Origin of the sequence: Vibrio kasasachensis, from assembly GCF_050337565.1 — a bacterium.
GTDB classification, from domain to species: domain Bacteria; phylum Pseudomonadota; class Gammaproteobacteria; order Enterobacterales; family Vibrionaceae; genus Vibrio; species Vibrio kasasachensis.
Window position 1 is genome coordinate 1 of record NZ_JAKJTB010000026.1, and the last position, 57,671, is coordinate 57,671.

Annotated in this window: 49 protein-coding genes and 1 tRNA gene; 34 read left to right on the forward strand and 16 right to left on the reverse strand. The window is 42.0% G+C overall.

Annotated features, from left to right (window positions below; all coding sequences use genetic code 11):
* The 3 genes from L4C38_RS18950 to L4C38_RS18960 all read left to right on the forward strand — a co-directional run.
* Positions 1–9,332, forward strand: a 9,332-nt coding sequence (locus L4C38_RS18950; RefSeq protein ID WP_428799114.1) for a T1SS-143 repeat domain-containing protein, incomplete at its 5' end; no start/stop codon positions are given.
* 268 nt (positions 9,333–9,600) lie between these two features.
* On the forward strand, positions 9,601–9,963 hold the full coding sequence (locus L4C38_RS18955; protein WP_428799115.1) for a hypothetical protein: 363 nt from the start codon (positions 9,601–9,603) through the stop codon (positions 9,961–9,963).
* Between the two features lie 287 nt (positions 9,964–10,250).
* Positions 10,251–10,892, forward strand: coding sequence for a TetR/AcrR family transcriptional regulator (locus L4C38_RS18960; RefSeq protein WP_428799116.1), 642 nt, complete (start codon positions 10,251–10,253; stop codon positions 10,890–10,892).
* Here L4C38_RS18960 and L4C38_RS18965 read toward each other — a convergent pair.
* A complete protein-coding gene (locus tag L4C38_RS18965; RefSeq protein WP_428799117.1) occupies positions 10,889–11,242 on the reverse strand; it encodes a DUF3024 domain-containing protein in 354 nt (117 codons plus the stop codon). The two genes, L4C38_RS18960 and L4C38_RS18965, sit on opposite strands and share 4 nt — an antisense overlap.
* Positions 11,243–11,413: 171 nt before the next feature.
* Between L4C38_RS18965 and L4C38_RS18970 the strand changes: the two genes are divergently transcribed.
* Positions 11,414–12,229: a phosphate ABC transporter substrate-binding protein gene (locus L4C38_RS18970; RefSeq protein WP_428799118.1), complete on the forward strand. Its 816-nt coding sequence runs from the start codon at positions 11,414–11,416 to the stop codon at positions 12,227–12,229.
* A 54-nt stretch (positions 12,230–12,283) separates the two neighbouring features.
* On the opposite strand, the gene L4C38_RS18975 is transcribed toward L4C38_RS18970, so the two are convergent.
* Positions 12,284–12,961 (reverse strand): MaoC family dehydratase, encoded by a 678-nt coding sequence (locus L4C38_RS18975; RefSeq protein ID WP_428799119.1) that lies wholly within the window; start codon positions 12,959–12,961, stop codon positions 12,284–12,286.
* 318 nt (positions 12,962–13,279) lie between these two features.
* On the opposite strand from L4C38_RS18975, the gene L4C38_RS18980 reads away from it, so the two are divergent.
* From L4C38_RS18980 to L4C38_RS18990, 3 genes are all read left to right on the forward strand, one after another.
* A tRNA-Ser gene (locus L4C38_RS18980) sits at positions 13,280–13,370 on the forward strand.
* 604 nt (positions 13,371–13,974) lie between these two features.
* Positions 13,975–15,084 (forward strand): phosphatase PAP2 family protein, encoded by a 1,110-nt coding sequence (locus tag L4C38_RS18985; RefSeq protein ID WP_428799120.1) that lies wholly within the window; start codon positions 13,975–13,977, stop codon positions 15,082–15,084.
* 216 nt (positions 15,085–15,300) lie between these two features.
* Positions 15,301–15,738, forward strand: a complete 438-nt coding sequence (locus L4C38_RS18990; RefSeq protein ID WP_428799121.1) for a GNAT family N-acetyltransferase — start codon at positions 15,301–15,303, stop codon at positions 15,736–15,738.
* A 72-nt stretch (positions 15,739–15,810) separates the two neighbouring features.
* Here the strand turns inward: L4C38_RS18990 and L4C38_RS18995 are convergent, their stop codons facing one another.
* Positions 15,811–16,710 (reverse strand): LysR family transcriptional regulator, encoded by a 900-nt coding sequence (locus L4C38_RS18995; RefSeq protein ID WP_428799122.1) that lies wholly within the window; start codon positions 16,708–16,710, stop codon positions 15,811–15,813.
* 101 nt (positions 16,711–16,811) lie between these two features.
* Between L4C38_RS18995 and L4C38_RS19000 the strand changes: the two genes are divergently transcribed.
* The 15 genes from L4C38_RS19000 to L4C38_RS19070 all read left to right on the forward strand — a co-directional run bounded on the left by L4C38_RS19000 (position 16,812) and on the right by L4C38_RS19070 (position 30,364).
* Positions 16,812–17,411, forward strand: a complete 600-nt coding sequence (locus L4C38_RS19000) for a short chain dehydrogenase (RefSeq protein ID WP_428799123.1) — start codon at positions 16,812–16,814, stop codon at positions 17,409–17,411.
* Between the two features lie 708 nt (positions 17,412–18,119).
* Positions 18,120–18,335: a Flp family type IVb pilin gene (locus L4C38_RS19005; protein ID WP_428799124.1), complete on the forward strand. Its 216-nt coding sequence runs from the start codon at positions 18,120–18,122 to the stop codon at positions 18,333–18,335.
* Between the two features lie 2 nt (positions 18,336–18,337).
* Positions 18,338–18,793, forward strand: a complete 456-nt coding sequence (locus tag L4C38_RS19010) for a prepilin peptidase (protein ID WP_428799125.1) — start codon at positions 18,338–18,340, stop codon at positions 18,791–18,793.
* A 9-nt stretch (positions 18,794–18,802) separates the two neighbouring features.
* A complete protein-coding gene (gene cpaB, locus L4C38_RS19015; RefSeq protein WP_428799126.1) occupies positions 18,803–19,594 on the forward strand; it encodes a Flp pilus assembly protein CpaB in 792 nt (263 codons plus the stop codon).
* A gap of 19 nt (positions 19,595–19,613) precedes the next feature.
* Complete coding sequence (locus L4C38_RS19020) at positions 19,614–20,951, forward strand: type II and III secretion system protein family protein (RefSeq protein ID WP_428799127.1); 1,338 nt, start codon at positions 19,614–19,616, stop codon at positions 20,949–20,951.
* Positions 20,948–21,439, forward strand: a complete 492-nt coding sequence (locus L4C38_RS19025) for a hypothetical protein (protein ID WP_428799128.1) — start codon at positions 20,948–20,950, stop codon at positions 21,437–21,439. The genes L4C38_RS19020 and L4C38_RS19025 overlap by 4 nt, the downstream gene beginning before the upstream one ends.
* A gap of 26 nt (positions 21,440–21,465) precedes the next feature.
* On the forward strand, positions 21,466–22,692 hold the full coding sequence (locus L4C38_RS19030; RefSeq protein WP_428799129.1) for a CpaE/TadZ family protein: 1,227 nt from the start codon (positions 21,466–21,468) through the stop codon (positions 22,690–22,692).
* 17 nt (positions 22,693–22,709) lie between these two features.
* Positions 22,710–23,999 (forward strand): TadA family conjugal transfer-associated ATPase, encoded by a 1,290-nt coding sequence (locus tag L4C38_RS19035; protein ID WP_428799130.1) that lies wholly within the window; start codon positions 22,710–22,712, stop codon positions 23,997–23,999.
* Complete coding sequence (locus tag L4C38_RS19040) at positions 23,999–24,919, forward strand: type II secretion system F family protein (protein ID WP_428799131.1); 921 nt, start codon at positions 23,999–24,001, stop codon at positions 24,917–24,919. Before L4C38_RS19035 ends, L4C38_RS19040 begins: the two co-directional genes overlap by 1 nt.
* Complete coding sequence (locus L4C38_RS19045; protein WP_428799132.1) at positions 24,916–25,803, forward strand: type II secretion system F family protein; 888 nt, start codon at positions 24,916–24,918, stop codon at positions 25,801–25,803. Before L4C38_RS19040 ends, L4C38_RS19045 begins: the two co-directional genes overlap by 4 nt.
* Complete coding sequence (locus L4C38_RS19050; protein WP_428799133.1) at positions 25,796–27,271, forward strand: tetratricopeptide repeat protein; 1,476 nt, start codon at positions 25,796–25,798, stop codon at positions 27,269–27,271. Before L4C38_RS19045 ends, L4C38_RS19050 begins: the two co-directional genes overlap by 8 nt.
* An 11-nt stretch (positions 27,272–27,282) precedes the next feature.
* Positions 27,283–27,816 carry a TadE/TadG family type IV pilus assembly protein gene (locus L4C38_RS19055; RefSeq protein WP_428799134.1) on the forward strand — a complete coding sequence of 178 codons (534 nt, stop codon included), beginning with the start codon at positions 27,283–27,285 and terminating at the stop codon, positions 27,814–27,816.
* The gene (tadF, locus tag L4C38_RS19060) at positions 27,791–28,342 is read left to right on the forward strand and encodes a tight adherence pilus pseudopilin TadF (protein WP_428799135.1); all 552 of its coding nucleotides are present in this window, start codon (positions 27,791–27,793) and stop codon (positions 28,340–28,342) included. The genes L4C38_RS19055 and tadF overlap by 26 nt, the downstream gene beginning before the upstream one ends.
* A gap of 2 nt (positions 28,343–28,344) precedes the next feature.
* Positions 28,345–29,733 carry a TadE/TadG family type IV pilus assembly protein gene (locus L4C38_RS19065; protein ID WP_428799136.1) on the forward strand — a complete coding sequence of 463 codons (1,389 nt, stop codon included), beginning with the start codon at positions 28,345–28,347 and terminating at the stop codon, positions 29,731–29,733.
* Between the two features lie 13 nt (positions 29,734–29,746).
* Positions 29,747–30,364, forward strand: coding sequence for an OmpA family protein (locus L4C38_RS19070; RefSeq protein WP_428799137.1), 618 nt, complete (start codon positions 29,747–29,749; stop codon positions 30,362–30,364).
* Between the two features lie 63 nt (positions 30,365–30,427).
* Here L4C38_RS19070 and L4C38_RS19075 read toward each other — a convergent pair whose 3' ends face one another.
* A complete protein-coding gene (locus L4C38_RS19075; protein WP_428799138.1) occupies positions 30,428–30,592 on the reverse strand; it encodes a hypothetical protein in 165 nt (54 codons plus the stop codon).
* Positions 30,593–30,910: 318 nt separating this feature from the next.
* Between L4C38_RS19075 and L4C38_RS19080 the strand changes: the two genes are divergently transcribed.
* A complete protein-coding gene (locus tag L4C38_RS19080; RefSeq protein WP_428799139.1) occupies positions 30,911–31,159 on the forward strand; it encodes a DUF3297 family protein in 249 nt (82 codons plus the stop codon).
* 489 nt (positions 31,160–31,648) lie between these two features.
* On the opposite strand, the gene L4C38_RS19085 is transcribed toward L4C38_RS19080, so the two are convergent.
* Positions 31,649–33,052: an MATE family efflux transporter gene (locus tag L4C38_RS19085; RefSeq protein ID WP_428799140.1), complete on the reverse strand. Its 1,404-nt coding sequence runs from the start codon at positions 33,050–33,052 to the stop codon at positions 31,649–31,651.
* A 138-nt stretch (positions 33,053–33,190) separates the two neighbouring features.
* Here L4C38_RS19085 and L4C38_RS19090 point away from each other — a divergent pair, with 138 nt between their 5' ends.
* The 4 genes from L4C38_RS19090 (at position 33,191) to L4C38_RS19105 (ending at position 36,763) form a co-directional block, all read left to right on the forward strand.
* Positions 33,191–34,078 (forward strand): LysR family transcriptional regulator, encoded by an 888-nt coding sequence (locus tag L4C38_RS19090; protein ID WP_428799141.1) that lies wholly within the window; start codon positions 33,191–33,193, stop codon positions 34,076–34,078.
* Between the two features lie 179 nt (positions 34,079–34,257).
* Complete coding sequence (locus L4C38_RS19095; RefSeq protein WP_428799142.1) at positions 34,258–35,538, forward strand: DEAD/DEAH box helicase; 1,281 nt, start codon at positions 34,258–34,260, stop codon at positions 35,536–35,538.
* Positions 35,539–35,782: 244 nt separating this feature from the next.
* Positions 35,783–36,133, forward strand: coding sequence for a MerR family transcriptional regulator (locus L4C38_RS19100; RefSeq protein ID WP_428799143.1), 351 nt, complete (start codon positions 35,783–35,785; stop codon positions 36,131–36,133).
* A 54-nt stretch (positions 36,134–36,187) separates the two neighbouring features.
* The gene (locus L4C38_RS19105) at positions 36,188–36,763 is read left to right on the forward strand and encodes an NAD(P)H-dependent oxidoreductase (protein WP_428799144.1); all 576 of its coding nucleotides are present in this window, start codon (positions 36,188–36,190) and stop codon (positions 36,761–36,763) included.
* A gap of 125 nt (positions 36,764–36,888) precedes the next feature.
* Here the strand turns inward: L4C38_RS19105 and L4C38_RS19110 are convergent, their stop codons facing one another.
* From L4C38_RS19110 to L4C38_RS19130, 5 genes are all read right to left on the reverse strand, one after another.
* A complete protein-coding gene (locus L4C38_RS19110) occupies positions 36,889–38,595 on the reverse strand; it encodes an ABC transporter ATP-binding protein/permease (RefSeq protein ID WP_428799145.1) in 1,707 nt (568 codons plus the stop codon).
* A gap of 63 nt (positions 38,596–38,658) precedes the next feature.
* Complete coding sequence (locus L4C38_RS19115; RefSeq protein ID WP_428799146.1) at positions 38,659–41,478, reverse strand: M16 family metallopeptidase; 2,820 nt, start codon at positions 41,476–41,478, stop codon at positions 38,659–38,661.
* Between the two features lie 51 nt (positions 41,479–41,529).
* Positions 41,530–43,986, reverse strand: a complete 2,457-nt coding sequence (locus L4C38_RS19120; protein ID WP_428799147.1) for a TonB-dependent receptor plug domain-containing protein — start codon at positions 43,984–43,986, stop codon at positions 41,530–41,532.
* Positions 43,987–44,463: 477 nt separating this feature from the next.
* Positions 44,464–44,985: a DUF2058 domain-containing protein gene (locus L4C38_RS19125; RefSeq protein ID WP_428799148.1), complete on the reverse strand. Its 522-nt coding sequence runs from the start codon at positions 44,983–44,985 to the stop codon at positions 44,464–44,466.
* A 227-nt stretch (positions 44,986–45,212) separates the two neighbouring features.
* The gene (locus L4C38_RS19130; RefSeq protein WP_428799149.1) at positions 45,213–46,040 is read right to left on the reverse strand and encodes a GGDEF domain-containing protein; all 828 of its coding nucleotides are present in this window, start codon (positions 46,038–46,040) and stop codon (positions 45,213–45,215) included.
* Positions 46,041–46,276: 236 nt separating this feature from the next.
* Here L4C38_RS19130 and L4C38_RS21315 point away from each other — a divergent pair, with 236 nt between their 5' ends.
* Complete coding sequence (locus tag L4C38_RS21315; RefSeq protein WP_489686416.1) at positions 46,277–46,405, forward strand: hypothetical protein; 129 nt, start codon at positions 46,277–46,279, stop codon at positions 46,403–46,405.
* A gap of 71 nt (positions 46,406–46,476) precedes the next feature.
* On the opposite strand, the gene L4C38_RS19135 is transcribed toward L4C38_RS21315, so the two are convergent.
* A complete protein-coding gene (locus L4C38_RS19135; protein WP_428799150.1) occupies positions 46,477–47,115 on the reverse strand; it encodes a MarC family protein in 639 nt (212 codons plus the stop codon).
* A 203-nt stretch (positions 47,116–47,318) separates the two neighbouring features.
* Between L4C38_RS19135 and L4C38_RS19140 the strand changes: the two genes are divergently transcribed.
* On the forward strand, positions 47,319–47,576 hold the full coding sequence (locus L4C38_RS19140) for a hypothetical protein (protein ID WP_428799151.1): 258 nt from the start codon (positions 47,319–47,321) through the stop codon (positions 47,574–47,576).
* 64 nt (positions 47,577–47,640) lie between these two features.
* Here the strand turns inward: L4C38_RS19140 and gnd are convergent, their stop codons facing one another.
* Genes gnd through zwf form a run of 3 tightly spaced genes read right to left on the reverse strand, consistent with a single transcriptional unit; the run spans position 47,641 to position 51,339 of the window.
* Positions 47,641–49,089, reverse strand: coding sequence for a decarboxylating NADP(+)-dependent phosphogluconate dehydrogenase (gene gnd, locus L4C38_RS19145; RefSeq protein WP_428799152.1), 1,449 nt, complete (start codon positions 49,087–49,089; stop codon positions 47,641–47,643).
* Between the two features lie 34 nt (positions 49,090–49,123).
* Positions 49,124–49,840, reverse strand: coding sequence for a 6-phosphogluconolactonase (gene pgl / locus L4C38_RS19150; RefSeq protein ID WP_428799153.1), 717 nt, complete (start codon positions 49,838–49,840; stop codon positions 49,124–49,126).
* Positions 49,837–51,339 (reverse strand): glucose-6-phosphate dehydrogenase, encoded by a 1,503-nt coding sequence (gene zwf, locus L4C38_RS19155; protein WP_428799154.1) that lies wholly within the window; start codon positions 51,337–51,339, stop codon positions 49,837–49,839. Before zwf ends, pgl begins: the two co-directional genes overlap by 4 nt.
* Before the next feature lie 470 nt (positions 51,340–51,809).
* Here zwf and L4C38_RS19160 point away from each other — a divergent pair, with 470 nt between their 5' ends.
* The 4 genes from L4C38_RS19160 (at position 51,810) to L4C38_RS19175 (ending at position 53,913) form a co-directional block, all read left to right on the forward strand.
* Positions 51,810–52,190 (forward strand): cytochrome b562, encoded by a 381-nt coding sequence (locus L4C38_RS19160; protein ID WP_428799170.1) that lies wholly within the window; start codon positions 51,810–51,812, stop codon positions 52,188–52,190.
* A gap of 149 nt (positions 52,191–52,339) precedes the next feature.
* On the forward strand, positions 52,340–52,810 hold the full coding sequence (locus L4C38_RS19165; protein ID WP_428799155.1) for a DUF5680 domain-containing protein: 471 nt from the start codon (positions 52,340–52,342) through the stop codon (positions 52,808–52,810).
* A 2-nt stretch (positions 52,811–52,812) separates the two neighbouring features.
* Positions 52,813–53,463 (forward strand): Qnr family pentapeptide repeat protein, encoded by a 651-nt coding sequence (locus L4C38_RS19170; protein ID WP_428799156.1) that lies wholly within the window; start codon positions 52,813–52,815, stop codon positions 53,461–53,463.
* Positions 53,464–53,664: 201 nt separating this feature from the next.
* Complete coding sequence (locus L4C38_RS19175) at positions 53,665–53,913, forward strand: DUF4282 domain-containing protein (protein WP_428799157.1); 249 nt, start codon at positions 53,665–53,667, stop codon at positions 53,911–53,913.
* A gap of 95 nt (positions 53,914–54,008) precedes the next feature.
* On the opposite strand, the gene msrB is transcribed toward L4C38_RS19175, so the two are convergent.
* Positions 54,009–55,145, reverse strand: a complete 1,137-nt coding sequence (msrB, locus tag L4C38_RS19180) for a peptide-methionine (R)-S-oxide reductase MsrB (protein ID WP_428799158.1) — start codon at positions 55,143–55,145, stop codon at positions 54,009–54,011.
* A 133-nt stretch (positions 55,146–55,278) separates the two neighbouring features.
* On the opposite strand from msrB, the gene L4C38_RS19185 reads away from it, so the two are divergent.
* Positions 55,279–55,686, forward strand: coding sequence for a GFA family protein (locus tag L4C38_RS19185; protein WP_428799159.1), 408 nt, complete (start codon positions 55,279–55,281; stop codon positions 55,684–55,686).
* Positions 55,687–55,764: 78 nt separating this feature from the next.
* Here the strand turns inward: L4C38_RS19185 and L4C38_RS19190 are convergent, their stop codons facing one another.
* Entirely contained in the window at positions 55,765–57,513 is a 1,749-nt protein-coding gene (locus L4C38_RS19190; protein ID WP_428799160.1) for a formate--tetrahydrofolate ligase, read from the reverse strand.
* Positions 57,514–57,671: the final 158 nt, after the last annotated feature.

Sequence of the window (57,671 nt, forward strand, 5' to 3'; positions counted from 1 at the left end):
CCCTAGTGGATGATGCGCCAACCTTAAGTGGCTTTACTGGGCAAACCCGTGTTGATGAAGATGATCTTAATGTCAGTGGTGCTCAGGGCTCTGATGCCGATAAAGAGCCGACGCTAATCTCGGGCAACTTCGTGATTGAAGAGGGCGCGGATGGCATTAAGAGCTATCAAATTGAAGCCACTTCACCTGTGTTGGCTGATTTATCCTCCGGCGGGGAAGCGCTGGAGTGGAGTAATGGCTCGCCAGTACAAAACGGCACTCAGTTTACTTACACTGCCCAAACGCTCTCGGGCGAAGCGGTGTTTACTATGGTGTTTGATACCGCCGATAACAGCTACCAATTCAACCTACTTCAGCCGCTCGATCATGCGCTGGCGGATGGTGAGAACGAGATTGAGCTGGGCTTTAATATCAGCGCAACAGATTTTGATAACGACACCACAGCGCCACAAACCTTAACCATTACCGTGGTGGATGACATTCCAACCATCACGTCGGTTGAGCCGTTAAGCGTCGATGAAGATGATTTGCCAGCTGGTAGCGATGGTAACCAACCGCTGGAAGTGAGCGGTGATTTTACCACCACACAAGGCGCCGATGGCGTGGTGTTGTACCGAATTGACCCAACCACTAATCCGGTGGATGGGCTTAGCTCGGGTGGGGTGGCAATCACACTCGATCCGCCAACGATTAATGGCGATAACCAATACAGCTATGTCGCCAAAGCGGGCAACGTTGAAGTGTTTAAGCTGACGTTAAATGCTGATGGCAGCTACAGCTTTGAGCTAAAAGCGTCGATTGACCACGCTGACAACGAAGCAAGCAAACTGCTCAACTTCGCAATTCAAGCGCAAGACCAAGATGGTGACATCAGCAGCATCGTGTTGCCCGTGACTGTTGTCGATGATGCACCAACATTAAACAGCATCTCTGCGGCGACTGATGTCGATGAAGATGATATACCGGCGGTGGGCTCTGATATTACGCCAGAGTCGAACAGTAGCGGTGGCAGTTTTGAATTTACGCCAGGCGCTGATGGCATCAAATCGATTGTTATTGCTAACCAAGCTGATGTACTCGACTCACTTAGCTCGGGTGGTGAAGCCTTAAAGTGGAGTGATGATTCACCTGCGCAAAATGGTACTCAGTTTACCTACACCGCTCAAACGACCTCAGGTGACAATGTATTCACCATGGTGTTTGATACTGCGAGCAAAACATATCTATTTACGTTAGTTAAAGCATTAGATCATCCAACAGGTGACGGACAAAATAGTTTAGATCTTGGTTTTGAAATTAGTGTAGTGGATTTTGACAATGACAAAAGCTTGCCACTTCCACTTAATATCACTGTCATTGATGATATCCCAACCATAAATACCGTTGAGCGTTTAGGCGTTAATGAAGATGACCTTGGTGACGGCTCAAGCCCTAATGCGGCTGATTTAACGGACAGTGGTCAATTTGGGACCACTCAGGGGGCAGATTCTGTCGTCAAATACACATTGGAATCAACCGCAGATCCGGTTTCTGGGCTTAAATCGGGTGGCGTCGATGTGACTATTGGCAGCCCACAAATTGACAGTGTTACCAATCAACACGTTTATACAGGTAAAGCTGGCAATGTAGAGGTGTTTGAACTGACGTTCAATGCAGACGGTAGTTACGATTTTAAACTGTTGGCTCCAATTGACCATGCCAGTGATTCTGATTTGACGACGTTGAGCTTCAATGTATTAGCTCACGACCAAGATGGAGATACGAGCGCTAAAACGCTATTGGTTGATATCAATGATGATAAACCGACTCTTACTGGCGTGACGGGCACGACGAGCGTAGATGAAGATGATATTCCTCGTATAGGTTCAGATGGCAACAAAGAGAGCACTACCATTGGCGGGCAATTTACCGTTGTTGAGGGAGCGGACTCTATTGCTGACTACCAGATCACCAATCTTGATACCTTGCTCGATCAGCTTTCTTCTGACGACCAAGGGCTAGTGTGGGCAACGGTTATCGAATCGGGTGATACGGTTACCCATACCGCAGTGACTGAAACCGGTGGTGAGCCAGTATTTACTCTGGTTTTAAACAGCGACGATAACACCTACTCATTTACGCTACTTCAGCCATTCGACCATGCGGCAGGGCAAGGGCAAAATCTGCAACCAATTAATTTTGATGTGAAAGCGATTGATTTTGACGGCGATGAAACAGGTGAAACCACATTAACGATTAACGTTGTGGATGATGTACCAAGAATAGCGAATCGCTCAATTGAAGTGACTGAAGGTGAAACAGACAGCACCAACATCAATATGTTTGGTAAGCCGGGTGCCGACGGCGCGGAAATTACACTGGTAGAAACCCAAAGTTCTGCCGACTCACAGATTCGCTTCAAATTGGCGGATGGAAGCTACGTTGAAAGTTTAGACCCGAATGGTTCAACCACCACGGTCACTGTTGTTGAAGTGAGAACCAACACATCAGGCGCAACATACTATGAGGACTTGGGTGTACTTGAAATTCGCCCTGATGATTCACAGCGAGGTAAATTCCTGTTCACCCCGGTAACTGATCTGACTCATGATGGCGGTGAATTATCATTTAGCCTCAAAGTGACGGCGACAGACGGAGACATGGATACTTCGGTCAAAACGTACAAAGTGACGATTTTAGACCAAGATGCAGAAATAAAGACTTCGACAGTGTCTAGCTTTGAAGACTCTGGTCGGTCTGATTCCTTGAATTTTAATCCGACTATCGACAATAGTAATGCACAAGATAACCAGTCAGCGTTGCCAATAGAGCCAAGTAAAGTCGCGCTAACGGTCGATTTATTTGATATCGATAATGATGAAAAAATCGGCGATGTAGTGATTGGTCCGGGAACTTACCATGGTCAATTCTATTTTTATGATGCCGCGACTGCGACCTACAATGCGCTAACAGTGCAAGGTGATGGCAGTTTGTTGCTAGCGAGTGGTGATGTCGTTCAAACGATAGATGCTTCCAATGTTGCTACTTTAGAAAACCTCTACTTTGTTCCTGATCGAAATTATTCGTCATCGCCATCCTCACCTTCATCCAATCCTAGTTTTGAAGTGCCAATTTCAGTTTCAGTTCTGAATAACGGTGTTGCAGATCATACCATTAGCGCAGATTTAACTATTGATGTTAAGGCTGTGGCGGATATTGCCACCTGGAATGCAACGAACACGCAAGACCGATACACCTTAGTTGAGGATGCCGAAAACGCAACGTTAAAACTTGAGGCTTTAACTCAAGATGGTAGTAACCCAGAAAGCATTACTTATCGCTTAGAGGTAACGGCTGGCGAAGGTAAATTCATTCTCGAAGATAGCGCTGGTCAAGAGATTGTAGAATCTTCACTGGGAATTTATTTGATAAAGGCAGAGGACATTGATGATGTCCAAGTCAATCCAATTGATCATTTTTCAGGTGCCATTACTTTTGATGTATATGCTGAGACTAAAGAAGGCAGCAATGCATACGCTGGCAAAGAAACCGCAGAATCTGTAGTTCAAGAGCTGGTTATCAATGTAGAACCTCGCGCGGACCAAGGTTCCTTTAGCGTTAATCGTATTACGATTTTCGAAGACAATGCTGCCACTCAAGACACGGTTAACCCCGATACTGATCATTTAGATTTTACTTTAGACAAAGTGATTTCATTGGGTTCAACCGATGATATTGATGCACTAAATGATGCCTCTGAAACTCAACTTGTTCGTTTGAGCAACTTTGTTGAAGAGGGCGCGCCAAACACGCCATTAGTCGGCTACGAAGTGCGCTGGATTGGAACAGGAGATAACCCCATTGTTGAGGTGTCTCCTGGTGTGTATGAGATACCTGAGTTCGCATTGCCATATGTAGAAGTACAACCTCCGTTACACGGTAACGAAAATTTCAGCTTTGATGTACAAGGTTTTGTCAAAGATACCGCGACTTTGATAGATGCATCAGGCAATCCTTATCAAGAAGTAAATATTGCCGCTATGGCTGATGCAAAAACGGTAAATGTTACCGTAAAAGGTGTAGCCGACGTTCCATACTTGCCAGATGTACCTGACGAGCCAGCGACTGGTCCAGAATTAGGTAAGTGGTATCAGTATGATGATGGTTCCGGTTTATTTGGTGCTCAAGTTACGATAGATGAAAGTAGCGATGTTGGAATTAACTTTGCGGTGCTGTCGGGTGAGGAGAGTGATGGCGTATTAGATCACTCTGAAAGTTTGTCTGTGTTGTTATCTAATATTCCACAAGGCGTTGAGCTATTTGATGCCAATGGTGGCTCAATTGATTTGGTCTATGTGGGAGGACCGCCAGAGGCTCCTATCTACCAAGCGAATATTACTGAGGCGCAATATGATTCGGGTATTACGATACGACCGCCTAAATATTCGACGGATGATTTTGTTATCGACGCTAAGGTTGTAGTGACAGAAAATGATGGTCATGTCAGAGAGGTTCAAGGCGTTCTTAAAGTTAATATTGAGCCAGTGATTGAAGCCGGTGGTGATAGTAATACATACGACAGTACAAAAAGAGGTAAAGAAGATACCTTTATTACCGTGCCGTGGAATGTGACTAACAACCCTAACGCGCCAGCGAGCATTGATGCACCAGACAGTGAGCCAACGACGAATGGTCGAGACTATGAATTTGTAAGTTCGATTAAGATCGAAAATTTCCCTCCCGGTAGTGAAGTGGAAATTGACGGTAAAGCTTGGGATGAGTATTCCAATGCGAATTTTGACGGCAGCACGTTAACCATTACTGGGCTCGACCAAAACTCATTAGCACCGACAATTAGCGTTAAACCACCGATCGATTCAAGTGTTGATTTTAACCTCAATAGTACAATTACAGTGAAAGAAGTGGATGAAGATGACCCGACACTCATCAAAGAGGCTGAGGTTAAAGGTGATATATCCATAATCGTTACTCCGGTAGTTGAGTCTGACGGTACCGTTAGCATTGAAGACAAAAATGGTAATCCTGTCACTGTTATTCGTGATGACCCTGATCCTGCGGATAGTATCCCGGGTGACGGCAAAATTAACTTCACTATCAATGAGCCAAGTGGAGATGCGAACGTTGTTGTTTTTAAAGATCTTGATCCAAGCTCGCTAGAACGAGTTGACCAAGTTGTAGTGAGATTCAAAGTGCCTGGTGGGGAAAACTTTGATGATGTAATGGATCAGCTTTATGTCTTTGGTGGCATCAATAACGGCGATGGTTCTTGGACTATTGTCGATGAAGATAACTTTACTATTTCAGCCCCCGAAGGATTGAAATATAGCGATACGTCGGTAACCGAAAATACGATTGGCGTAGAATTTGTCACGCAAGTGATTGATGAAGGTGATGAAGGCGAGGGCAGTGCGCCAAGAGAAGTCAGCACTGAAATAGATCTTGTGTTCCCAACAAACGTGACGCCGGCGCCGAGTGTTGCTGCCGAAGTGGAAATGGATACTCTAGCAGTGGATCCTGCCGCCATCGTGATCGGTAAAGAAGACAACCAATTTGATGTTAGTTCTCAGCTCTCAAAAATCTTTAAGTTAACACCGGGTACTGCGGATGGTGTCGCTGACCAAGTCACAGTTGTAATTGCAGTTGCTGACATACCGTTGGAGGTCGATGGGCTGGTTATCTCTGGAGCACAATATGATTTTGCCAATGAACTATATGTATTTGCAGCAGAAGTAACGGCGACGGGCGAATTAATATTCCCAGCAGGATTGGAATTTATCACCCCAGATGATTACGCCGGTGACTTCTTTATTCCAATGACGATTGTAGTGACGGACATTGAATCAGGTGACGAAAACTCACTCGATAAAGTGGAAGTCCCGTTTGCCGTTAGCCCATTGGTTGATGTTTCAGTCGCTGATGGTGGTACCGCGCAACCGGGTGATAATGATGTAACACCAAGTGTGGTCGTGACGGCGACTTCGGTGGAAAAAGTGACTGGCACTGAAGTATCTAACGAAGCACTGGAAGACAATCTGATTAAGCTTGAAGTTAAGATTGACCTAGTTGACAAGCTCGATGTTCCTACGGAAGGGAGAGAGTTCTTAACCAAAGTTGAAATTGAATTGGTTGATCCCGATTTAGGGTATTTTGCCGATATCAATGGCGTTCAACTTTCTGCAACAGAACCTGGAAAGCTGGTAATTGAGTCAACGGATCCAACTGTGATTGAAGATGCGCTTAAAGAGATTTACTTCGTACCGAAAGAAAACTACCCAACGGGCAATAATATCAACACAATTGATATTACAGTTAAGGGTACGGTGACAGATCAGACCGACTTTGATCAAACATCAACCATGCAAACATCCGATGTTCAGGCTGATTTGAGCTTTACTGTTGATGGTTCATTTAAAGTCACGCCAGTACTTGATCCTGTCACATTGCCGAATGACCCAAGTATAGTGGTGGTAGGGGATGAAGACTCTGATATTGACTTAAGTGCAGGAAGTTCAGGGCTAATGATTGCCCTTAACGACACTGATGGTTCGGAAGTGTTTCTTTCCGTCAAACTGACAGGAATGCCCGATAATTTCATTGTTAATAGCTCATCGGGAGACTTTGTGGTCAAAAATAACGGTGGTGGTGAATGGACAATTCAGCTGTCTAATCCAAATGTTACCAGCATTGATTTATCAGATATTACGATCACACCAGCGTCCAACTTCAGTGGTATCGCCAATATTGGTATTGTGGTCTTTACCCAAGAAAACTTGTTAGGGGTGCCGGGTAAACACGAAGGTGAGTTTAAAATTGATGTAACTCCGGTAGGGGATGTCGTTGATGCTGATCCTGTCACGTCAGTAATGGGCAATGAAGGTGAGAATATTGAGATTGCCATCAATGCAAGTGTCATTGATAAAGTTGATCTTTTACCGAGTGAGATCAATCAAGATCAACCCGAAACTCTCCTGATCACGGTTGAAAATGTCCCCGACGGAGGGGAGATATTTTTTAATGATGGTACGACGCTGGCTAACAACCTCGGTGGAGGAGTGTGGCAATTAGAAGTTAATGCTCAATCGTTGGATAAGATAGTGTTTAACTCAGGTGAGCAAAACCAAGGTACTTGGGACCCAGATAAACTAACCATTAAAGTGCAATCTGTAGATACCAAGCACAATGGTGATCATTTTTATGGTCCGATTACTGAGTTTGATGTCGATGTCGTTGTTGAAGCGGTCAATGATCGACCTTACTTTGATGGCATCGGTGATTTGCAAACAGAAGAAGATACTGCGGTTGCTGTTAATGGCTTTACCATCAATGACATTGATGCGACGTTAGATGACCCAAGTGCAACCTATACACTTACACTAAATGTCGATAGCGGTGTTGTTACTCATAATGCAGCAGTAGCAAGTGGAAATGGTTTATCTATTTCGATGTCGGGTACTGACACCATTACAATTGAAGGTACGGTTGCAAACATTAACAAGGCATTGTCTGAAGATCTTGTGCTCTTTACGCCAGAGCTTAATAGTAACAATATTGTTGACCCTAATGGCGTTAAAGTGACAGCGACGGTAAATGATAATGACAATCTAGGCATAGACGACGGTAGCCCTGAAACCTCGCATGAAAGCCAAGCAGAATTTGTTATCAATGTATCCGAGGTAAATGATAAACCAATCGCTGTCGATGTTGATTTGGGTTCAATCACTGAAGATACATCCATTCAAATAACTACGGCGCAGCTGATTGGTCCTGGGTTAAGTAGTGACCCTGATCCGGAAGGGCAGAACCTGATTGTTAAGTCGATCACTGTACCAGTCGAACAAGGTGAATTGGTTGCCAACCCAGATGGGACCTCATGGACATTTACACCTGCTCTCAACTTTAATGGTGATGTGAGCATTACTTACGTCATTGAAGATGATGGTACAGATAACGGCTCAGCTAACTTCTTAACAGATGCGGGGACTATCTCTATTACTGTTGAGGGAGAGAATGATGCACCTGAAGTTGATGTCGCTTCAGCCACTTCATCGATTGATGAAGCGAGCGGTCAGCAAATATCAGGTATATCGATAAGTGATGTTGATTACGTGGATGCTTACGCCAGCGACTTAATCAGTGTGGAGTTGTCAGTTAGTTACGGTGAATTGAGTACAACCTTACCCCTAAATTCATCAATTACGGTTAATCCAGCAACGGGCAGTACGATTACATTGCTAGGTCCTCTTACCGAAATAAACACCCTTCTGAATACGCCTGCGAGTGGTGAAGGAGTGATGCTAGATGCAAGCTTTGCCATTTCATCAGACATTACTTTAACGGTCACCGCAACCGATTCAGGCAATCCATCGGGTATACCGCTTACGACGAGTAAAGACCACACTATTACCGTCAGTCCGGTGGCTGATGCACCAGTATTGTCGGTTCAGCCTGGTTTTGAATATGTACGTAATATATCGGCTAACTTATCAGCAAGTAACAATGGCATTGCGATTGCCGGGCTTCTGGCCGCGCTAACTGATCTAAACGAAGTTTTAACGCTGGAAATGTCACAACTACCAATTGGTGCAAGTGTTACTACGTCGTCTGGCGTTATTACGCCAAGTGCTGGTATTTACACGATACCGGCGGATGAGATCGAAAGTATTGAAGTCGTGGGTGCTGGAGTGGGTAGCCATACTATCCAGTTCGTTGCTATATCCACGGATGATGGAGAAAGTGCACAATCTACCCCGCTGGATATTGAGTTAGATATACTTGCAGATGGCAGTGACATTGATCAATCTTCGCAAATCGAAGCCGTTCAGTTACTTGGTGATAACACAGGTGTGGAACTGACTGCTGGAGAAGGGGATGATCGTATTGTTGGCGGCGATGGCGGGGATGTACTCGTTGGTGGCGCGGGTAACGACACCATTATTGGTGGAGCAGGTGCCGACGTTATTGAAGGCGGGCTAGGATCTGATATTTTAACTGGAGGGACAGGTGAAGATATTTTTGTTTGGCATGAGATCGCCAATGGGGCAGTTGATACCATTACGGATTTCACCGTTCAAGAAGATAAGATTGATTTGCGAGATGTGCTGCCGGAACTCAAGTCAGCGGCAGTGGATATAAATGATCTCCTCGACCATATTCAAGTTGAGGTGCAAAACGACGATGTGACGCTGAATATTCACCCAGATGGTATCGGAACGGGAAGCAACCAAGCCATTATTTTAGAAAATTTAGCTCAAGGGCTAACGCTAGATGTTTCTGATCAGCAGCAGATGCTGTCTACACTAATTGATGAAAACGTCTTTTTGCATGATATCTAAACCATTTTGTAAAGAGAGCATCGAATACGGTGCCCTCTTTATTGATAGGTAGTATACCCAAGTAATTTCTAGATGCTTGGGTATAGTAAATCAACTCTGCTAGACCTATTCATTCGTTTTCTCCGCGTGAAAAAAACATACTCCCAATGAAATTTATTGAATCTTTCCATAAAAATGTGTTCTTATATAATATAAGCGCACGCCGTTCTGTATATGGCGACCTCATAGTAAGTGAGATAACTCAGTAAATTAACAAGTAGGAGCCAACATGAAGAGTGTCATTACATTTTCAATTGCAGCCTGTATTGCTTTTGGTTTCGCACCAATGCAAGTAGAAGCTGCTAAGGTACATCGACCAGCTGCGCAAAAGCGCGTTGTACCAAATCATTTTACTGGTCGTCCGGTATACCGTGCTCCCGTTAAAAAAGTGTACGTAGGTAAGCCTTATCGTGTTCGTGGTTGGAACTACTGGGCACACCCTATAGCGAGCGCAGTGGCTTTTGCCATCGTTGTTGATGCAACAGGAAACCTGCAAGATGAACAAGGAAATGATGTAGTGGTTTTAGGTGGCGGCGGAAAGGTGAAAGAAACCTATACACATGAGGGAACTGTGTACATCATCACTGAGTAATGCACATTGGTTATTCGATAAAATAATTAAGAATCCGGCATTGTTTAACAATATCGGTTTCTTAGCGATAACATGTCTCCAGATCAGCAGAACGCTTTGATAAATATTGTATTCGAAAGGCACACATATTTACTCGATTCGAATTGGTAAACTGCGAATCCGTGAGAAGGGATATGTTGTCATATATTTGCTCTAAATGTGGCTGAGAACGTGGTCAGGACAGTATTGCTTGTTATATATTGCATTGATAAATTAAGGTTAAATTTTTGAATGTAATAGGCTGTTCGATGGAAAAACGGAAAGCGGGCCGACCAAGCAGCAAAACTAACGCACGAGAGGGGTTGATTCAGTGCGCTCGGGCATTGTTTACCGTGATGGCTTATGACAAAGTCTCGATAAGGCTGATAGCCAGCAAGGCAGAAGTTGATAGCGCCCTAATCCGATACTATTTCGGCAGCAAAGAAGGGTTGTTTGAAACCATGTTAAGGGAAACGCTAGCACCGTTAAATCGACGCATGGAAAAATTGCAGCAAGAGATTAGCCAGCACAACTTGTTAGACATCATGCGCACTTACTATCAAGAGATGATAAAAACCCCTGAATTTCCGCGTTTGATCCTTCAAGTGATGAATATGCCAGAGTCCCAAGTGCAGCGGCGTTTACTGGGAAAAGTCATCGATGATATTTCTAAGCCTATGCAATCGGTGATGTTCGACAAATTACTGGAAAATGGTGTTATACGTGCAGATCTTGATCCGAGCTTATGCCGAATTTCATATATCTCATTGATGGTATTTCCATTTATTGCACCATCTTCCATGCTCGCTATTCATGGAGTCCAATTATCGGATGAGTTCTTAACACAGCTTTTAGAGCACAATATCAAGTTGATGACAGGAGGAATGTTCCAAACTGAAACAGGCGGTTAATCGTCCCAAAACAGTGATTTAGGATCTTTAGTTATTTCGCGTGTAATCGCGGTTAGGTCAGTACTTTGAGCCAAGTAAGGATAGGGAAGCCAAATCTCATCGTCTTGACCATCAGTCATAAACAAGCGCCATAAATTTGTATTTCGATCCCAACATACTTTGGCGACTTGAGATGAATAGTCGCAATGGGATGAATCAAGCAGGTAATGTTGCTTGATAAAGATAACGCCCTCTTCGATGGGTTCAAAACTGGCTTTGCCTAGTTCCGAGGGAAGATTTTGATTGCGGCAACGACAAATAACTTCAGCACGACTTTCCACTTGCCTCTGTAGCAAACTCACTAATCCCATACAAACTCCAGAACAACAGGTTTAATGGTTATAGTATGGCTTACAAATCAAAACGTCTGTATGCCCTTTCACAAAATTGTCATCAAATGTCCATATGCTATAGCTAATGATGAATCGATGAATTAATCGCTGAATTCATACGAGTGAGAAGCCTAATTTTTGGAGAACCCTATGATTCGAATTGCGTTAGCTACGCTAATTATATTCCCTTTTTTGACCTTTTCTGCCAGTGCAAGTGAAATTAATATTTCTGGCTCAACATCGGTTGCACGCGTAATGGATGTGCTAGCTGAACACTATAACCAAACTCACCCTGAAACCTATATTGCAGTGCAGGGTATTGGCTCGACAGCCGGCATTACGCTAGTCAGAAAAGGGGTTTCGGAAATAGGTATGAGCTCACGCTATCTAACAGAAAGCGAGCAGGATGAAACTATAACAACAAAAACAATTGCGATGGATGGCTTGGCGGTAATAGTAAACCAGTCGAATCAAGTTAATGATATCTCGCGTGACCAGCTATACGACGTCTACAAAGGTAATATCACCAACTGGAAGAAATTGGGGGGAGAGGATAAGGCGATCGCAGTGGTAGCGCGGGAGGCTTCTTCTGGCTCACAATACAGTTTTGAAAGCTTACTCGGCTTAACCAAAACAGTAAATGGTCGTATGGTGTCTGATATTAGCGCTGACAATCTAGTGGTAAATAGTAACAGCATGGTAAAAACGTTGGTAAACCACAACTCACACGCGATAGGATTTGTTTCTCTAGGATCGGTTGATCGCTCAATAAAAGCGATTCAATTTGAAGGTGTTGAACCTACAAGCAAAAACATTGTAGATAAGCGATATGAGTTGGCTAGGCCATTTTTGGTGCTCTATCAAACTCAAAGATTGGATCAAGAATCAAAATCATTTCTTGAATACTTAAAAAGTGTTCAAGCAAAGCAACTGATTACTGAGTATGGTTATACAGCGAGTAAATAAGAAAAACTGAAGCGATAAAAAAGGAGAGCTCGGCTCTCCGTTTTTCAAGTAATGTTAAAAGTGAAGTTGAATCACTGAAACAACAACAGCTGCTGGACGACGAACACCTTCAATTTCAACTCTAATGATACGTTCTAGCTCAAGCCCTTTTCTGACCGGCGTCACTTTTGATAACGTACTTACCGCACGGACATTGTTGCCCGCTTTTACAGGGTAAGGAAAACGAACCTGATTTAAACCAAGGTTTACGACCATTTTGGCAGTTGGGAATAGCGAGTTGTCTGGATCAACGCTATCGGTCATTTTTGGCAATAAAGCTAGAGTCAAAAATCCATGTGCAATAGTCGTTTTAAATGGCGACTCACTTTCTGCACGCTCTGGATTAGTGTGGATCCACTGCATGTCTTCAGTTACTTGAGCAAACTGGTTAATACGTTCTTGAGATATATTGATCCAATCACCAGTGTGTATGACGCTATCCAACTTGCCTATAAGGTTATTGAAAACGGCTTGCGCTTCAGGCTTTAGCTCAATTGGCTTTGGTTCAGGCTGCTCGTCATTTACCGCAGGTAGCTGAAGATCTCGCAACCGTGTAAATAGGTGGCGATTGTTCGCTTTATTCAGAAATTCCCCCCAGTACTCACGTACAACAGGAGACATCCAAAGCATGAATTCTGATTGATGCTTAGAGTCGTGTTCACCACGATGTTTAAATAGGTCAGCGACTTTCATAAAAACCTCAGGTAAAGACTATAGACGCGCTAATTCCCCTAATTTTGAAGCACTTCACAAATATCCGCAATAACTTTCGAGCGCACAGGTGTGCTCTCAATGCTTTATTTTCTTTATAATTCATAAGGATAACAATAAAACACTATTTTATTGTATTGTGATCGACTAGAGCTTTTGCTTGACAGATATATATGCGCAACTGATTACTTATCAAAAAAGCGTAGCACACATGAATGAATACTTTGTGTTCACTTGAACAATTAAAGGTAAATAATTGCTTTACAAGCTGATGGGCTGTCCCTAATATACATCCGCAACGGAGAGATGGCTGAGTGGTTTAAAGCACCGGTCTTGAAAACCGGCGTGGGTTTATAGCCCACCTAGGGTTCAAATCCCTATCTCTCCGCCACATTTAGAAAAGCCGCTGTTTTATCAGCGGCTTTTTCACATCTAAATTCTCGAAAGTCATACTGCACAGAAAATCACCTCAGATGGTTTACTTATTTTGCGCAAGACATCCCTGCTGTCTACAGCAATGGTAGTTGTTCGAATGGTAGACATAACAACGTCCGATTATTCCACGTGGAATTAGAGCGCTGTGCCGAACAAGCTTTAATTGTATGAAAGCATGTGGAGCATCTTACTATTAGCGCAGGCAATTCTATGACTTAGGTTTCGATGTGTCGCTAGACCTAAATCAACATGCAAAGCTATTTGTATCAAATCAAAAAACAGTATGACTTTTTACAATATGCGAATCTGCAGTTTGATTGCACTGAGATAAGGTTCTTTGTCATACGTAAGCCTATAACGCACTGAATATGTGTTAGGAAATCAATTGCTTGGAGTGCTACATAAGATGAGATATCCATATGTGGTCAACTAAAATTGATCTTGTTCTCTCAAAACGTTATTATGCAACTGCACACTTAAGTTGCCAATGCATTGATGGATAATTAGATCGGGGGCGGTTATTGACATACGGTGCTTATTAATTTTTCGAGATTTATTTTATGTCATACTCTTCAGTCAAGCCTAATTACAGTACTACTGATAAAATACAAAAAGAAATATTCGATATTGTATTACACCTTAAAAAAGATTCTGCTATTTACTTGTTGATAACTTCAATTACTATTTTTGTTGCTATATATTCATCCGCATATGGTCACTCCAACAGAGTTTCTCTATTTTCTTATATGTATGTAATGAAGTTATTGGTACCTGTGTCTTTGTTAACTGCAGGGTGTGGCTACTTCTTTATATTACTCTTTCGCAGAGAACCCAAACCTCTTCGCTGTTACTGGGGCAAAGTTATTATAATATGCGAATATCGCGCGAGGGTGATTTCTGGTTTTATTCTTCTGACGGCAATAAGTGTTTTTATGTCATGTTTTTCGACGATAAAAGGTCTTATTCCACTTATTCATCCTTTTAAGTTTGATATGCTATTTCATGATATAGACTTATGGTTATTTGGAGGAGCTGAACCATGGTCTGTATTACACTTTTATTTATATTCACCATACATCACTCAAGTAATTAATTTATGCTATAACTTATGGTTCTTTTTGATGTGGGCAGTGCTATGTTACTTTTTACTTGCTTCTCCATCTGTTCTTAGAACTCGTTTTTTTGTGTGCTGGATACTATCATGGACTATTTTAGGTATGATCACAGCGATGCTCCTTTCTTCAGCGGGTCCTGCATTTGCTAGCAGTTTAGGCTACAACAACCATAGTTATGATTTATTAATATTGTTATTACAAGAGCAAGATGCTTGGCTTATAAATCGAGGTTGGGGAGGAGTGTACTCATTAGATACTCAAAATCAATTGTGGCAAACTTACGAAACTGGAAAAGAAATGCTGGGTAGTGGTATATCCGCAATGCCCAGTATGCATGTTTCTATAGCAGTATTAATGGCACTTGTTATGGGGAAGCTAAACAAAAAACTAGGAATCGTATTCTGGCTATATGCAGCGGTGATTTATATTGGGTCGATATCCTTGGGATGGCATTATGCAGTAGATGGTATAGTGAGCGCTCCTATGACTTGGCTACTTTGGAAAATTTCGGGGAATATCAAACTGGTTAGGTTTGACCAACATGAAGTTTCTTAAATGTGTCGAAATGGAAGAATTAATTAGCAATCAAAAAAGAATTAAGTGTTGTGTAATCGACATTAGAACTAGATAGCTGAACAAGACCAAATAAAGTTGCGACTGTTTCGTGCGTGTGTAACGCTACTTTACTAAGCGATGGGGTCACTGTGAAAGTATAAATATGGTGGTTGTAGTTTCCCTTTTTTGTGTGGTCTCGAGTTTTTCGGAGGAAAAATGGATATTTCTCTTAGATATGCAGATGAGGCAGATCTCAAATTTTTATTGGCTCTAAGAGACAAAACGATGAGGCAATATCTTACTGAAGTTGGTATGCCTACAAGCATTGAGGAATATGAGAAGCGCATTCGTTTCGAGTTTGCTCATGCACAAATCATTGAACGGGATGGTCATCCTATCGGTTTGTTTAAAGCTACTTATGATCAAGAACGTAATTATTGGTATTTGGTTCAAATTCAGGTTGAACCTGAGTATCAGGGTTTGCAAATCGGGAGTAAACTTATTCGTAACCTCATTGCTAAGGCACAAGAGTCGCAGGCAACGATTGGCTTACATGTTATAGAAACCAATCCAGCCAGACATTTGTACTCAAAATTAGGTTTTAAGGTTGTCGATACCTCAGGCGTAGAGCACAGAATGGAATTACAAGGCTAACAAACAGAATTGAGTGAGGGTTAATGGCATTAAATCAAGGTTAGATAAAGTCCACCGTTATTTTTTCATGCGTTAATAGCGCTGTTGTTCATTAGAACGCAGTGTTTTTATAACAAAATCTATGAATAATCTAATTTTGAGTGAAATATCATTTCGAGATTTATAAAGTATATTAACTGGGCTGGTACTCGGTTTATAATCGTAAAGAATTTCGACTAATTTACCTGCTCTAAGTTCTTCCTCAATGAGGAGGCGAGGTTGAAGTAGAACTCCCCAATCATTGAGCGCTGCAATTTTCAGAGCCATCCCATTGTTTGAACGAAAACGACTATGGGCAATATCGAAAGCATTAGTCTCTAATGTAGATAATATTTTTGATTGCTTCTTCCAATAAGAAAAACCTAAACAACGGTGTTTGGTTAATTCCGATATATTTTTAGGAATTCCATATGCATTTAAGTACTGTGGTGATGCGCAAAATACAAGCTCATAGTTGGTGACCCTTTGCCCTACATATGACGCATCTGTAAGCTCTCCTATGCGGAAAATCACATCGTACCCATCATGTGCTACATCGATTAATTTATCAGTTAGTTCAAGATTGATGTCGATGTTAGGGTATAGATCCAAGAAATCACAAACTATTGGAGATAGGATAAGTGAGCCGAACGTGATTGGAGCATTAATGCTTAACGTTCCTTTTGGAGCATTACTAATTAAAGATGCTTCCTTTTCTAGCGCTGTATACTCATTAAGTATTTTGTGGCATCTCAATAGAAATGCATCACCTAACTCGGTTAATGATTGCTTCCTAGTATTTCTGTTTAGCAAAGGTGCACCAGCACTATGTTCTAAATGCTTGATATGTTTCCCTACCATCGCCGGTGTAATACCAAACTTGTCTGCCGCTTTAGTGAAACTCCCCACATCTACAACTTCAACAAAGACTTCAATGCTTTTTAAACGGTCCATTATAAATTCTCAGTTTATATAAGGTAAACATAATCGATATTTAACCACCCTAGGTTGCCTATATAATTAATTCAAATCAACAGTAAAAGGGAAAATAAGCAATGAGAATTATGGTTGTTGGAGCTACAGGGACAATAGGTAAAGCGATAGTTGAAAACTTGGGTTTACACCATACGGTAATTAAAGTTGGGAATACGAAAGGAGACCATCACGTTGATATTAACTCTTCACAGAGTATAAAAGACCTCTTTAAGGCTGTTGGTAAGGTCGATGCGATTGTTTCAGCGACTGGAAATCTACACTTTGGTCCGCTAGCGGAAATGACTGCAGAAGATTTCAATTTAGGTCTGCAAGACAAACTTTTAGGACAAGTAAACTTAGTATTAATAGGGCAACACTACCTTAATGATGGCGGTTCAATTACCTTGAACTCCGGTATTGTGAGTGCTTATCCAATTATAGGTGGTGTAAATGCAACCTCCGTCAACGCTGCAATAGAAGGCTTTGTCCTAGGTGCATCGATTGAACTTAAAGATGGTCAGAGAATTAATGCAGTCTGTCCAAGTGTAGTAACCGAATCTTTAGATACATACGGGGCATTTTTTCCCGGGTATGAATCAGTGCCTGTTTCGAGAGTTGCCAATGCTTACCAGCGCAGTGTGGAAGGTCCGTTGACCGGACAAGTATTTAAAGTTTGGTAGTGTATTACCAATAATGAATCGGAAATCATTCCTGAGAACAGACTCTAAATGTGACCTAAGCATTGAGTCTGTTCGTTTGCGTTTTGCGCAAAAATAAAAAAGATTTCATGCAAGGCTAGAGCACAACGCCTTCCCCAGATAGCATCTAATAAGAGTATTAATTTACAGAATAATTATTTCTCAAATATAACTATCTCTATTGTCAGTAATAACTGTTCGTATTAATAATGCTTAAGTGCTAGTAACATAAGTTATGTGATAATATTATCTATAGAGTAAAGTTCAATATAACAGCTATAAATCTAAACTATAAATGAAAAATGATGTAACAAAGTCTTAGTTTTACATTGGCGTCTCATAACTTGGTTTTTAATAATAATCAAGGTGATGAAAAAAATATAGATGCTCATTATAATGTTGAACTGCTTCACATTTTGTAATTGATTTTGATTGTTACTTGTACGGTATAAAAACAAAAATGAAATAATTTGCTACGGCTCTATTATTTGTAGTGAGTTCAATCGCAATAAATATGCGATTTGTCCATTTTACATGTAACGATAATGAGAAATATAAAATTTGCCATCGGAAAAATAAGTAATTTACAAAATTTGACAAGAAATTCACCAAAGTTAACATTGATTTAATTCAAGGCTAGTTTGAATATCTTGAATACACATATAAAAATTGATGTTTTTGGAGAAAATTATGTTTAATAAAATTTGTATTAAAGCGAAAATTGCAGCTGATAACTTTGTTAATGATCATCGCGGTGTAACTGCAATTGAATACGCAGTTATCGGTGTCGCTGTTTCCGCGATAGTTTTGGTTGTATTTACTTCTGATACCGGACTTAAGAAAGCACTGGCAGATGCAGTTAAAACAGTGTCAACTAACATTAGTAGCGCTAACATTAAATCTTAAGAATGATTTTTTTAAATTCATTAAATTGGATTTTTATAGGATGGCTACTATTAGCCATCCTTTCTTGCTATGTCTCATTTAATGATATTAAAAAACGACTAATTTCTAATTGGTCATGTTTGGCAGTGTTAATTGTCACTATCTCAGTAAGTAATGTCAGCTATGACGCATCATGGGCTATCTGTGTTTCTCTGGCGATATTTTTTTTATTATTTCTATATTTTATTTCTTTTTGGGGTGGTGGAGATACCAAAGTAGCCATTGCTTTTTTACCTGCAATATCTGAGCAATACATCTTGTTGTTTATGGTCGGTATCGGATTGTTAGGGGGCGTGTTGCTATGCGTTTATCTAGTTTATGGATTAGTAAAAGATATGGATAGGGTAAAAACCGCGGGCTTGCCTTTTGGTGTCCCAATATGTTTATCAGGGTTGCTTTTTGTAGCAGCTTCGCTATAAGGAAAAAATATGCGATCAAAAGTATTAATGATTGTCGCTATTGTGGCAATTCTCGCGGGGTTATTCGGTCTGTACTTTGCTAAGGGCGAATCAGTACCAACAGCAATTATTGAAGAACCTGCGGATGTCATTATTAAAGCCTATGTGCTATCAAAAAATAGAGCATTCAAAAGTGATACGGTTGATAGGAGTGATTTTAAAATTGTAAATCTCTCTGAAAAAGAAGCCAATAAACAGGGGTTGAATAGTGATGTCTTATTCGATTTTGAACCAGGTTCGGTATACAAAAAATCCATTCAAAAAGGCAAGTACGTATTTGTTGACGATATCGTCCAACCTTCAGAACCAAACTATATCGAATTTATTATTGCTGATGACCATGTTCCTTATCCAATTCAAGTATCACCAAGTGCTGTTGTTGGTGGCGTGATAGGCGCCGGAGCCTATATTGACGTCCTCGCATTGACGGGGCAGAAAAATAAAGATTCAGAATTAGGCAGGGAGAAAAAAGAGCAGGTTTCTATCAGCCCAGTTTTGACTAACATAAAAGTATTAAAAGTTGAGATAAATAAAGAGGATTCAAATTTTGGAGCGGCGGCAGTAGGTCAAAGCTACCTTATTCTTGAACTTGATAGAAAGCAGGTTGCAATATTAACCATTGCAAAAACCATTTCAACAATAGAAGTTCACAAAACGGTAGGAAACTATCCGATAAGTGAGCTTCAAGCAAATGCAGGTGACGTTTTACCTGATTTTAAAGCAATCAAAGAATTAAGAGCTGAGAAAATTGTTGTTAATTGACCGGTAAGGATAGGGTGTTATGTCACGTTTTTTTGTAAGTCTTTTTAGTTTAACTGTTGGTCTTAGTGGTGTATTTAGTGTTACAGCCGATGCCGATGGTTTAATGTATTTGATGGAAGGTGAGGCTAAACCTATCATCACTCCTGTGGATATTGATACAGTATTTATCTCTGACCCAAAAATTGCGGATTATCAAGTAATTGATAGAACAAAAGTCGTTATATTTGGTAAAGAGATGGGTACGACCTCTCTAATGTTGTTCGATGAAAATGCCAATACGTTAGTAAACAAAAAGCTTGTTGTGAATCAGAGTTTTTCAGAAATTATTCAACAGGTGCGTTTGCATTTCCCATATGCTGAAGTGTCGGTCAGTAATATAGGCGAGCAAGTTGTTTTGACTGGTTCTGTCTCTAATGAGGCAGAAAAAGATGGAATTAATGATTTGGTTGGTGAGCTGCTATCCAAAGAAGTCGAAAAAAGCGAGCTTGCATGGAAAAAAGACGGTGCCGAAGATGAAGTTATCGATTTCATGACTAAGCGAGCATATAAGGGAATCGTCAATCAGCTTGAGGTTAACACCACCAAGCAGGTTAATGTCAAACTTTCCATTGCGGAAGTGTCGCAGAGTTTTATGGAAAATTTTGGTGTTCAGTATGGAGATGCGGGGCTCGGAGTTGGCGTTTTTGTTAATCCGATTTTGGACTTTAGTGCAGATGATTTGCTCGCCGGAATTACTGCGGTAGCGGATGACTCTATAGGTCAAGTGTTAGCAGAGCCGAACTTATCTGTGATCTCCGGTGAGAGTGCTTCTTTCTTAGTGGGTGGTGAGATACCAGTTGTCACCATCATAGATGGCGGTGCCAACGTATCATTTAAGGAATTTGGTATTCGCTTGGATATGGTAGCGAAAGTGCTACGAGATGACAAAATTAAACTTTCGTTGCAACCTGAAGTGAGTTCGTTGGACGCTCAATACGCAGATGAAAGATATAGCTTGCCTGCACTGAAAACACGCCGAGCAAAAACAACTATCGAATTAGGAAATGGGCAAAGCTTTGTTTTGGGGGGGCTACTGAGCTCGGAAGATGTCGAAACATTACGCAAAGTGCCGTATATCGGTGATGTGCCAATCTTGGGTTCATTATTTCGTCATAGCGAAACATCGCGTAGCAAAACTGAGCTGGTTATTGTCGCGACAGTTAATCTAGTTAAGCCTGTCTCTCCTCAACAGATTCAATTACCGAGTATACAGCGTACATCAAATCTATCGCGTTTCTTTGGTGTTCCAGACAAATACACACCAGTAATTACTCAGAGGGCACAAGATATATTGGCAACGGGAGGGTTTAAAAAATGAGTCGGATCTCCGCATTTATATTACTTGTTATTGGCTTAATAGGCTGCGCGCCTCTAGCGCCAGAAAATCAAAGTGTAGTGGTAGATGTATACCCAATTGAATACCAAATGTCGCTTATTGTTGACGGGAAACATTTGGTAAAAGCCAGTGATGAGTGGCAACGGTTTTATGCGAAGCATGAGCTCGCAATGTTAAATCGAGAAGTCGAGTTTTTTTATGCGACTTCACTTGGAAAAAAAGCAGCAATGCGTTGGCGCAACGAATTGATAAAAAAAGGCGCTCAGCGTGAAAATCTAGTGATAATGAAAAAGGCAGACCTCGCGAAATTTGATGTAAAGGTACAACTAAGGGAATACACGGTAGTTACACCAATATGCAAGCCTCAAGCTGTTACTAAATATTCTAAGCCGCCAGTTGGGTGTCCGAGTAATAGCAATCTTTGGCAATCATTGGTGTATCCACAAGACGCATTGTTATCAGAAAAATAATCTCAAGCTTATTCGGGAAGTGACTTATGCTAGATATTTTAGAGTCTCTAAATAAAGTTGAAAAAAAAGCCAGAGAGGTTGTCCATTTTTCATGTGTTGCATTTACGCAAAGTAATGAGTGCCAAGTGCTTATTGAAGAGGCGTTTCGTTTTGATGGAATGTCGATGCCGAGTTTTGTCAGTAATACTGATGAGGAGATTCAATCCCATGTTAGACAATCGGATGTTGAAATCGCCCTAGTAGAATTGACTGAATCCTCAAACGTGACTGAAGATATGCGTCGTATTAGTCATTTACTACCGAATCATGCCTCGGTGATTGTTATCGGCAAAGAAGACGCAATCTCTACCATTCGTAATTTGAAAGAGATGGGCTTCTATTATTTATTTTGGCCAGCGACAAAATCTGAAATGCTCGACTTTGTCAAAAATGTTTATAACAACCGCAAGAGTGATAGTGGGCTAGGTAAGAAACGAGATGCGAAAAAAATTGCGGTTTGGGGCTGCTCCGGTGGTGTAGGCACTTCATTGATTACCACTGAGTTGGCGACAGATTTATCGGAGCGACATCACGCAAAATGTTTGTTGGTCGATCATGATTACTATGCCGGAAACATTGATATTTTTCTGAAACTTGAGGGCTTCGAGAAAAAAGTAGCGGCGATAACAAGTGTGGACGTTGATGTGGACGCGACATATGCACATAGCATGACGCGTAAGGTAAATGATATGTTTTCATTATTGTCATTGACCTCTGCTGAACACTCAACACATGAGCTGAAAGAATATACCCGCTCTTTAGAGCACTTGCTTAGTGAGCAGAATAATTTCATCGTGTCGGATTTATCGAAAGGTGGGCAAACCAACTCTGATTATCAATATTTGGTTGCCGATGTTGATACGATAGTATTGGTCTGTTCTCCTGCCATTTCGAGTGTACGTCAGCTAAAAAATATGACTGAGTTTTTAAGCTTAAAAGCGCCAAGTTCACGTCAGATAATTGTACTTAACCATGTTCAACCTGAGAAAGCGACGGTTCTATCTAAAAAAGAAGTTCAACAGTTTCTTGGGTGTAGTGTGAATATTGAAATCCCTTATGATTCTGGATTGTTAAAGCATATTCTCGATGGTGGGTACTTGTTTAACTCTCGAATGCCGATTGCACGCTCAATGTTGATGTTAACTTCAATGATCCTAGGTGAAAGCATCGACAAGAATAAAAAAACGAGTAGGCACTGGTTCTTTGGCAAGTGATGGGGTAGGAGAAAACCATGATTCAAACCCAATCGCGTAATATTTTTGTTTCGTTAAGAAAACAGATCTACGACGCACTTGAAGCAGATGTAGTTAATACGCTGACTCGAGAGCAACTAACAGAGCAGATTACTAAGGCTATCGATGTACTCATAGAGCGTCATGATTACTCGGTAGCAACGGTAGTTAGGCGTGAGTACGTCAAAAATATAATTGATGAATTGCTCGGTCTCGGTCCTTTGCAGCCTTTGATGGATGATGAAAGCATTACAGATATTATGATCAATGGTCATGATAATGTGTTTATCGAACGAAATGGTTTGGTTGAAAACTCTGCGATCACATTTATAGACGAAGAGCAGTTGCTGCAAATAGCCAAACGAATTGCTGCACGCGTTGGTCGCCGCGTTGATGATTCATCTCCAACTTGTGATGCGCGTCTTCAAGATGGTAGCCGTGTCAATATTGTTATTCCTCCGATTGCCATTGACGGTACTGCAGTATCAATTCGTAAATTTAAAAAGCAGAGTATCGATTTCGAACAGTTGGTAGGATTCGGGGCGATGAGCCCTGATATGGCAAAAGTGTTGATGATCGCCGCTCGATGCCGGCTTAACATTTTGATTTCAGGTGGTACGGGGTCGGGTAAGACAACAATGCTAAATGCATTGTCTCAGTTTGTTTCAGAAACGGAGCGAATTGTCACTATTGAAGATGCGGCGGAATTGCGTTTGTTACAACCTCATGTAGTGCGATTGGAAACTCGGACGTCAGGCATTGAAGGTACAGGCGCTATAACACAGCGTGAGTTGGTGATTAACTCATTAAGGATGCGTCCCGATAGAATCATAGTCGGGGAGTGCCGAAGTAGTGAAGCATTTGAAATGCTCCAAGCGATGAACACTGGGCATGACGGCTCTATGTCTACTTTACATGCCAATACCCCGAGAGATGCACTGGCTCGTGTTGAGGCTATGGTAATGATGGCAAACAGTAATTTACCACTTGAGGCAATTCGGCGCACCATAGTGAGCGCAGTAGATTTGGTCATACAAATTAGTCGCCTACATGACGGCTCTCGGAAAGTAATGAGTATCACGGAAGTTTTTGGCTTAGAAGGGAAGAATGTTGTCATGGAAGAGATATTCCGTTTTGAAGCGTCATTTGGGCATGATGATGACAACAAAATAACGGGAGATTTTATTTCGGCTGGTTTAATGAAGCGTTCTGTTTTGGTTGATAAAGCACGTTTTTTTGGTCTGGAAAGTAATCTCAATGCCGTTTTCGGGTTTAAGGGAGAGCGATAATGGCATGGCTTAGCTTGATCATTGGTGGGTTATTGTTTGTTTATCTTGCTAGGGTAGAACATAAAAAATCAGCCGCGCGTTATTTGAAACAAGCTAACAATAGCAAACTTGTTGGATCTATTAAGCTGGGCAGTGCAATCAATCTAAATTCATTGCGTGATGAAACATTGGAGCAAAAATTTTCACGTTTGGTTAAGGACACAAATCGCCAGTTAGGGGTTGGTGCGCCTTTAAAATTCACTATTGCAGTTATTTTACTCGGTTTTCTCTCAATTTATCTAAATCATAGTTTCGTGCGTGGCGATCCTTGGTTGATCTTCTTTTTAGTCGAATGTGCTGGCTTGTATTTCGGATATGGGTGGCTACAGAAACGAGAACGTACACAATTTGATGAAGCATTTCCCGATGCGCTTAACATGCTCACCAGTGCAATTAGTTCAGGTGAAAGTTTGATGCACGCGATTATCTATGTTGGTAGTGCGTTGCATTGCGAAGTTGGTAAAGAATTTAAGTTGATGGGAGAGCGCCTACAAATGGGAGAAGCACCTGAAGCTGTGTTTAGGAAAGCATCTAAACGCTTCCCTTATCCACCATTTCATTTCTTTGTCATTACTATGCGCGCCAATTTACAGCGTGGTGGTCAACTTAAAGAAGTGATGTCGCGACTTAACCGCTTGATGTTTGATGCTCGAGCTGTGGATAAGAAAAAGTATGCGTTAACAGCAGAAGCAAGAGCGTCAGCCAAGATTGTCGCAGCTATCCCATTTATATTTTTGTGGCTACTTCAGTTTCTGAGCCCAGAAAACTATGAGTATGTAATGTTTGACCCTGCCGGTCGCTACATTCTCTATTATGTTCTGATTAGTGAGTTTATTGGCATCTCTATTGTTTGGAAGTTAATGAAAGGGGTGGAAGCATGATCAGTCACTCTGTTGTAATCGCTTTGCTCTTTATTGTTTTTGGGATTTTGCTGTTCATCGCATCGTTGAAAACAGAAAAAAATCAGAAGTATTTTGAAAAATATCTCGCCACAGAAGGCGAGAAAAAGAGAGATAAGGAACAAAAACCAGAGAAGCTCCTTGATTGGATCGATGCTATCGTCCCGAGTGCTTTTGCGGTGAATGAAACGGCAATCAATAGAAAGCTGACAAGTGCCGGTGCCGAATCTCTCAAATATGCCCATCTATACCTGCCGATAAAGTACGCCGTTTTATTCATTGGGTGTGGTGTTATTGGTGTACTTAGTTATGGGTCTCTTGAAACAATTTTATTGATAGGTTTACTTTCATTTTGGGTGATATTGACGTTAATAGTTCCCGATATGATTTTGGATATTAGAGTCAAAGCATACCGAGCAAAAATTACTCGTCAGTTACCGTACGTTATTGATCTGTTGGCGGTCTGTGTACAGACTGGTATGACGATTGAAGCGTCAATGGGTTATTTAGCAGAAGAAATGCAAAGCTTTGACCCTAAGCTCGCAAGGTTGTTAGAGCGCATTAAAGAGCGGAATCAAATTGTAGGAATGGATAAAGCATTAGATGAAGCTTATGACCATATTCCAACTTCAGAAATGCGCAGTTTCGTCATGACCTTAAAGCAAAGTCTACGGTATGGATCATCTATTTATCAAACGTTAACTACCTTGTCGTCAGACATTCGTCAGGTGACGATGCTAGTAGTGGAAGAGCGGATCGGTAAGCTGGCGGCAAAAATGTCTGTTCCTCTGATTTTGTTCATCATGATCCCTATTGTAATTCTAATCGCTGTTCCTGGCGTTATGAGGATGATGTCTAATGTCTAATATAAATAAGCAATTAGTAAGCGTGGCTTTGCTTCTGCTATTGCAAGGCTGTGCTGCAAACGGAAGCAACTCATCATCACCGTCTGTTGAGATGAATTTGGATACCCAAGAGAAGCTATTAGAAGCTGCTAATAACAATGGTAGGTTAATTGAGTTTTACAAAACACAATTGAAAGAAAAAGAATCCGAAGCATATCGCTTAAAATTGGCGCAAGTATATTTGTCCAATTTCGATGCTGAGTCGGCACTGTTTACCATAGAGCCATTGCTAACATCGAAAAAATTCTCAATAGAAAGCGCCGTGATTGCAGGCTGGGCTCATATTGATTTAGGTCAGCATAAAATAGCTAAAACGTTGTTAGAACGAGCTCACCAACTAGCCCCCCAAAATGGTGAAGTAGTGAACTTGCTCGGGATTGTGTATGCAGAACAAGGGAAACTTGTTCAGGCTAGAAGCATGTTCGAATTAGCCAGAAGCAACTTTTATGATGATATGAAAATAAAAAATAACCTCGCGTTAGTGGATATGCTGGAAGGTGACCGAACTCAGGCCTTACAACGTTTATTGTCCCTTGCCGGTGAGCCTAATATAGATAAGCAATTACAAGCGAATTTGATGTTGATTATGGCCAAGAATGGGCAACGTGAGTATGTTTTTGATGGATTAGATTCTACTTTATCGACAGTACAAAAAGACCAAATATACAGGGCTTTGCGTGACAGTTCTTTTCAAGTAATAGAGCAAAATGATGATGTGATTATAGATCCAATCGTAATGGAGCCAGCAGTTATAGTACCTGTTGCTTCTAATCCGGTCTCATTAGACTTTCCGGTTACCGAGTCTGTCATCTCAGAGCCGATGGTTTTCGAAACAGCTGTAATTGAGCCGAACACTTCACAGTCCGTAGTTATAGGATCTGGGAGTGTAGAAGCTGTAGTTATCGAGCCAGAGACTTCAGAACAAGCAGCTATAGACGCTGTAGCTATCGAGCCAGAGACTTCAGAACTAGTTGCTATCGAACCCGTTGTTATCGAGCTAGAGACTTCAGAACAAGCAGCTATAGACGCTGTAGCTATCGAGCCAGAGACTTCAGAATTAGTTGCTATCGACCCCGTTGTTATCGAGCTAGAGACTTCAGAACAAGCAGCTATAGACGCTCTAGCTATCGAGTTAGAGACTTCAGAACAAGTTGCTATAGAACCTATAGTTATCGAGTCGGACGTTTCAGAATTAGTTGCCGTAGAACCCGTAGTTATCGAGCCAGAGGCTTCCGAATTAGTAGCTATAGAACCTACGGTTGTCGCTCCTGAGTTTTCAGAACCAGAAGTTTCTAAATCAGTAGATCTAGAACCTTCAGTTATAGAGCCTCTTGCTTCGGAGTCAAGGACTTTGGAACCAATTGCTTTAGAGCCGGTAGTTATTGACCCTACTAGTGTGGAACCGGTAGCGGTACAACCCGAGGTCTAGTGGAGTAGCAAATGATGCGACGTAAAAAGAAACAAGGTGGCGTAGCAGCAATTGAATTTGTAATGGGATTCATGCTGTTCTGGTGGATTTGTATGGCGTGGGTTGAGGTGAGCTACATGTCTTATGTTTCTGCGGTTTCTGATCTAGCTGTGAGTGAGTCATCAAGGGCATCTCGTTTGGAGGACTCTGTTGACTCAACCTGTGAGGTCGATGGATGCTTAAAGAATTATTCAGATCGTTTTAAGCAAGCCCTCAACGACACGGATTCTTTGTGGGCAAAATTTGTTGATCCATCAAAATTTAGGTTCTCGATACAGTTTCTAAAAACCCCGCTGGAGCTAGAAAACTTAAAGGATAATTATTGCCCTTTGGGTAAAGGGGAAACACAAAGTGAATGCGGTACATCGGCAGATAGTTCTATCGCAGTTTATCGCATTAACTATGACTATCAGCCAATGTTTAATTATTTCATTAATTCGAGCCAGTTGTTTTCACGTGAAGTGATCGTAATACAGGAGTATGAACGTGATCAATTCAAGTATTAGACAGCGCGGTGTATTTACCGTTGAGTTCGCAATCATCGGTTTGGTTTTTAGCTTGTTATTTGTTTTTAGTGCTGATGTGATTATTAAACTGTCCTATAAAGGCAAGTTGGACCGGCTGTCTTATTCTTTAGTAAACGTTCTTAAAGAGCGAACTCAGTTGTATGGTAAGGATTACGTTTTGTCGGAAGCAGATGTGACTACGATAGTTAAGATCGCGAAAGGCTCACTGCGTCGCACAGTGAGTCAATTCGATAAAAACAAGCTTGGCTATAAGATTGAAGCCGTAACATTCGACGCCAAAGAAAACTCAACCTATAGCAAGTTTCCTGCTGGCGCAGCGGTAGTGAGTTGCAATAATGATAAATCCTTAGATACGATGAAACATTTATCTAAAACAACGACCTGGAAGCGGCGCACTACGCTGTACCGAGTTACCTTATGTTATGAAACGTCGAATTGGATTGGTGACTTGTTGGGTACGCAATTTACCCGGGTCGAATCTGATGCAATCATGATAGGGAGATAATGATGAGTAATAATAATCGTTATCAAAAGGGGCATGCCTCTATATTGTTTGCTATGATCGTTCCAGTTTTATTTGGCGTTTTTATGTTGGGTACTGATGGCTCAAGAGCGCTGCAGCAAAAGGCGCGCTTGCAAGATGCGACCGAAGTAGCGGCGTTGGCTATTTCGGCTCATGCTGATAAAAACAAGGTCGACAAGGGGATACCTGCTAACCACGGCAGTTCAGTCAATAGAACAATCGCGGCGGATTTTATCTCAGCTTACTTTCCTGATGCGGGCATTACTGGCCCCGACAAACTCACTAACTTGAAGATAACGAGTACGGGCTGCAGTAAAGACTGTTCAACGAGTACGCAACAATATTCCCAGTATCAAATCCAAGCGTCATTTAAGTTTGATACTTGGTTTCCTGGAAATAGCGCGATTGTTGGATTTGGTGACAAAATTGAAGTCGCCGGGTTAAGTACCGCAAAAAGATATCGGAGCGGCAGCCCCATTGATGTAATGTTTGTGGCTGATTTCTCTGGTTCCATGGATAATGAATGGAATGGCAAAAAAAAATATACACAACTCGCCGACACGATCAAAACAATTGCAAACAAACTGGATGAATACAATAAAAACTCAACCCTTGCTCAAAACAGCACTGTTGGTATTACGCCCTACGACCACTTTGTATATAGAAAGAAGAAGGCGGGAGGAGATTGTCAGAAGGTTGCAGATGGTGATGTGTGGAATGTTGAGCGCACCCGCTTTAACGGTAAAGCTGTAGACTACGCGAAAATGATCACCAATATAGAAACAGCTATTGATAGCGAAGTCTGCCCTGATACAAAAAATAATTACTCAGCTACTTTTTATAGTATTGCCCTGACGGATGAAATCCCTACCTTTAATTCGAATATTGAAAAATTTGAACCTAAGTCCATGACCGCCTCATATCAAGGTTTGATCGAAGGCTACAAATTTCTTAAGCAAGGGCTTAATCGTAAGCGATTGCTGGTCATTCTTTCTGACGGTAAAGACACAGAATCTACCGCTCCAACAGGCAAGCTTACAGACGGAAAAGCCCCTACCACTAAATATCCTTCAGGAAGGCTTGTCTCTGGCGACCCTGGGGAGGATGGTTATGACTCCTACCAAACAATAGGTAAAACACTTATTGGTAGTCCACATTTATTGTGTGACAAAATTAGGACTGGGTTATCCAAAAATGGCGAGGAAGTACAGCTGTATTTAATTGGTTTTGACTATAAGGCAGGCGATACCAACAAAGCCTTGGATGATTGTGTCGGGGCTGGAAATATTCTCTACGCAGATGATAAAGAAGAGATAGAAAAGAGACTGTTGTCTCTGATTTCCAAAGAAGAAGAAATCGGGCATCTTAAATAATGTTAGGAATTGTATGAAAACTCAAATTAAAACGATATTAAGTATCGGTGTGATTTTATTATCAGCTTCGGCGATCGCTGTTGAAAATAATAAATTAGTCAGTGTGTGTGGTCATTCCAATGTCAGCGTGAAACAGCAAGTTAATATTGATCCATCTACCAGTGTATCAATATTACAAGGCGGCATGATGCGCATTGAATCAGATGGTCCCGAGCCTACAGAGCAACTACTTAAAGCTGAAATGGTGAATATTGGTATTTCGTCAGAATGTACTGAATATTTCGTTTCTCAAGGACAGCATAACCCGATGAATGGGCGTGTCTATTTTGCTTTTGATAGCGATAGACTGACACCGACGTCGGTTGCTATTCTTGATACCATGTTAGAACAATTGCGCAGCGCAGAGAAAAGTATCTTACTCGAAGGGCATACCGACTCAATAGGCAGTGATGGTTATAACTTCTCATTAGGAATGAAGCGCGCAATGTCAGTACAAGATTTCTTGCAAGATAACAGTGTAGATCAACAGAATATCGAAGCAGTAAGCTACGGTGAAAAAAATCCGATAGCGTCTAATAATAGCGCAGAAGGTCGAAAATTGAATCGACGTGTTGAAGTGAGAAGCCACTAATTGATGTTTGTATCAAGCGATACTCAGGGAGTATCGCTAGTTTTCAAATCCTTGAAAGGCTGGTTACAGTACCCATGTTAGGGTCAGTAACAAAACTACGGCAGAAGTCGCTAGGAACATGCTTGTTAGCGTTGCGATTTCGCCTAGAGTAGATGTTGAAGGCTTTGATGCTTCATCTACTGTAGTTGATTTTTCAGTGTCCAATATTGATAGAAGTGCTGAGTTCATTTTCTCTACCTATGTGGTTATGCTTCAAAATACGGGGGGCATTTTACTCACAATGTGATAGTGATCAATAAAAATCAGCGTTCTAATATAAAATATTTTTTCCTTGTCTAGATTAGTTTTCCTAATTCATATTTAAGTAAGCCCCATTACAGAGGTGATGGGGGCATTTGGTGTGATGGCTTGAACATCGAGTTACCACTCTTCGATTGATTCTTCTATTAGGCTTTTGAATCAATACCTACTTGGCAGACGAAGTTCTTGAGGCTTGAGCTTATATTCACTAGAATGGCGCGTTTTCATTTATTACAGGTCATGAACATGAACGACACTAAATCGCTACCAACTTTGCCAGACCACCTTTCAGGTAACCCTCGTAGCCCACATTATGTGGCAGAAGTTTTTGAGCACCAGATCGGTATCCGCCTTAATGGTAAAGAGCGTACTGATGTTGAAGAATACTGCATCAGTGAAGGTTGGGTAAAAGTGGCTGCGCACAAAGCGCTAGACCGCCGTGGCCAGCCGTTGTTGATGACGCTAAAAGGCACAGTTGAAGCTTACTACTGCTAGGTTTAACAAACCATAATTCGAGTGTTGTTGGTTAATTCAGCCATACTATCGAGTTGGTTTGTCATTCAGAGTACGCCTATCCTAAAAGGACCCTGAGATGATCCTGGTCCTTTTTATTTTACTCTTCTCACGCAGATCTTTGCGAGTTCGGGTGCCTTGATAGCTGTATCCATTCGTTGTTTCAGAAACCTATAGCGCAATAAGATTGCCCAATCGGTTCTTCAACTCGCCATAGTTAGCATTTATGACTTATCTCTTCCTTATCTGATTGCTGTTTTTCTTCTTTATAACCCAGCGTGCGAATGTGCTCACCGTGTATCGTATTTTTCATGAGCGCCCATAGAGCGGTTAGAAATCGTTTATGTAAAGCGTGATGGCGGATATACTTGTAGTGAAAATAAACATAGAGCAGCACAAACGCTACTAGTGCTAACGCTATTCCGTAGGTTTCATAATTAGAAAGAAAATTCATAATAAAGCCTTAAAAAATTACAATTTAGATTCAGAAAGTAGGTTGTTCATCCATTTTTTGGATTTAAAGCGATATAAACAAGAAATCCACTTAAATACAGCTTCTAAGAAAAACACAATAAAGATGATGTCAGGGGGGAGTTTTAGCCAGATCGCGCAGATAGCCGCAATTGGAATACCAAACAGCCACTGAGTCAGTAAATCTTGATAAAGGCAAAATTTTACGTCACCGCCAGATCGTAGAACGCCTACCACCATAATGGTTGGTAATGAGCGCACCACAATACCAAAGCACAAAATGAGATAAAACGACTGCGCCAGCTCAATCGTGTCAGGGCTTAATGCAGAGAACCAAGGCAAAATATTGGTCATATTCCAATACAATAGCAACGCGACTAAGGCATTACAGGCTAACGCAATTAGAACGAAAAAGATGGATTGGTAATAGGCTCGGTGGTAATCCTTCGCACCCAAATTATTACCAACCACCACCGCCGATGCATTAGCGATACCCGTTAGAAAGCTAAGGGAAAACGCTTCGATAGGCGATATGATCGTAAGGACCACTAGCCCTTGTGTACTTGTACTACCCATTATTGCTGTATAGGTAAACACTCCCAGCGCCCAAAGAAGAAAGTTACAGCTAGTGGGGATAGTTAATTGACCAAAATGCTTTAGTTGCTTTATATCGAGTGAAGTGATGACCTCATACAGATTTAAATCTAATAAGTGCCTACGAAATTTTAGATAGAGCAGTAATAAAATAGTCTCACAGATTGCCGCTAACGTTGTACCAATAGCTGCTCCCTTAACGCCTAAAGCCGGAAGTCCAAACAAACCAAAAATAAGAACCCAGTTAAAAGCAATATTGAGAGCAATACCGATCGCAGAGAAAACAGTTGCGGTAGAGGCTTGGTGGATGGATCTCAACCCCGCAGCAATACTACTTTGGTAGGCCATGAAAAATAGTGAAGGGGCTGCGTAGTGTAAGTAAGTTTTGGCAAGCGCTATGATATCGGATTCTTGGCTAGCAAGTTGAACAATGAAAGGTGCAAAATAGAATAGCAGTAGTAAGGTTACTAGTATGACTAGGCTGCTGACAAACCACGTTAAGCCAATACTTCTTTTTATGCCGTTTTCATCGTTGGCTCCGAAGTGTTGCGCTGCCAACATAGCTCCACCAGTCGCAATACCTGAAAGTATTATGGTGAGCACAAACAAAATTTTGCTCGCAATGCCAGCTGCGGCGACATCGAACTCGGTCAATTGACCAAGCATGATTACATCGATAACCCCTTTACTGGAGAATAAGACAGTTTGCACTGTGACAGGGATGGCGACGCTGATTAAGCTTTTCAATAAAGCTTTGTCAATAAATTCGAATAATGAAGGGCGATGCTTTAACGAACTAGATAGCGGCATAGTTTCGCCATGTGTTTATAATCAATTGAGTGATTATGAAGTGATCTTTACACTATAAAAAGTCACATATGATAGGGTATTACGTTCAAATGTTCGCCGTACAACCAAACATGGCGAGATAAACAGGGTCTCACTAGTATGCATACTTTAGAGCAACTCAATGCATTTATAGCCGTTTATGAACTCGGTTCTTACAGCTCAGCGTCGAAGCGCTTGGGGAAGTCACGCACAACGGTGCGAGAGCAAGTCTTAGCATATGAAGATACGTTGGGTTACTCATTGTTTACGATTAATGGAAGAAAAGCCGTACCGAGCGATAAAGCTGAGCAACTTTACTTTCACGCTAAAGTGGTCGAAAAGCAGAATCGGGAGCTGTTTTGCTATAGCCAAGCAATGTATGAAAGTGACATTCATACGATTAATGTTGTTTATGATGTCATCGTACCCTTGAAATTAATGGCGAAGGTTGAGCAGCGAATGCGGACTCAATATCCGATGATATCGGTTAATTGGCTGCACCGTACAAGGCAAGAAGCGTTAGATATGTTACAGCAAGGCAACGCTGATTTTGCCTTGATGCCGAATCGGGAGATGGTGTTTTCGGAAGCAGACGTGACTTGGGTTAACTTAGGTCCACTGCACTTAAAGTGTTATGTAGGGAAAGATTCACCACTACTGGAAAACGATTGTATTACCGTCGCTCATCTGCAAAATGAAACCCAGTACATCACCGAGAATTTTCTCATGATGGACGTGGGTTACGTTAAGGTGTCACCCAAGATGCAGGTTGTCAGCAACAACGATTTGCTTTGTGAGCTAATTAAACTCAATGGTTGGGCGGCGATGCCTGAAGAATACATGCGAGACTATCTCAAAACGGGAGAGCTGTTTGAAATTAGACCTAAAGAGCTTAGTGATAGTAAACTTATCAGCTTGAATGTGTATTTTTCTATCGGTAAAGACAATAAAAAGGTCTTTTCTGACACGATAAACTGGATAGTGGAATTATCTCAATCAGTGCTGTGATGATGAGTGCTGACAAAGATAGAAATTAGCGTTTATTCATAACCTTTCGGTTATTGGGGCGTCAACTACAACTATTTTTCAAAATAAGTCCCAACATCATCATTCTTGCTCTATAATCAGCGACCGTGTTTTCGGTAATGCTTATTTTTGGCATTCCCCGGTAGTTTTAGGAACAAAAAATGTCATTTGCCTCACAAAATTTTTCACCAGAAATCGTTAAAGCACTTACTGAATGTGGTTACGAGAAGTTAACTCCAGTTCAGCAAAAGGCGATTCCGTTGGCTCGTCGTGGGCACGACATCCTAGCTAATGCCCAAACGGGTACCGGTAAAACAGCAGCGTTTGCATTGCCGATTGTGCAAAATATTTTGGATAAGCCAAAAACTTCAAATCGTTATCAAGCACGTGCCGTTATCTTGGCACCAACGCGTGAGCTAGCCGCTCAAATTGCACAGAATATTCAAGATTACACCAAATACACTGAGCTAAAAACGGTTGCTATCTATGGTGGCGCTAAGATGTCATCTCAAGAGAAAACACTTGTACAGGGTGTTGATATATTAGTCGCGACACCAGGTCGACTCATTGAGCACCTAGAGCTGAAAAACGTCTCATTAGCTAACCTAGAGTTCTTAGTATTCGATGAAGCTGACCGCATGCTCGATATGGGCTTCATCTCAGCGATTGAAAAAATCATGTCAGGCGTGACTACAAAACCACAAACCATGCTTTTCTCTGCGACTTTCTCGACGCAAATGAATACGCTAGCGGGACAGATCCTTCGCCAACCAAAACGAATTGCGATCTCTCGTGAAAACGTTACAGCCGATACGATTGCCCACGTTGTTTATCCGGTAGAGCAAGAACGCAAACGCGAGCTGTTGTCTGAGCTTATTGGTCGTAAAAACTGGAAGCAAGTACTGGTGTTCGTTAACTATAAAGAAACAGCGAACGAACTGCTTAAAGAGTTGAAGCTCGACGGTATTAAAGCGGTGCTATGCCATGGTGACAAAGCTCAAAGTGCGCGTCGTCGTGCGTTGGATGAGTTTAAAGAAGGCAAGGCTCGTGTGATGATTGCGACTGATGTTGCAGCGCGAGGTTTGGATATTCAAAACCTGCCACACGTAGTGAACTTTGATATGCCTTTCTTGGCAGAAGATTATGTACACCGTATTGGTCGTACAGGTCGCGCAGGGCAAAAAGGTAACGCGGTTTCTTTTGTGAATCGTGAAGAAGAACTAACTTTACAACAGGTTGAGTCTTTGATTGGTCAACGTATTCACCGTAAAGAGTTGGAAGGTTACGAACCTAAAAGCCGTGATGCGCTACTGGATAAAATGCATTCAAAATCAGCATTTAAGAACCGCAGATCACGTATGAACAACCCAAGTGACTCAAACCAAGGTGAAGCGGAACGCCGTAGCCGTTTGTTCAAAATGATTCGCGCAAAGAATAAGTAATTCTCAGGCTAGTAAGAGCCACATTTGCGAGTCAATATTTTACGAAAAGAGCGATACCATCAGGTGTCGCTCTTTTTTTCGTTAAAGTTTCAGATATCAACAGGGAATAATTTTTCAATCACGGCTTGTATCGCAACTAATACGTAGTTTCGTTTAATTTTTCGTGGATAGTTCAGGTTATACGATAGAATTTTGATGCAGTAGATTAAGAATAATTGGCGTTTGCCATTAATGGAGTCGTAAGTTGTATATTGGTGAAATATCAAAACGTACAGGTGCAAGCCCTAAGGCAATCAGATTGTATGAATCGTTAGGGTTATTAGTGAATGTAAAAAGAGAGGGCAGCTACCGTACTTATAGTGAAAGGGATATTGAATTTGTAAAGCTCATTAAAGAGGCGCAAACACTTGGAGTGAGTTTGGCTGATTTAAAAAAACTGGTGGTCGCGGAAAATGAGCTGGACTGGTTACGGGTCATGGAGTTGTTGGCCGATAAGCAAAATAAGGTCGATGCCCAAATCGCATTTTTACAAGCACAGAAGAAAAGAATTACAGTGTATCAGAAAAGTATACAAGATTGCTTAGATAGTCATTGACTCTTCCCCAGAGGTCAAGGTTTATGCTGTGCCTTTCTATAGGGAAGGAACACGATGAGTAAACAGATATTAGTTATTAATGGCAACCCAAAATCAGACAGTTTATGCCGTGAGTTGGCGAGCAGCTATGCTGCAAAAAGTAGTCAATACAATGAAGTAAAAGAGCTATCTCTAAGTGAGCTTAAGTTTGACCCTGATCTAACCAGTGGCTATAGCGCCAATCAAGACTTAGAATCAGATTTGGTCGAGTTCCAGAAATTGGTCAAATGGGCTGACCATGTTGTATTTGTTCTGCCAGTTTGGTGGGGTGGAATGCCTGCCAAATTTAAAGGACTAATTGATAGAACATTTTTGCCAGGGTTTGCTTTCAAATATCTCGCCAATAAATCAATGCCGGAGAAACTCCTGAAAGGTAAAACGGCTGATCTCATATTAACGATGGATACGCCTCCATTTTACTACCGTTGGTTTCAAGGCAATCCTGTACATAAACAATTAAAGCGTACCATTCTAGGGTTTTGTGGGTTTAAAAAAATATCGACGACTTATATTGGTCCGGTAATGAACTCAACAGAAGATAAAAGAAACAAATGGAAAAATAAAATGCTTAAACTAGCGAAAAATGATTAGACGCTAATTAATTACCATCTCTATGGCATCCTTGATTACTCTTGTGGACAATCATTAGCCCTAACATATTTATTTTATTGTCGAACCTACCAAATTTGGTCAGGTAAGTTCGACAGAATTTGAAATCATGAGTCTATTGCTGGGGCTGACAGAGAATGTGTATTTTTTGCTTTTAGCTCAAAAACACGTTCAAATAATTCAACAAGATGGTTTTGATGGCTGACCATTAAAATGGTGCTGTGCGGTAACCTTGTACGCAATTGCTTGATCAAAGCGTGAGCGGTAGGTTCATCCAAACTACTGGTTGCTTCATCTAAGATCAAAGTTTCAGGTTTTAGAACTAAAGCGCGCGCCAATGCCAGTTTCTGCTGCTCACCGCCTGACAGTTTTTGCTGCCATTCAGCTTCAATATCTAACTCAGTCGTAAGAGAGCTTAGCCCTACTTGGTCTAAGGCAGAAAGATAGACGGTATCATCAGCAATTGGTGACCGTGGATAACTCAGACACTCTCGAAGTGTGCTTTGTGGCAAGTAAGGTTTTTGTGGCAGTAAAAGTGTATTAAGACTCGGTCGTTGGTAGTGCCCTTGATAAAACGGCCAGATCCCCGCAAGCGTGCGTAATAGTGTCGATTTGCCTAGCCCACTAGCGCCGCGGATCAACAATGTCCCGCCCGTTTTAATTTGCATGCTTACATTGGTAATCAACGGCTGACCATCTGGTCTTTGTATTGATAATCTATGGCACGCTACTCCAGTGGTTTCTGATGGAAGGAAAGGCACTTTTTGCTCCGTCGCTAAGGCTTCGCATTTATCCATAGCCTCAAGGAATTGACCTAATCTAACCACAGTTGCACTCCAACGGGTGAGGTCATCATATCGGAAAATGAACCAGCTTAGTGATGCGTACACTTTCATAAATGCCATTTTTACCTGGAACAAGCCACCAACCGTAATGGCTTTTGCCATTAAAGCAGGAATGGCAGCAAAGTAGGGTACCATCTTCGCAATTTGGTGGTAGGTGTTTACTACAATGCCGAGTTTTTTCTCACGTCCCATCAACGCTTGCCAGTTCGTGGCGATATCGCGAAATCTCTCATCTAGCCGTGTTTTTTCAAGACTCTGCCCACCCATTAACGCAATTTGCTCAGCACTGTCGCGGCTACGTAGTAACCGTGCGCGGAAGTGAGCTTCACGCTTTTGCTGTTGATAGAAAAGGCGGTGGAGTTTTCGTCCAAAAAAATGAGTAACACCCGCGCCTAAGATTGAATAAATAATGGCAAGCCAAAGCAAGTAGCCCGAGATTTTTACATCATCGGATAGGGGCAAGAGAAAATCACTAGAAAGATTCCAGAGAATCACGCTGAAAGCTGCCAGTGTCGCGACGCTTTTTATCAAGCCAAGAATAAGCTCTAATGTGTCGGTAGTAAGCAGTTTTATATCTTCAGCAATACGTTGGTCTGGGTTATCAGGCTCTTCAGTTAGCGTTAAATGATAAAAGTTTTGTTTACCTAGCCAACGGCTAACAAAATATTCAGTCAACCATGTTCGCCAACGGATCTCTACCCATTGTTGTAGCCATTTTGCGTACACCTTCATTATGACAATGACGGTAACTAGACCAATAAAATCGAGCAGTAGCTTATAGACCAACGGTCCGTTTAGATCAGCGAGAGCATCGAAAAATTGCTTATTCCATAAGTTGAGTTTTACCATTACTTGTACGAGCAGCAACGATAAGAGTACCGTAGCGAAGAAGATCAACCACGTTATTGCACTCGCTCTACTTAACCAGTAGGGCTTAGCAATAGCAGAAAATTGTTTGAGTACAGACATATATTCCCTGACATTATTCAAGCACACACCGCTATAAACCGTATGTGCTTGATTTGAAGATACTTACTGTTTCGTTGGTGTTGCGGTTTCTGCAGGTACCAATGAGGCATCAATCCAGTTATTAGTGACCAGAACCTTCTTTGCTAAGTTATTGAGATTTTCAGGTTTTACACTATCTATCCATGCTAAGTAATCAGTCACAGCAGTAAAGCTCTCACCATATTGAACGGCGGCTTTTAGATAACTCATGCGCTGACGATCAGTAATATTGTCGGCTTGTAAGGCATGCTTAGTTTGAGTAACAACTTCGTTTAGCTCTTCTTGTTCCACTCCCTTTGTTAAGATCTTGTCTAGCTCTATCATTGCTTTGGCTTTCAGCTCTTCGGTTCTAGCAGGGTCATGGCTGTAGCTAACTAGACCGTATGATTGGTCGCGTTCGCGGTCGAGGCGGATACCAAATCGTACTGAGTAGACTCCGCCAGATGCTTCGCGTAATGATTCACGTAAGCGATTGGAAAGAATACGGCTTAGTAGGTAGGCTTCGTCTTCACGCTCGATGCTGTAAGTAAGATTCTGGTTGAACATTAGGCTCGTGACGCCCATAGGTTCTTCACCCGCTGCAATATGAACTTGATGCGTACCACGACCTAACTCTGGTAATTTTATCGGTGAAAATGATCTACTTGAAGGGAGTGTGCCGACATAGCGTCTAGCCAGCTCGATCACTTCTTCTGGTTTGGCATTACCGACAATAATTAGCTGATGATTTTTGGCGCTAGAGAACAAGAGTCTCCATGCTTGTAATAAATCTTCGCTGTTAATTTGATGCAGTTGTTCTGTCGTTAGGCTCAATAGTTCAGGGTTATTTACATAACGTATGGCATCGATCGAAGAATTAAATTGACCGTTGGAGCTGGTCATACGGTTTTCAATACCACGTTCTAATAGCTGTTGTGTTGCATTCCAAAGCTGTTCATCAACTTGCGGTTGAGTAATTTGTAAATGTAAATTTTGTAACCAGTTTTCTAGTGAATTATTATCTGATGTACCGATAAACCCGTGGCTGTCTTGGTTAACAAAAGCCATGATCCGATTAGGATAGGTGGCATTGAGCATCAATAGTTGATCGCTGTCAAAACCGCCGTAACCAAATTTTCTCATTTGACGCAGTTGTAGCGCAGCGTGACGTAGCTCTATTGGTAAATGTTGGCTGCCACCCCAACCACGGTAATCAACCAGCAATTGGTTGGGTGTTTCATCACTGTACTGAAACCAAACCGTGGTGCCATTTGCCAGAGTCCAACTTTGCACACCATCTTTCTCTTGTTGAGAAACAATTTTCGCGGCGGCAAGGATATTTTCCATGAGCGGCTTGCTTGTTGTTACAGGCAGAGTTGCTGCTGGTGGGTTCGCTTTGGCGTGACTCCATGCCTGCTGTAACTGGTCTACCGTAGGTAACTGACTTTGATTTTCGGGTTTTATTTGTGCGATGACTAATGGGTTTAGCTTTTCTACCATCTGTTCAAGGTGTGTGTTCAGTTCTTGCAACGTAATGTCATTTGTTAGGTCTTTAACGGTGGCTGCAAACTGATCGGAGTCGATCAACGGAGACTGCGAGCGTAGACGATTGAAAATCGACATCATCACACGGCGGTTAGTTGTTGTGCGCATTGAATCAGCCATTTGAGCATAACGGCTAACAATGCTTTGGCGCACCGTAGTTAGATCTCCGTCAGAAAAACCGTGTTCAGTAAAGCGACTAAGCTGTTCAAAGGCTTCGTTGGTGGTGGCTAAGTAATCATCACCAGTTAAAAGTACCATTAAGCGGTTGTTGCGATAGCCTGTTGCGATGGGACGAGCCATCATCATCATTTTACTTACATGCTCACTTTCTACTTGGTATTGTTCCCGTAGACGCTTGTTGAGTACCCGCATGGTCATTTCATTAACCAGCTGATCGCGTAGCTCAGATTCAGTATGTGGCTGCGCTTCTTCCTCGCGGAAGTTGAATGACAATACTTCCGTTGTAATTTCGCTATCTGCAATCACTTTAATGCGTAATTGGTTGTCTAGAGGCACGGTCAAATTGGGACGTTTAGGTAACGCTTTAGCCGGCATAGGCGCAAAATAACGTGCAAGCATTTTCTCTACTTCAGCTTTGTCTGTCGCACCCACAACAATCATTGTTATGTTATTTGGGTGATACCAATCTTGCCAAAATGCTTCGATACGGCTTGCGTCAACATGGCGAACCAGCTCCATATCACCAATGGGTTCACGGTCTCCAAATCGGCTATCTTCGAGCAAAATTTGACGATTGGCAGAACCGATGCGAGCCATCATATTTCGACCGCTACGCCATTCTTCTTCAACAACAGGGCGCTCTTTTTCAAGCTCATATTGTTCGAATACCAGCGCACTGGCTTGCTGAGCAAGCATATTAAAGCCTTCGTCTAGCATTTTGTCTGAGTTGTTTGGTAGATGAAGGAAATAGGAGGTGGTGTAATACTCAGTCATCGCATTGACATCACGACCAAAGACCATCCCAAGTGCTTCTTGATGTTCTATCAGGGTATTGGCAGGGAATTGCTCTGTGCCGTTGAACGCCATGTGCTCAACCAAGTGAGCAATGCCTTTTTGATCTTCCGCTTCGTCTAATGAGCCCGCATGGACAATGAGCTGTAGCGATACACGATCTTTCGGACGGTTATTTTCAACTAAGATATAGCGCATGCCATTATCAAGTTCACCTTGGATCATATCTCCACGGACAGACAGTTCCGTGTCCGGAGCGACGGGTGTTTGTGGTTGGCAGCCTAATAAAGTGAAACACGCTGCAATAAGAATCGGGATAGTTTTCATAAAATAGAGGCGTGCAAACACGCCAAGTCCTTACAGTAATTAAAAGGTGTCAAAGCGAAAGAGGGCGATTTATTAATTACGTACGTTAACGTTTAGCCAAACTTGTCTTCCTTTGTTGTAATACTCGTTTGGAATGTTGTTGCCCAATTGAATGCCAGAAAGAGAGATTACTTCTTGGGTATCGAGAACATTGGTGACACTCAATCCTAAAATGACGTGGCTACCCAACTGAGATGGCGTCCAGTTCACCGCCATGTCCCAAGTCACTATGTCATCTAACTCGGTTGATGCCAGCGAGTTAACACTCTCGCGTTGACCGTTGATTTCGACTGTTTCCATTCCTTGAAAGGTGGTGGCTTTCTTGCCTTGCTGATATTTGACGCGGTTATTCCATACTAGCCCGGTTCCAACCCAGTACATGTTTAGGTCTAAACTGCTTTTAACAGGGGATTGATAGCCACTGACGTCCATTTCACCGTAGCGGACCAATTGACCATCGAGCATCACCCACTCATCTTGGAAGCCTCCATCCAAGTCATTGCCTTGGTCAAATTTTGCTTTCAAGTCACCGTGACCTTTGCGGTGGTCATAAGCAACCTTCCAATTTGCACTAAAGGAACCACCTGCAAACTCGTAAGGGTGGATGGTTGATACTTCTAAGCTAACGATTTGGTCATCACTTTTTATGTTATTGTGGATTGTCGCAGTGCCAGTGTCTGAGTCCACGGAGTAGGAGGCACCATCACGTTGTTGGCGATAGATATAAACTGTATTAAAAGCAAAATTATTTAGGTCAATAGCCCATGATGCGCTTAACTCATCTGAGTAGGGAATATCGGCTTGATTGAGCGATAAGCTGTCAAAGTTTGTGGTTCTTGTACAGGTCAGGTTACTAGGGTCTAGGTTGCTCCAGCTACCATCATTAGCTGTACAGTTGCGATAGTTAGATTGGTATTTCTTCTGTTCTGCTTTTAATGCCCATCCCAAAAGGTTTGCACTGTAGTAACGGTTTACACCCAGTGTTATGCGGTTGGTGTCAACTAAATTGAAATCCCAACTGGTGGTGAAACGGGGCGAGAATACGGTTTGATCAAATACGCTCATATGATCGAGCCGACCACCCAAATAGACACCCCAGCGGTCCCATTGCATTTTGCTATCAGCAAACAGACTATATTGCTGTGCATCTGCATCATAATTGGCGCCATCATATCTAGATAGACTTGAAATACGTGGGTGACCTGGGACTATCTCGAGGTGTTGATAGACGGTCAGATCGTTTGGACGATTAACGGTCCCTTGTTGATGACTTAGCTCAACACCCAAGCTAGGTTGATACTCGATGCTGTCAGTAACGAATGGATCAAAATACAATGCAGATTTAAACTGATATGAGCTTTGCGTTTGTTTGAGAACGCCATAACTACCTTGGTTTTGGAACTCAAATGTGCCGTTTATTCTTTTCATGAATACAACAAAGTAGTCACTCTCAGCTTCGCGCTCATCGCTAAGGTGGTCGTATGATAATGAGCTTTGCCAATGACTATTTTGAAGCATGCGGTCCACTTTAAATGTGGCACCATAACCAGAGTGAGAATTTACGGATTCACTGTATTCTTGTACTGCGTCACCACTATTGTGGTCGTTCATAAAACTGTTACTTTTGTGATCAGCGAAACGAAAATCGGTGGTCGTTTGCCACAAACCCGATTGCCAAATATGGGTAAGGAAAATGTTATCCATGGTTTGGTCAACATCTTTACGGTTATCTAGTGGGATTTCAGAGATTTGATGGCTTATATTTAAGGCGAGTTTTTGCGTGTTACTTATTGCTCCGCCTAAGTGAAGAGCATGCATACGTTTTTGAAAATTGGGTTGATACTCACCTGAGCCATCAATCGGAGTGCCATAAGAGTCTTGAAAGTTCTCACCCACCTTCTGTGGTTCGTTCCAGTCGCTGTCGTTGATGCGGAAGTTGTAATCAATGACGAAGTCTTCAGTAGGTTTACGCAACTCGGCATTGATGATACCACCAGTAAAACCGCCGTGTTCTGCGCTAATGTTGTGATCGAGTACTTCAACGCTATCAATTAAGTTGGTATCGACAAAATAACCGGACGTGTGACCGGAAGTAAGTGCTGTGGGGTGTTCGCTAGCATTGCCAAAAGTGGTTGAGTTATTAACGCCCACGCCACCAATGGTATATTTTGTTTGGTGGGGGCGAGCGCCTGATAGAGATATTTCTTCAGGTTTCAAGTCACCGCCTTGCATTGACCCTTGAGCATCGTTGATTCCGACTCTAGGCTCATGTTTTAGTACTTGAGATAGTGAAGGATTATCTTTGGGGGCTTGTTCCAATTCAAGGCGGTCAACGGTTAGTGCCGTTCCTGTGACAACGACGACCTCAGGTTCACTTTGTTCAGTCTCTTTATGATCTTGTTCTATTTCTTGCTGGGCAGCGGCATTACCACCGTAAAGCGTACAGATAATCGCCAATGCTATAGGCGTTATTTTGTGAGAGCTATCCATAAATCCTACTACTATTATTAGTGAGAGTTGCAACGTTAGTGATTAGCGCGATAGGCAGGAATAGTTTTTGCATTTAAATGCGCATGCGAATTGTTATCATTAACATGTGCATCATCCATAATTTATATTCGAAAGCAAGGTTATATTAATAAAATTAATAGCAAGAGGCGGTTAGGTAGCAAATTTAGACAATATACTTAATATATAAACTATATTATTTAATAAGAACGACTATTAGTGATACGCTCGGCAGGTAATGGTTTTGGTTGTTTGCTTTGATGTTGAACTGGTTACACCGACTGGTTGTGCTCTTGCAGAGGTGCGATGGTCACTAAGATTGAGTTTCCTATATCAAAAAAGTGTGGGGAAGGCGATAAACAGTGGAGTGAGTGCTGAATTAGTAGAAATGAACGATGGAAATCAAGCGAGTGCTGTTTGAAAAGCCACCACCCACATAAAGTGATGGCTCAAATACTATTACCACATTAGATCATCTGGAACGACAAAGTCAGCATATGGATCATCTTCAGCGATGATATCTGAGGCTAACTCTTTTTGTTCGATGATCACGTATTGGTCTCGTTGCGCTATTTTGTTCGCCACAACACTTGGAATAACTGCGTAACTCTCTCCAGAGCGTGCTATTGCCAAAATTCCTTTACTTAGCTGTTCACGAATTAGCGGTTCAACGTAAAGAAACTTAACTAGCGTACCGTCGGTGAAGTTGTATTTACTATCACTATCACCAAGATCTAACTTATTCATCTCAATCAATTGTTTGATTTGAAATTGAATTTCTTTGCTAAGGCGCTCTTCATTTTGTTGTGTGCTGAGCTCTTTGTCGCGCTCTTGCTGCAGGCGTTTGTTCTCTTCTACTGCCGCTTTAACTTCTTTGGCTTGAACACGAGATTTTTTAGAGCCTTTCTTCGCTTTTTTTAGCTTCTTTTCGTTGACTAAGCCCGCTTTAAGCATTTGCTCTTGAAGTGTTAGTTTTGCCATGGTGTTCTCAATTAGTTCGTATTTTTCTTCATTCTACATGAGTCATGTAACTCATAGAAAGATTCCTTTGGATAAAATAATAACGTACCTGTTTCTGTATGAAAAACAGGCGCGAACAGATGGTTATTCGATATCGTTGTTTTGCTTGAACTGGAACAAGTGGCAGACTCTGAAGTTTGCATTAAGAAAGGCAGCCCTCACGGCAGAACTTAGGGCACATCAATGGTTTAGAGCTCGAAGTTATATGGATAGTTTGCTGCTTTAAACTGTTTCATTTCATAGAGGTTTTCATCCGCTTCAGCAATGGTTACATCATAGTTATTGTTTACACAAGCCGCAGTACCATAGCTAAATTCGATTTCTTCCAATTCACATGCTTTAGTGAAGGTTTCTATAAAATTCTGTGCATTTTCGATATCTACAATTGCTATGAATTCATCCCCGCCTACGCGAAACGCATAGCCGATGTTATCGCAACAGCGAATGAGTCTGCGTGCAAATAGGGCCAATATTTTGTCTCCAATATTATGCCCTTTGGTATCGTTAATCAGTTTGAATTTATCGAGGTCCAAGTAAAAGAGTTGGTATGCACCGTTGGGCATTAGGCTTAAAGCGGTTCGCGTATAGCATTTAGTTAAGTCGTCGGTAAGGGAAAGCTTGTTGACGGTGCGTAAGTGCCTGAAAAGACCGTAAATAATGCATCCGTAGGCGATGATAAGCAGTGCCTCATCAAGTAAAGCATCTGCAAAAGGGAAGCGTTTGCTCACCATGTTTTCAATATAAATAACTTCGGTTATTGTATCATAAAAGCCATTTATAATTGCACAGGTCATCCCTATTTTGATTACCTTTGAACTAACCAGCTTTATGGTGACTGATGTCATGAGTATTACGGAATAGAGTCGGGTGACTTCCAAACAATAGTCGTAGATTGATTCGACATGGATATCGAGATAGAAAACCGGAAAAAGCAACGCAATCGGAACGAACAAAAACTTCAGCATACGGCGCAGAAGACCTAGTGTAATTTGATTGTCGTTAAATAGTGTTTTCATTAAAATTTGATCCAAGCCGTTTCAAGCGTAGCGATGATAGCAAAAACACAACGAGGTAAATGCTATTAATGGCATATTTTGGATAGTAATCATTATACAGTTGTATGCGTATTGTTTTTCGCTTATGAAGTTATCGTATACCGCTCGGTGAAGCGCCTATAGAAAACCATGATCAAAGTGCGACGCGATCGCCGAATCATTTAAAGACTGAGTAAAGTAAAATTGAAATCTATGGAATTGAAGGCGAGGGTGATGGTAGCTATACGTGGTGGCGTGAGGCACATATAAAATTTATCATTCAATATGCTAAAGAAGCAGGCGCGAGCTTCTCTGAAGAGTCGGTATTAGTGTTCGAAGTATTTTAAAAAATGTATCCATAGCACTAATTAGTTAAGGTAATTGGCTAATAGTGTAAATGAATAATTGTATTAGAAGGCTAAGGCGGCACTTGAGCAAATAATTGGTTTGCATCATGCACGCCTTGAATCAGCATTTGCATACCTATAACCGCTAAGATTAGCCCCATTAGACGCGTTGTTATACTGATGCCGCTATCGCCTAATTTATCAACGAGAGTTGGACCGAAAAGAAAGCAGGTAAAGGTAATTAAACACAGCAGTGCGAAGGCGGTGATTGTCACTACAATATGTAAAATGTTACCGGAAGCGGAATAATTCATGGCTGTAGCTATGGTACCAGGACCGGCAAGGATCGGCAGCGCCAAAGGAGAAATAGCAATGTCTCTATTATCGCAATTGCTTTCGCTTTCAGAGTGCATTTTAGATTGATTGCCTTGTAGCATATGATAACCAACTAAAAATACCAATATTCCGCCAGCTAATCTTAAGGCAGGAAGGGTGATGCCAAAGAGATCGAATATCCCTTTTCCTAGCAGACTAAACAGTGCCACGATGACAAAAGCGCACAGTAAGGCTTTTGTTGCGGTTTTGCGCCTTTCACTCACAGATTGTTTGCCTGTCAGCCCAACGAACACCGCAGTATTGGCGATGGGGTTCATCATAGCAAAAAATCCCATAAACACCGTTACTGCCAGCGTGGTAAAGTCGTGTAGCATGCCATTTGCTCCATATAGTCCAACCTTTTAAAACTAGCACGTTCTTATCCAGCTTGCGTTAATAGCTTTGATGAAGTCGTAAATCCTTTATATACTGCATTCTACGTGAAAATATGCGATTACTTTGTTCGTGATTAAGTTTTACTAGCAGAATATGGGGCTTGGGAATACAATCGCATTTTTCATATTGCAGTATTTTATTCATGAATAGAGTAAATGTTGTAGGGGCTGTTATCGCCTTTATAGGCTTTACGGCGTTCCTAACTCTGTTTACATCAGGCAGTAATGTTTCTGTGATGTATTGGCCAAATGAAGCGATGCAGGGGCTTGCGTTTACCTTCGCTTGGGGGCTGGGTGTTCCTAGTGGCTTAGCATATCTATTAGCTATTGTTTTAATGATTGGCGTATTTTTTAGCTTATTCCGTATCGGGAAACGTCTCGCACAAATGTGCTTTCGATAGTTTAATCAAGCGAAAAAAAGGCTGAGAGTTAAACTCTCAGCCTTTGTTCATTAAGCGTTACGAATTAAACGTCGTAAGTGGTTGAGGCTGTGTTGCCGCCAGTACCTGTCCAGTTAGTGTGGAAGAACTCACCACGTTCACGGTCGATACGCTCGTATGTGTGAGCACCAAAGTAGTCACGTTGAGCTTGAAGAAGGTTTGCTGGCAAGCGAGCCGTAGTGTAGCCGTCTAAGAAGGTTAACGCCGAAGTGGTACATGGCATTGGGATGCCTGCTTCTAGTGACTTAGCCGCCACTTTACGCCATGCACTTAGGCTGTTTTGTAGGATATCTTTAAAGTAAGCATCAGAGCCTAGGAACGCTAACTCAGGTTTCGCATCATACGCGTCACGAATGTTGCCTAAGAATGCTGAGCGGATGATACAACCACCACGCCACATTAGCGCTACGTTACCGTAGTTTAGATCCCAGCCGTTCTCATTAGACGCTTCACGCATCAGCATAAAGCCTTGAGTGTAAGAGATAATCTTAGACGCAAGTAGCGCTTGGCGAAGTGCATCAACCCACTCTTGCTTGTCACCTTCAACAGGGGTGATTGTTTTGCCGAACAGTTGTTCTGCTTCTACACGTTGGTCTTTCAGCGCTGATAGGCAACGAGAAAATACCGATTCAGAAATCAGTGTTAGTGGAATACCTAGATCTAGCGCGTTGATACCTGTCCATTTGCCAGTACCTTTTTGGCCGGCAGTGTCTAGGATCTTTTCAACCAGAGCTTCACCATCTTCGTCTTTGTAGCCAAGGATGTCGGCGGTGATTTCTACTAGGTAGCTGTTCAACTCAGTTTCGTTCCACTCGGCAAATACCGCTTGCATCTCGTCTGCTGTCATACCAAGACCATCTTTCATGAACTGGTACGCTTCAGTGATAAGCTGCATGTCACCGTACTCGATGCCGTTGTGAACCATCTTAACAAAGTGACCAGCACCGTCGTTACCAACCCAGTCACAACAAGGCTCGCCAGCGTCAGTTTTCGCAGAGATACCTTGGAAGATTGGTTTGACTGCTTCCCACGCTTCAGGTGCACCACCAGGCATGATTGATGGGCCAAAACGAGCACCTTCTTCACCACCGGAAACACCAGTACCGATGAAGTAGATGCCTTTTTCACGAAGTGCAGCTACACGACGGTTAGTATCAGGGTAGTTAGTGTTACCACCGTCGATAATGATGTCGCCTTTGTCTAGTAGCGGTGTAAGTGCGTCGATAAACATATCAACCACTTCACCAGCGCGAACCATTAGCATCACTTTACGTGGTGACTCTAGTTTCTCTACCAATTCTTCAAGCGAGTAAGCACCAACGATATTTGTGCCTTTTGCAGGACCCTCTAGAAACTCGTCAACTTTCGCAGCTGTACGGTTATGAGCGACAACTTTAAAGCCGTGGTCGTTCATGTTTAGGATAAGGTTCTGGCCCATTACTGCTAGACCAATTACACCGATATCACCTTTCATTGTGTCTCTCCAATTGTGTCGTACGACGCTCGCGTTACGCGATTTTTGCTGCTGCGTCTGAATCTAAATACCATTCGGTTTCACCAGTTTTAGACTGGATTTTCGCTGCCGGGTAAGGCAACTCACTTGCCGGAGTGGTATGAATTTGGTTAACGATCTCAACTTTACCCGCGCCAAGCACTAGGTAACTGATTCGTTTGGCTGCTTGTAAAACCTTTGCGGTTTTGGAAACGCGGATTTGCCCCGATTCAGGATGAGACGCTAGAACCGATAAGTTCTCATCTTGATAGTTTGTTTTGTTTGGGAACAAAGAGGCAGTGTGACCATCTGCCCCTACACCGAGCAAAATCCAATCAAATACTGGTGTGCCATTTTCGCATGGGATCACTTCCGCCATTTCCTTAGCGAAGCGCAATGCTTCTGCTTCTGGCTGGTCTTCACCACGGATACGGTGAATATTTTGTTCAGGAAGTGCCACTTGGGTAAATAGTAGCGCGTTAGCTTCACCGTAATTACTTTCAACATCGTCTGGTGCTACACAGCGCTCATCACCCCACCAAAAGTGGAGGTTTTGCCATTGAATAGACTCAGCGTATGGCGCACTCGCGAGTAATTTAAATAGCATCTTAGGTGTACTACCACCTGATAGCGAAATATGAACTGGGCGATCAAGCTCGCTATACGTTTTCATATTATCAGCTAGGCTTTCAACAACCTGCTCGGCGGTTTTAAAGATCTTGTGATTGATCATAGTTCGCAATAATCCGTGTCAGTTAGGTTCTTACAAGGGTAACGCCATGCGCGACCATCTCGTTGCAATAAGTCGTTGGATTCTTTCGGTCCCCAAGTTCCGCATGCGTAGCCAAATAGAGCTTGTGGGTCTTGTTTAAATTCAAGGATAGGTTGAACGTACTTCCAGCATGCTTCTACCGCGTCACTACGAGCAAATAAGGTTGCATCACCGTTCAAAGCATCAAGTAAAAGGCGCTCATAAGCGGTAAGCATTTGTGCTTCTTGCAAATCAGCATAGTGGAAGTTCATTTTCACTTCTTTTGCTTTAAAACCAGCTCCTGGCTGCTTTAAGCCGAAGCTCATTTGAATGCCTTCGTCTGGCTGAATACGAATGATCAGTTTGTTTTCAGGTGCATTTTGCCCAAAGACGGGGTGTGGAGTGCTCTTAAAGTGAATTACCACTTCGGTTACGCGTGTTGGCAAACGTTTACCGGTACGCACGTAAAATGGCACACCATTCCACCGCCAGTTGTTGATGTACGCTTTTAGACCTACGTAAGTTTCAGTGCGTGAGTCAGCCGAAACCCCCGGCTCTTCGCGATAGCCCAACAGATGTTGACCGCGCACATCCGATTCAGTGTACTGACCTAATACTAGGTTGTTACGCAGGTCGTCTTCTTCCAATGGTTTTAGGCATTGCAGTACTTTGACCACTTCATCACGAATAGAGTCGGCATTGATTTGTGCTGGTGGTTCCATTCCCACCATTGCTAATACTTGTAGCAGGTGGTTTTGGAACATATCGCGCATCGCGCCTGAACCATCATAGTAACCACCGCGCTCTTCTACGCCAAGGAACTCAGCACCAGTGATTTCAACGTAATCAATAAAATTACGGTTCCATAGCGGTTCAAACATGGCATTTGAGAAGCGAAAAACCAACAGGTTTTGTACTGTTTCTTTGCCTAAGTAATGGTCGATACGATAGATTTGGTGCTCTTGGAAATGCTCGTGAATTTCTTTGTCTAGTTGACGTGCAGAAGCAAGATCGTAACCGAATGGCTTTTCGATGATTAGACGTTTCCAACCGTTGTCTTCGCCATTCAAACCATGAGCTGCAAGGCTGGCAGGGATAATACTGTATAAGCTAGGTGGAGTTGCAAGATAGAACAGGGTATTACGCTGTTCAAATTGATACAGGTCAGCGAGCTGATCAAGGCGTACTGTCAACTTACTGTAGTCAGCAGTATCAGAAGTATCTATGGCTTGGTAATACAAGTGATTGATAAATGCATCTAAAGTCGCGGGCTCAGTTTTTTCCATTTCTTGTAGAGAGCGCTTTAGCTTTTCGCGATAAGAGTCATCGCTGTATTCGGTGCGGCTTACGCCCAAAATTGCGAAATTGTCAGGAAGCTGCTTGTTCGCGTAGAGGTGGTATAAAGCTGGGATCAACTTACGATACGTTAAGTCGCCCGAAGCACCAAAAATAACGATGCTGCTGTTTTCTGGAATTACCATCATCTTTCCCTTAAAACGAGGTAGTAACTGCGTGCCAAAGATGGCTTTCTTATGTATAAATCTAGGAAAGCAACCCTATCAACGACACCTCAAAATTGATAATCGATGATACCTATATTACTGATAGGTAAAATCGAAGCTCGTTGAGCTATAACTCAATACGGCGCTGTATTGTCTACGACAATTTGATTTACATCAACTGCCTAAAGCGCGATTGCTCAATATGTAACTGGTTTTTTCTGGGATAAATTGAGCATGATATTTTTTATATAACAAAATCAGTTAATTGCCACACATCCAACCTGTTATCATCAAATTAAATTTGAACAGTATTTTCTCGTATGCCCATTAGTATAGAGGGGATACAAGCCTTAAAAAGAACAATTTCGAAACAATTCTGATGGTAAAGAAGGTTCGAAATAGCTAATTATTGCAGTAAACTAGCTGTTCAGCCCAAGGAGTGAACAATGATAAGAAAAGCACTAATTTTAGCGACTCTGTTTGCTAGTCAATCGATGGCGAGTGATTACGATTTAAAATCAGCAATGAAGCAGATGAAGTTGGATTTCAAACACGCGGCAGAAGCTCAAACTGTCGAAGATATGCAACGTGCTATGGTTAGTTTTAATCAACTTATTGATGCTTCGCAGCAAGCGCAATATCCAGATGAAAAACAAGCGTTATATAAAGAAGGGTTTGAGAAGCTTTCCGTTACGATTGACAGCATCAACCAAGAGCTAGATCAAGGTGATTTGCAAGGCGCTAAGCAGCAATTGAAACTTATTGATGACTTGCGTGAAGAATACCACGAAAAGCGTAACCCGAGTATTTGGAGCAAACTGTTTGGCTAAGTGATTTACTGTGCGGGGCACCCGTTATTGATGTGTGCTCTGCAGAGACAGCGGCGCGAATTGTTTTGATGTACCAGATTTGTGAGATAACCCCAGGCACTGTCTTTATATACAGTTATAATGCTTTTAGATTGCAATCGGAGAGCATAATGTTGTTATTTACTCAGCAGGAACTGTATAAATTTATTGTAGAAGCTAAAGCTAATTCATATGTTGCACGTGCGCCAAAATGCTTGTCTTCTCGACAAGGAGCTAATGATATTCAATATCGTAGAGGTCGTTTTCAATATATGGACAGTTACTTTGGTGGCAATGACTTTCTTGGGCAAGAAGTGGTTTATTTTGATGGTGAGCCTATTTGGGCAATGAATTATTACGGTAAGATCCTTAAGCCAACTGTATATGATGGCGAAAAAGCAGGTAATGCAGTTTTGAGTAGCCTGAGTAAGCTCTATGAATCAGGGCATTTTCTGGGGCATTTTGCAAATGAGACAGATTGGGGGACGTATCAGGACACTAATCAAGGTGATGTGTTTTCCTTCACTGGTTATGAATGGATTGAGCTATCTGGATTAAAAGTGTACGAATTACATTATCATGGCGGTCTAATTAAGTCTTAATTATGAATTACGAAGATAAAGTTTTTAACGAAGAAAGTTTTGCGAATCAAGATTTGAGCTATGCCAAGTTTGTTAAGTGCAAATTTTTTAATTGTGATTTCAGCCGTGCACAATTGGTTGAAACTCAGTTTGAACAATGCAGTTTTATTGAGCAAGGCGAGTTGGAAGGGTGTGATTTTCACTATGCGAACTTGCAAGAGGCCAGTTTTAAAAACTGCCAACTTTCAATGAGTCAATTTGTCGGAAGCAACTGCTTTGGCATTGAGTTCCGTCAATGTGATTTGAAAGGAGCTAACTTTTCTCAAGCGCGCTTTGCCAATCAAATTAGCCACAATGTCTATTTCTGCTCTGCCTACATTACTGGGTGCAATTTGTCATATGCAAATTTGGAAAGACAGTGTATTGAAAAATGTGACTTGTTTGAAAATCGTTGGATTGATACCAACTTGCAAGGTACTTCATTGCAAGGTTCTGATCTAAGTAATGGTGAGTTCTCGGCAAATATTTGGGGTGATTTCCGTATTCGAGAATGCGATCTAACCGATTGTGATTTAACTGGGCTTAACCCAATCAAGGTCGATCTCACTGGTGTAAAAATCGCCAGTTGGCAGCAATCGCAATTACTCGAACAGTTGGGTGTAGTAGTTATTTAAGTCTATTTGGTTTTGAATTGTTCTTTTTTATTATATGGTTACACTATTTTGTGACCTGAGTAACATATAAAAGTATTTGGATATCATGCTCATTATTGTGCTGTGATACGCTATTGACGTGGCTAAACTTTCGATTGATAGCAATATCAATCGATTATGTGGTGACAACACCCTTTTACTTTTATCTTTTAAGGACAGAGAATGAAAAGCGTCTTGTTTTTTGATTCAATGCTTACACCGAAAATTGTTACTTTTATCTATTGGTTATTATTGCTGGTTTCACTCGTTGGCGGTGTGGCGACGATGTTCACTGGTTATGGCGCAAGTGCTATCTTCTTTGGCTTGTTGCAAATTATCGGTGGTGCGCTAGGTGCACGTATCTGGTGTGAGTTAATGATCGTTATTTTCAAAATAAACGGCAACTTACAGGCGTTGGTTGATAGAAAATAAGACAATGTACCCAAGTAACCTCAGATGCAGGATTTACTTGGGTATAGCATCCAAGTAGAAGCCTTAATTATATAAGGCTTCTATTCTGATTTTTGTTATTGAGTAAAGAGCGTTAAATACTGTTCATACCCTTCGTTTTTTAGATCTTCTTTGGCTACAAAGCGCATCGCTGCAGAATTCATACAGTAGCGCAATCCAGTTGGTTTAGGTCCATCTTTAAATACATGCCCTAAGTGAGAATCACCAAATCGGCTGCGAACTTCTGTGCGAGGATAAACCATTTTGTAGTCAGTCTGGGTGACAACAAAGTGACTGCTTATGGGTTTAGTGAAGCTTGGCCAACCTGTTCCAGAACGATACTTGTCAGTTGACGAGAACAGTGGTTCACCGGAAACCACATCAACATAAATGCCTTCTGCTTTGTTGTCCCAATATTCGTTGCTAAAAGCTCGTTCCGTACCGTCCTCTTGGGTAACATAATACTGCAGCTCTGTCAGTGTCGCTTTGAGTACGCTATCACTAGGTTTAGAGTATTGTTTGCCTTGCGAAAGCGCTTCTTTATCATCGATCATTTGGCGCAGAGTCAGAGGATTACTATTACGATCATCACCAAAAATCTCATCTAGATAGCTGTCTCTGCCTGAAGCATAACGATAGTATTTATAACGTACAGAGTTACGTTTGTAATAGTCTTGATGGTAATCTTCAGCGACCCAAAACTCGTCAAATGGTCGAAGTTCAGTTTTTAATGGCTGCTTAAACACTCCTAATTGTTCAATATCAATCATGAACTGTTGAGCGATCTGTTGTTGAAATGCGTTGTGATAGAAGATAGCAGGGCGATATTGTGGACCACGGTCGACAAATGAGCCTTTATCATCAGTTGGGTCAATATGGCGGAAAAACTGATCGAGTACCTGCTCGTAACTTACTTGTTCAGGGTCGAAAGTGACTTGAATTACTTCGATATGTTCAGTTTTACCCGAGGAAACCTGCTTGTAAGTCGGGCTCTTAAGTTGCCCCCCCGCATAACCTGACACAACATCAATCACGCCGGGCAATTTTTCCAAATCTGATTCGGTACACCAGAAGCACCCACCGGCTAGAGTGGCTAATTCTTGCTTGCCATTTGACGGTACGTTATTTGATGAGCTATCTGCAACACCAAAAAAGGAAGCGGCGATAAGCAGCAGAGCAGATAGGGGTAGTAACAGCGATATCTTCAGTTTCATACCAACCTCATAGTTTGTTCATTCTTTTAGACAGGAACGAGTGCAGACCGGAAAAATTTCATCTTAATGTTAATATATTGCTTAATATTATATTTAAACTGATTTACAGGTTAACAAAGGATTGGAGAGAGTTATGGGAAATGATATTACCGGAACTTGCATGTGTGGAGCTTGCCAGTTTGAAGTAAAGGATGACTTTAAGCGATTTTACTTTTGCCATTGTAAGCAGTGCCAAAAATTAACCAGTAGTTCTCATGCTGCCAATTTGTTTGCGTTGCCAGAGAACCTTAAGTGGGTAAAAGGTGAAGATCAAACTATCCTTTATCACCATCCTACAAGGTTATTTACTCGGCGGTTTTGTAAGTATTGTGGTTCGGGGTTACCTGTGTTGACCAAAAATGGCAAATTTATGCTGGTACCGGCAGGGGCGTTGGAATCGGAACCTAGCCGTACGGTGGATGCGCGTATTTTTATTGAAGAGCAGGCACAATGGCATAAATTAGGGCTTGAGCAAGCTTGCTGTAATGGGTTTCCAAGCTGATGCGTGGGTGTTTGTGATTGAGAAGATTAAGAAAACGAGCTCGAAAGAGCCCGTCTTCAATGAGCCTGAATTATTACGTTAGCTTAAGCCGATGATATTGCCGTCATCATCGAGATCTAAGTTCATAAATGCCGGTTTTTCAGGTAAACCAGGCATTGTCATTACATTGCCGCAAAGAGCATAGATGAACCCTGCGCCGGCACATAATTTTAGCTCACGAATGGGTACATTAAAATGGCTCGGTGCCCCTTTAATATTGCCATCAGTTGAGATGGAAAGTGGCGTTTTAGCCAAACAGACCGCCAAGTTGTCAAAACCTTGTGTTTGATACTGTTCCAACTGATGTCGAGCTTGATAGCTAAGAGTGATGCTAGATGCGCCATAGCCGACTTCAGCAACCGCCATCAACTTTTCTTCCGTTGATTGAGAAAATTGGTACAGCGGGGTAAAAGTGCTTTTAGTTTGGCACTGTTTTATCACTTTATTTGCTAGCGCTATAGTGCCATTGCCACCCTTGGCAAAGCCCTCACTAATGGCTACTTCGACTTGATTTGGTAGTGCATTTATCATCTCAAGAAGTTGCGATAGTTCGTGCTCACTGTCTTGAGGAAAACGGTTGATCGCCACTACTGCTGGCACACCATATTTTTCAACGTTTTCAATATGCCACTTCAGGTTAGCAAAACCTGCTTCAAGCGCTTTGTGATCATCTTCGAACAAAGAATCAGGAATGGTTTGGCCCGGTTTTAGATCATAAAGTCCTGAATTGGCTTTCAAACCTCTTAGTGTTGCGACAATCACAGCGCAGTCAGGTGCTTTACCCGAAATTTGAGCCTTAATGTTGCAGGCCTTTTCGAAACCCATATCCGAACCAAACCCACCTTCGGTGACGGTGAAATCGGCTAAACGGGTGGCGATATTATCGGCAATTATTGAAGAGTTACCGTGGGCGATATTAGCAAAAGGGCCTGCATGGATGAGCGTAGGAACACCTTCAAGAGTTTGCATTAAAGTCGGCTCAATGGCGTCGCGCATACTCACAGCCATGGCGCCAGCCACTTGAAGATCTTCAGTTGTAATGGGCTCATCATTTAATGAGTAAGCCACCACAATTCGACCAATACGCTGACGCAGATCCTTCAAATCAGAGGATAAAGCGAGAATTGCCATTAACTCTGATGCTGCTGAAATATCGAAGCCATCTTTGCGCTCGTAGCCGTTGATATCTTTGTTGAGTTCATTGTTACCCACAGTGACCATACGGAGTGCGCGGTCGTTATGATCCATTACCCGTTTCCACACTACGCGCTTAGGGTTTATTTTAAGGGATTTTAAACCGCTGCGAGCTTCGAAATTGTCATAGCCATTACGCTGTTCGTGATATATACGCGCATCAATAGCTGCGGCGGCAAGGTTGTGGGCGGCAGTTACGGCGTGTATATCGCCAGTTAAGTGGAGATTCAGCTCTTCCATTGGCGCGACTTGTGAGTGCCCACCGCCTGCAGCTCCCCCTTTTACACCGAATACCGGTCCCATTGATGGCTGACGAATACAAGCCATAACAGAGTGATTAAGTTTAGCGATGCCTTGAGCCAAACTGACGGTAGTTACGGTTTTACCTTCGCCCAGTGGCGTTGGTGTTATAGCGGTGACAACAATCAATTTACCTGTCGGTTGATCATTAAGGCGTTTTAGGCAAGTAAGAGAAACTTTAGCTTTGTACTTTCCTTGGCTATGAAATTCATCGTGCAATAAGCCAGCACGAGTTGCAATGTCACTAATTGGTGACAGTTTTGTGGTTCGACAAATATCAATATCCGATAGCATAAAACCCTCAATTATGCGGAAAAAATGGACACGTAAACGTTTGCGTAAGGATAATAGCGGCAAAATGTGCTTTGTAAAGGAATAGTTGTTAGCACGTCGTCTAGCGCGGGGTATTTTAGCTCACTGTTGCTGGTAGAAGAAAGGAAGAAATCAAATGA

Coding starts and splice junctions, on each gene's coding strand:
- L4C38_RS19140 (WP_428799151.1), top strand. CDS start 47,319: ATGAATAGAGTAAATGTTGTAGGGGCTGTTATCGCCTTTATAGGCTTT.
- L4C38_RS19055 (WP_428799134.1), top strand. CDS start 27,283: ATGATGCGACGTAAAAAGAAACAAGGTGGCGTAGCAGCAATTGAATTT.
- L4C38_RS19110 (WP_428799145.1), bottom strand. CDS start 38,595: ATGTCTGTACTCAAACAATTTTCTGCTATTGCTAAGCCCTACTGGTTA.
- zwf (WP_428799154.1), bottom strand. CDS start 51,339: ATGGTAATTCCAGAAAACAGCAGCATCGTTATTTTTGGTGCTTCGGGC.
- L4C38_RS19045 (WP_428799132.1), top strand. CDS start 24,916: ATGATCAGTCACTCTGTTGTAATCGCTTTGCTCTTTATTGTTTTTGGG.
- L4C38_RS19095 (WP_428799142.1), top strand. CDS start 34,258: ATGTCATTTGCCTCACAAAATTTTTCACCAGAAATCGTTAAAGCACTT.
- cpaB (WP_428799126.1), top strand. CDS start 18,803: ATGCGATCAAAAGTATTAATGATTGTCGCTATTGTGGCAATTCTCGCG.
- L4C38_RS19020 (WP_428799127.1), top strand. CDS start 19,614: ATGTCACGTTTTTTTGTAAGTCTTTTTAGTTTAACTGTTGGTCTTAGT.
- L4C38_RS19005 (WP_428799124.1), top strand. CDS start 18,120: ATGTTTAATAAAATTTGTATTAAAGCGAAAATTGCAGCTGATAACTTT.
- L4C38_RS18975 (WP_428799119.1), bottom strand. CDS start 12,961: ATGAAAGTCGCTGACCTATTTAAACATCGTGGTGAACACGACTCTAAG.
- L4C38_RS19065 (WP_428799136.1), top strand. CDS start 28,345: ATGAGTAATAATAATCGTTATCAAAAGGGGCATGCCTCTATATTGTTT.
- L4C38_RS18995 (WP_428799122.1), bottom strand. CDS start 16,710: ATGGACCGTTTAAAAAGCATTGAAGTCTTTGTTGAAGTTGTAGATGTG.
- L4C38_RS19040 (WP_428799131.1), top strand. CDS start 23,999: ATGGCATGGCTTAGCTTGATCATTGGTGGGTTATTGTTTGTTTATCTT.
- L4C38_RS19035 (WP_428799130.1), top strand. CDS start 22,710: ATGATTCAAACCCAATCGCGTAATATTTTTGTTTCGTTAAGAAAACAG.
- L4C38_RS18965 (WP_428799117.1), bottom strand. CDS start 11,242: ATGGGATTAGTGAGTTTGCTACAGAGGCAAGTGGAAAGTCGTGCTGAA.
- L4C38_RS19135 (WP_428799150.1), bottom strand. CDS start 47,115: ATGCTACACGACTTTACCACGCTGGCAGTAACGGTGTTTATGGGATTT.
- L4C38_RS19170 (WP_428799156.1), top strand. CDS start 52,813: ATGAATTACGAAGATAAAGTTTTTAACGAAGAAAGTTTTGCGAATCAA.
- L4C38_RS18970 (WP_428799118.1), top strand. CDS start 11,414: ATGATTCGAATTGCGTTAGCTACGCTAATTATATTCCCTTTTTTGACC.
- L4C38_RS19120 (WP_428799147.1), bottom strand. CDS start 43,986: ATGGATAGCTCTCACAAAATAACGCCTATAGCATTGGCGATTATCTGT.
- L4C38_RS19190 (WP_428799160.1), bottom strand. CDS start 57,513: ATGCTATCGGATATTGATATTTGTCGAACCACAAAACTGTCACCAATT.
- L4C38_RS19050 (WP_428799133.1), top strand. CDS start 25,796: ATGTCTAATATAAATAAGCAATTAGTAAGCGTGGCTTTGCTTCTGCTA.
- pgl (WP_428799153.1), bottom strand. CDS start 49,840: ATGATCAATCACAAGATCTTTAAAACCGCCGAGCAGGTTGTTGAAAGC.
- L4C38_RS19030 (WP_428799129.1), top strand. CDS start 21,466: ATGCTAGATATTTTAGAGTCTCTAAATAAAGTTGAAAAAAAAGCCAGA.
- L4C38_RS19130 (WP_428799149.1), bottom strand. CDS start 46,040: ATGAAAACACTATTTAACGACAATCAAATTACACTAGGTCTTCTGCGC.
- L4C38_RS19000 (WP_428799123.1), top strand. CDS start 16,812: ATGAGAATTATGGTTGTTGGAGCTACAGGGACAATAGGTAAAGCGATA.
- L4C38_RS19105 (WP_428799144.1), top strand. CDS start 36,188: ATGAGTAAACAGATATTAGTTATTAATGGCAACCCAAAATCAGACAGT.
- L4C38_RS19090 (WP_428799141.1), top strand. CDS start 33,191: ATGCATACTTTAGAGCAACTCAATGCATTTATAGCCGTTTATGAACTC.
- L4C38_RS18985 (WP_428799120.1), top strand. CDS start 13,975: ATGTCATACTCTTCAGTCAAGCCTAATTACAGTACTACTGATAAAATA.
- L4C38_RS19165 (WP_428799155.1), top strand. CDS start 52,340: ATGTTGTTATTTACTCAGCAGGAACTGTATAAATTTATTGTAGAAGCT.
- L4C38_RS18960 (WP_428799116.1), top strand. CDS start 10,251: ATGGAAAAACGGAAAGCGGGCCGACCAAGCAGCAAAACTAACGCACGA.
- L4C38_RS19080 (WP_428799139.1), top strand. CDS start 30,911: ATGAACGACACTAAATCGCTACCAACTTTGCCAGACCACCTTTCAGGT.
- msrB (WP_428799158.1), bottom strand. CDS start 55,145: ATGAAACTGAAGATATCGCTGTTACTACCCCTATCTGCTCTGCTGCTT.
- L4C38_RS19185 (WP_428799159.1), top strand. CDS start 55,279: ATGGGAAATGATATTACCGGAACTTGCATGTGTGGAGCTTGCCAGTTT.
- L4C38_RS19175 (WP_428799157.1), top strand. CDS start 53,665: ATGAAAAGCGTCTTGTTTTTTGATTCAATGCTTACACCGAAAATTGTT.
- L4C38_RS18955 (WP_428799115.1), top strand. CDS start 9,601: ATGAAGAGTGTCATTACATTTTCAATTGCAGCCTGTATTGCTTTTGGT.
- L4C38_RS19085 (WP_428799140.1), bottom strand. CDS start 33,052: ATGCCGCTATCTAGTTCGTTAAAGCATCGCCCTTCATTATTCGAATTT.
- L4C38_RS19010 (WP_428799125.1), top strand. CDS start 18,338: ATGATTTTTTTAAATTCATTAAATTGGATTTTTATAGGATGGCTACTA.
- L4C38_RS19070 (WP_428799137.1), top strand. CDS start 29,747: ATGAAAACTCAAATTAAAACGATATTAAGTATCGGTGTGATTTTATTA.
- L4C38_RS19025 (WP_428799128.1), top strand. CDS start 20,948: ATGAGTCGGATCTCCGCATTTATATTACTTGTTATTGGCTTAATAGGC.
- gnd (WP_428799152.1), bottom strand. CDS start 49,089: ATGAAAGGTGATATCGGTGTAATTGGTCTAGCAGTAATGGGCCAGAAC.
- tadF (WP_428799135.1), top strand. CDS start 27,791: ATGAACGTGATCAATTCAAGTATTAGACAGCGCGGTGTATTTACCGTT.
- L4C38_RS18990 (WP_428799121.1), top strand. CDS start 15,301: ATGGATATTTCTCTTAGATATGCAGATGAGGCAGATCTCAAATTTTTA.
- L4C38_RS19075 (WP_428799138.1), bottom strand. CDS start 30,592: ATGAACTCAGCACTTCTATCAATATTGGACACTGAAAAATCAACTACA.
- L4C38_RS19125 (WP_428799148.1), bottom strand. CDS start 44,985: ATGGCAAAACTAACACTTCAAGAGCAAATGCTTAAAGCGGGCTTAGTC.